The organism is Thioclava sp. IC9, assembly GCF_002213225.1.
In the GTDB taxonomy this organism is placed as follows: domain Bacteria; phylum Pseudomonadota; class Alphaproteobacteria; order Rhodobacterales; family Rhodobacteraceae; genus Thioclava; species Thioclava nitratireducens.
Genome location: NZ_NBNX01000005.1, coordinates 167,893 through 222,210, shown reverse-complemented (window position 1 = coordinate 222,210; position 54,318 = coordinate 167,893). Strand labels below are relative to the sequence as shown.

Genomic DNA, 54,318 nt, shown 5'->3' with positions numbered 1-54,318 from the left:
GGATCTCCTGCCGAATCTGCGAGCGTAAGGATTGCCACCAGCGCTCGGTTCCGCCGCTGGAACGCCGCCTGCATGTCGATCCCGACCATCGCGGCCTTCTGCCCTACGACATCGCATAGAAAAACGCCCCGGGGCCGAAGCCCCGAGGCGTCCCACCAAAATCACTCGTTACCATACAACTCAGGCGTCGGCGGTACCCAGCATCCGCGCGATCTCATCCTTCACCGCGGCGCGTTGCTTGCGCAGGTCGGTCTCGGCGAGGCTGTCCATCGGCTCCACATTCGTCTCGGCCCGGTGCACGCGATCGTTCAGCGTGTCGTAATCGTCCAACAGCTTTGCAAAATGCGCGTTGGAGATTTTCAACTCGTGGATCCGATCGAGTTTCGTCGGGAATTCGTCTTGCAGCGTGTGCGGCGTATTGGCCATGTCGCTCCCTTTCCTTGCTGTCGGACCGACATTAGGCCACCGCGACTCGCGCCACCTTGATGCGCATCAAGTCAGCCGCCTGCGCGACGCCATCCGGCCGCTTTTGCCGCGGCCTCGGTGCAAAACCATCGCTCGCCCTTGGCGGTATTGATCCGCGTCGCGGCATAAGAGCCCGTGCCCGGCAGATGATAGAGCCGCCCGCGCTTGGAAATATTGCCCTTGATCGCGCAATTACCCGGCGGGGTTTGTACCTTGGTCGCGGCGCGGACCGCTGCTGGGCGCCTTGCTTCGCCCTGCCAGATGCCGAGACCCGCGCGGCGCGCGCGCTCCTCCTGCCCGACATAATCGAGCGCGTATCTTCGGTAAGCGAAGGCTGCGCCGCGGGCCACCATCTCGGCGTTGAGATCGCGCCCGCCGGCGCGGCAAATAGCGATCAGCCGCCCGTAGCGATCCTGCTCGTGACCCGAGCACCGCACTCCCCGCCCCGCGAGCCGCTGCAGTTCCGCCGTCGCGGCCTGTCCACAAGCCCAGCGCACGCCTTGCGTCGTCTTGCAGCTTTGCTTCGCCTCCGGCGCGTCGATGCCGAACAGCCGCACCCGCGTATTCGCAACCACCAGCGTATCGCCATCGACGACGCGTGGAATGCCCGTGACCGTCGCCGCGAAAACGGGCGAGGCGATGAGAACCAGAAGTGAACAAAGCCTTAACATTCCCTAGATATCGGTGGGACTGATCTCGCACGCAACAGATTTCGTAGCTGAAAGGTAAACCGAAACTTGGGAGCCCCGCATGTCCGACGCGCTCAACTTGATCGGCCGCATCCTGATCGCGCTGCTGTTCCTCGGCGGCGCGGCGCAGAAAGTCAGCGACCCGCGGATGGTGCAGGAAATGATCGGCTGGCTTGGCCTGCCCGGCTGGCTGGTCTGGCCCGTCGCGCTGTTCAACCTGATCGCGGCGCTTGGCCTGATCTTCGGCCCGAAGGTGCGGGCCTGGGCACTCATCCTCGCCGCCTATTGCATCTTCACCAGCTGGTTTCACTGGCAGCTGCGCGCCGACCCGTGGCAGGTGACGATCTTCGTGAAGAACTGGGCGATCGCGGGCGGGCTCTTGATCCTCGCGGCGCAGGGGCCGGGGCGCTATGCCCTCAGCCTCCCGCGCCGCGAAGGCCGCTAACTCAGCGCTGCGCCACCTGCCAGTTCGGCGCCACCCACGGCTCGAGGTTCTCGCGTGCGAGCGGTGCCCGGCCCAGCAGGTGATCGGCCATCTTCTCGCCCACCATGATCGAGGGCGCGTTCAGGTTGCCGTTGGTAATGCGCGGGAAGACAGAGCTGTCGGCGACCCGCAGCCCCTCGACCCCGATCACGCGGCCTTCCGGATCGACGACGGCGCTAGGATCGTCCGCCGCCCCCATCTTCGCAGTGCCACAGGGATGATAGGCGCTCTCGGCATGTTCGCGGATGAAGGCGTCGATCTGCTCATCCGTCTCCACGTCGGCCCCCGGCTGGATCTCGTGCTTCACATGGGCGGCCATCGGCGCTTGCGCAAAAATTTCCCGGGTCAGCCGCACGCATTTGCGGAATTCGGCCCAGTCGTCGGGATGGCTCATGTAGTTGAACTTGATCTCGGGCTTGGCCTCGGGATCGCCCGAGCGCAGCCGGATATGGCCACGCGATTTCGAACGCATCGGCCCGACATGCGCCTGAAAGCCATGCCCCTCGGCGGCGGCCTTGCCGTCATAGCGCACCGCGATCGGCAGGAAGTGATACTGGATGTCCGGGTAGTCGATCCCGGCCTCCGACCGGATGAAGGCGCAGCTTTCGAACTGGTTCGACGCGCCGAGCCCGCTTTTGGTGAAAAGCCATTGCGCGCCCACACGGGCCTTGCCGTAGAGGTTCCAGTATTTGAACAGCGTGACCGGTTGTTTCGCGGCGAATTGCATATAGATCTCAAGGTGATCCTGCAGGTTGCCGCCGACGCCGGGACGATCCGCCAGCACCTCGATGCCATGCGCACGCAGATGCTCTGCCGGGCCGACACCCGAGAGCATCAGAAGCTTCGGCGTATTGATCGAGCTTGCCGCCAGCACGACCTCGGAAGTCGCGCGGACCACCTCGATCTGCCCCTTGCGCTTGATCTCGACGCCGACGGCCTTCTTGCCTTCGAAGACGACGCGCCGCGCCAGACCGCGCACGATCCGCAACTTGCCGGTCTTGAGCGCGGGGCGCAGATAGGCATTGGCCGCCGACCAGCGACGCCCCTTGTAGATCGTGGCCTCCATCGGCCCGAAGCCTTCCTGCTGCCGGCCATTGTAATCCTCGGTCACCGGATAGCCCGCCGCCGCGCCCGCAGCGACGAAGGCATCGAACAGCGGGTTGGAGCGCGGCCCGCGGGTCACATGCAGCGGCCCCGAGCGGCCACGCCATTCGGTCTCTTCGCCGCCGTGCCAATGCTCCATCCGCTTGTAATAGGGCAGCACATCGGCGTAGCCCCAGCCGCGCGCGCCGCTTTCTTCCCAATGGTCGAAATCGCGCGCGTGGCCCCGGACATAGACCATGCCGTTAATGCTCGACGAGCCGCCCAGCACCTTGCCGCGCGGGGTCGCCAGACGGCGTCCGCCCAGATGCTCTTCGGGTTCCGACTGAAAGCCCCAGTCGTAGATCCCCATATTCATCGGATAGCTCAACGCGCCGGGCATCTGGATGAACGGCCCGGCATCCGAGCCGCCGTGCTCGATCACGACCACGTCGCGGCCCGCTTCCACGAGCCGGTAAGCCAGCGCCGAGCCACCCGAGCCTGCGCCTACGATCACATATTCTGCCGAAACACTCATATCTTCCCCTTGGCGGAAAATCCCGGGGGGCGCCGGTTGGTGCGCCATCGGTCCGAGGACCAACCGGCGACGGGCAGCGCCCCCAGCCTCCCCAAATTCAAATTCAGTACGGGCTCTCGACCGGCCCCATGCCGACATAGACGGATTTGAGCTGCGTATAGTGCTCCACCGCCGCGCGCGAATTCTCGCGCCCGAAGCCCGATTGCTTCACCGCGCCGAAGGGCATTTCCACCGGCGTCAGGTTGTAGGCGTTGATCCAGGTCGTACCCGCCTGCAGCTGGCTCACGACACGGTGGCCGCGCGCCAGATCGCCGGTGAACACACCCGCGGCGAGGCCGAACTGCGTGTCATTGGCCCGCGCGATCGCCTCTTCCTCGGTCTCGAAATCCAGCACGGACATGACCGGGCCGAAGATTTCTTCCCGCGCGATGGTCATATCGTCGGTGACATCGGCGAAAACGGTGGGCTGCACGAAAAGCGGCCCCTCATTGCCTGCCGAGCCGCCGCAGACCAGTCGCGCGCCTTCGGATTTCGCGCTCTCGACATAGGACATGACCTTGTCGAACTGCGCCTTCGAGATCAGCGGACCGAATTGCGTCGCCTCGTCCAGCGGATCGCCCGCGACAATGGTTTCCGCGCGCTCTTTCAGACGGGCGAGGAATTTCTCCTTGATGCCCTTCTGCACGAAGACTCGCGTCCCGTTCGAGCAGATCTGACCCGAGGAATAGAAATTCCCTAGCATCGCCGCGCCGATTGCGCTTTCGATATCGGCATCATCAAAAACGATCATCGGGGATTTGCCGCCAAGCTCCATCGTGACGTGCTTCATGCCCGCCGATGCCGCCTGATAGACCTTCTGACCCGTCGGGACCGACCCGGTCAGCGAGACTTTCGCGATACGCGGATCGGTCGAGAGCGCCGCCCCTACCGGGCCGAAGCCCTGCACCACGTTGAAGATACCCGCGGGCATCCCGGCTTCGATGAAGATCTCGGCGAGCTTCAGCGCGCCCAGCGGCGTCATCTCGGAGGGTTTGAACACCATCGCGTTGCCGGTCGACAGCGCAGGCGCGGATTTCCAGCAGGCGATCTGGCTGGGATAGTTCCACGCGCCGATCCCTGCGCAGACGCCCAGCGGTTCGCGGATCGTATAGGCGAAATCGCCGCCCAGCGGCATCGTCTCTCCGGTCAGCGTGGGCGCGAGACCCGCAAAATATTCCAGCGCCTCGGCGCCCGAAGGCCAGTCGGCCTCGCGGGTTTCCTGAATGGGCTTGCCGGTGTCGAGCGTTTCCAGCAGCGCCAGTTCCTCACCGCGCTCGCGGATGATCGCGACGGCACGGGTCAGGATACGGCCCCGCTCGACCGGGCGCAGCGCGGCCCAGTTCTTCTGCGCCTCAACCGCCCCCGAAATCGCGGCGTCGATCACCGCAGGGGTCGCCGCATGCAGCTTGGCGATCACCTCGCCGGTGCCGGGATAGGTGACGATCAGCTCGTCGCCGTCCGTATCTTCCATCCAGTCGCCATTGACGAAATGGCTTGCTTTCGGCTGTGCCCTCATTGGTGGACCTCCAATTCCTTTTCCAGATGCGCCAGCACCAGTTCGCAGGCGGCCTCGCGGTCGGGCTCGCCCGCGACAAGCGCCGCGCGGATGTAGACGCCGTCGATCATCGCGCCCAAACCCTCGGCCACGGAGCCCGCGCGATCGCCGACCAGCGGCCGCAGCCCGTGCATGAGGTTGGAGCGCAGACGGCGCTGATAGATATGCAGCAGGCGCCGCGCTTCGGCGCTCGACTGCGCGAGAACGTAGAAGTTCAGCCACGCGGCGATCGCCTCGTGACGGAACGAGCCCGCCGCGAAAGAGCCCATCACAACTGCGCGAACACGCTCGTGCGGGGAATGCGCCATCGCCATCGCACCGCGCACTTCGGCCCCGTAAATCGAAAGGATCGAGCGCATCGCGGCGAGGAAAATCCGGTCTTTCGACCCGAAATAATGGTGCGCCAGCGCCGAGGACATGCCCGCGCGCCGGGCGATCTGCGCGACCGTCACGTCGAGCGACCCCGCCTCGCCCACTGTCTCAATAGTCGCTTTGACCAAGGCTGCGCGCCGTATAGGCTCTGCTCCAAGCTTCGGCATGTGATCGGCCTCCTTCCGGGTGGCTTGCTTGCATGTCGAGCTAGAACATGTTTATTGACTCGTCAATCAACAACCGCATCCCGCGGTTTTTCTTAACGCTGCACAGGGAGAAAAAGCATGAAACTTCGTTCCACGCTCCTCGCACTGGGGGCCGCGCTCTCGTTCGGACTGGCAGGCACCGCGCCCGCTCAGGCCGCCGATTGCTCGAAAGTGACCTTCTCCGATGTTGGCTGGACCGACATCACCTCGACCACCGCGGTCGCGACCACCATCCTCGAAGCGCTCGGCTACGAGACCGACACCAAGGTTCTCTCGGTTCCGGTGACCTACGAGGCGCTGTCGAAAGGCGACGTCGACGTGTTCCTGGGCAACTGGATGCCCTCGATGGCCGCCAACGTCGATCCCTACACCAAGGACGGCACCGTCGAGACGCTCGGCACCAACCTGACCGGCGCGAAATACACGCTGGCGACCAACCCCGCTGGCGCCAAGCTCGGCATCAAGGACTTCTCCGACATCGCCAAGCACGCCGACGAGCTGGACAACCAGATCTACGGCATCGAGCCGGGCAATGACGGCAACGCGCTGATCCTCGACATGATCGACAAGGACGCGTTCGGCCTGAAGAACTTCGACCTGAAGGAAAGCTCCGAGCAGGGCATGCTCGCGCAGGTCGCGCGTGCCGACAAAGCCGACAAGCCGATCATCTTCCTCGCGTGGGAACCCCACCCGATGAACTCCAACTTCGACATCACCTACCTGTCGGGCGGCGATGACTTCTTCGGCCCCGATTACGGCGGTGCGACGGTCATGACCAACGTCCGCGCGGGCTATGTCGACGAGTGCCCGAACCCGGGCAAGTTCGTCTCCAACCTGAAGTTCACCCTCGCGATGGAAAACGAGATCATGGGCAAGATCCTCGACGATGGCGAGGATCCCAAGGCGGCCGCGAAGGAATGGCTCAAGGCCAACCCGGACAGCTGGAAGCCCTGGCTCGACGGTGTGACCACGAAGGACGGCGGCGACGCGCAGGCAGCGGTCGAGAAAGCGCTGAACTCGTGAGCCTTCGGGCGCAATATTCGCGCGGGCGGCAGGGCATGGCCCTCCGCCCCCGCTTCCCCTCGGTCCGCGCCCTCACCGGCGCGGCCCTTCTCTTCGCGGGGATGATAGCCGCGCCCCTCACCCCGGCACGCGCCGCGGATTGCCCGGAGGCCGAGGCCCTGCACGCGGCGGGCGTCACGCTCACCCGCAACGCCCCGAAAATGGCGCAGGCCTATCGCTACGAAAACGGCACGCTGACCTCCTACCGGGTCGACGATCCCGAGCTCGGCCGCCCGCCCAAGCGCGAGCGCTACGACCATCCGCTGGCGGTGAGCCTGCAGGAAATGGACGGACGCAGTTTCGCGCTCATCTATGACGAGGACCCCGCGCGGCTCGACCAACTGCCGCAGCTGGGCAACTGGCGCACTCCGGTGACGCTGAAAGTCGACGGCGAGACCAAGGATCGCGGCACCATCTCCTACGCCTATCGCGGCCCCGGCTCGGTGCTGATCGGCGCGTGCCGCTACGATGTCTGGCAGGTCGTCGAACGGATCGCGATGGGCAAGCTGCGCACCGCCTTCCTCAAGGAATTTTCTCCCAAGGCCGGGCTGGTCCTGCGCGTGACCAAGCTCGACCCCGAAACCGGCAAGGCGCAATCGCAAGTCGCCTTCGACCGCATCGAAACGCGCCAGAAATAACAACTCGCAAGGACAGTTATGAACTGGTTGACCGAAACCAAAATCCCCGTGGGCAAGACGGCCAAGATCGTGATCGACTGGCTGCAGGACCATGCAGCGCCGCTCTTCGACGCCCTCTCCGTCGCGCTGAAAGCGCTGATCGACGCAACGCTCTGGGTGCTGCAAGGCCCCCCGCCCCTTCTCGTGATCCTCGCCTTCGCGGTGATCGCCTACCTGCTGCAGCGCAGCTGGAAGATTTCCCTGCTGGTGATCGTGGGCTTCCTGTTCATCCTCAATCAGGACTACTGGGAAGAGACGACCGAGAGCCTCACCCTCGTGATCGCCGCCTGCGTGGTCTGCATGGGGATCGGGGTGCCGATCGGCATCGCCGCCGCCCATCGCCCACGGCTGTATTCAGTACTGCAACCGGTCTTGGACCTGATGCAGACGCTGCCGGCCTTCGTCTACCTGATCCCGGCCATCGTCTTCTTCGGCATCGGCATGGTGCCCGGCCTGATCGCGACCGTGATCTTCGTTCTGCCCGCGCCGATCCGTCTTACCCATCTGGGCGTTTCCTCCACCCCCGACACGCTGACCGAGGCCGCGCAATCCTTCGGCGCGACCAAGAGCCAGCTTTTGTGGAAGGTCGAACTGCCCTACGCCACGCCGCAGATCATGGCGGGTCTGAACCAGACGATCATGCTCTCACTCTCGATGGTCGTGGTGGCCGCGCTCGTCGGCGCTGACGGGCTTGGCGTGCCGGTCGTGCGCGCACTGAACACCGTGAACACGGCACTCGGCTTCGAATCCGGCTTCGTGATCGTCGTCGTCGCCATCATCCTTGACCGCATGCTGCGCCGCGGAGGTTCGAAATGACCCAGACCAAAGCCAAAACCGCCGTCAAATTCGACAATGTCTCCATCGTCTTCGGCGATCGCCCGCAAGAGGCCCTGCCCTTGATGGACGAAGGGCTCTCGCGCCCCGAGATTCAGGAGCGCACCGATCAGGTTCTGGGCGTGCATGACTGCTCGGTCGAGGTACCCGAGGGCGAGATTCTCGTGCTGATGGGCCTCTCGGGCTCCGGCAAATCGACGCTGTTGCGCGCGGTGAACGGTCTCAACCCCGTCGTGCGCGGTCAGGTCGAGGTGCATGACGGCGAGCGTCTCGTCGATGTCACCCACGCCGACCCCGCGACCTTGCGCAAAATGCGCCTCAACAAGATCGCGATGGTCTTCCAGCAATTTGGCCTGCTGCCCTGGCGTACCGTGCGCGAGAATGTCGGCCTCGGCCTCGAACTCGCCGGCATGAGCAAGGCGGAACGCCGCAAGAAGGTCGACACCCAGTTGGAACTGGTGGGTCTGTCGGACTGGGCCGACCGTCAGGTGGCAGAGCTTTCGGGCGGCATGCAGCAGCGCGTGGGTCTTGCCCGGGCGTTCGCCACCGACGCGCCGATCCTGCTGATGGACGAGCCCTTCTCGGCGCTCGACCCGCTGATCCGCACCAAGCTGCAGGACGAGTTGCTGGAGCTGCAGACCAAGCTCAAGCGCACGATCATCTTCGTCAGCCACGACCTCGACGAGGCGTTCAAGATCGGCAACCGGATCGCGCTGATGGAAGGCGGGCGGATCGTGCAATGCGGCACGGCACGCGACATCATCGCCAAACCGGCGAACGGCTATGTGGCCGATTTCGTGGCCCATATGAACCCGCTCGGCGTGCTGACCGCCGAGGATATCGCCGATCCCGTCGGCACGCCGACCGGCGATGCCACGGGTGAACCGATGCCCGCCGACGCCCCCGTGCGCGACGTGATGGAGCGGCTGCGCCACGAGCCCGCCGTCCCGCTCACCGATGGCCGCGTCGTGACCCGCGAAGGCGTCATCACGCGGCTCATCGACCCCCAGCGCAGCGCCGAGGCGAGCTGAGGGACGCTTCGCGGAGGATATTTTGACCAAGCCGAAGGGGCGCGCGCGCCCCTTCGGCTTGGCTCAAATATCCCCGCCGGAGGCATCCGACATTTGCAGAAAAGTGCGGCGCTGTCAGATCTTGGTGGCCGGCGGAGGCGGCGTCACCCGGCGTTTGAGCTGCGCCTCGCGGATGGTCATGTAGCTCACCGCGCCGATGATGATTGCACCGCCGAGGATCACGTAGGGGTCGGGACGCTCGTCGAAGATCGTCCAGCCCGCAATCGCCGCCCAGACCAGTTGCAGGAAGATCACCGGCTGCGTCACCGTCACGGGCGCCGCGGCGAAGGCCCGCGTCATGCAGTAATGCCCGCCGGTGGCGAAGACCGCCACCGCGCCCAGCCAGAGCGTCTCGGACAGCGTGATCGGCTCCCATTTCCAGATCGCCACCGGAGCGAGCGCGACGGTCACTACCAGCGTCATCATCGCGACCACCGTGCCCGCGGGCACGTAATCGGTCAGCCGCTTCGCCGCGAGATAGGCGCCGCCAAAGAACAGCGCCGCGCCAAGCTGGGCGATATGGCCGGGCTCGATCGCGCGCATCCCCGGGCGCAGGATGATCAGCGCCCCGATCAGCGCGACGATCACCGCCGTCACGCGCCGCCACGCCAGCCCCTCGCCCAACAGGAGCGCACCGCCCACCGTCACCACGATCGGGTTGAGGTAGTTGATCGCGGTGACATCGGCGATCGGGATATTGCTCATCGCGAAGAACCACAGCCCCACCGCCACCGCATGCAACGCCCCGCGCACACCGAACAGCGCCCAGACCTGCGGCGGGAAGTTCTGGCGCAGGATGCGGGCCAGTGCGGGGGCGAAGAAGATCAGCCCCCAGGTGAAGCGCACGAAGGCCGATTGCGCGGCGGGCACCTGATCGCCCAGCCAGTGGACGATGATATTCACCATGACGAAACAGGCGGTGGTGGCGAGCATCCACAGGATGCCGATCAGCGGTTTGTTAGGTTTGTCTTGCGCGGTCATGGCTCTCTTGGACGCTGGATCGGCACCGCGCGCAAGGGGCGGTTTTGTGTCGGTTATAATCCGCCCGCGGCGAGCTTCCAGGCGATCGAACCCATCAGCAGCCCAATCAGCGCATCAAGCACGCGCCAGGCGCTCTCCTTGGCGAAAAGCGGCGCCAGCAGCCGCGCGCCATAGGCCAGCGCGAAGAAGAACACGAAGGAGGCCACGATCGCGCCGGTGGCGAAGCCGATCCGCGCGCCTGCGAACTGCGCCGAGACCGCGCCCAGAAGCACCACCGTATCGAGCCAGACATGGGGGTTCGCCCATGTGAAAGCGGCCACCGTCACGAGGACCGCGCGCAAGGACGGCGCGCTGCCCGCGCTCGGGTCGAGATGCTCGCCGCCCCGGATCGCCGCCAAAGCGGAACGGATCGCATACCAGCTAAGAAAGGCGACACCGCCCCAGCGCAGCGCCTCGGCCAGCCATGGCAGTGCGGTGGACGCGGCGGCAAAGCCCGACACGCCAATGGCGATCAGCACCGCGTCGGAAAGCGCGCAGAACAGCGCCACCGCGAAGACATGCTCGCGCCGCAGCCCCTGACGCAGCACGAAAGCGTTTTGCGCGCCGATCGCCACGATCAGCCCGAGGCCCAGTTTCAGCCCTGCCCAGAATGCCGCCAATTCCATCCGCCTCACCCCCAGTCTGCTCGGAGACGCTTCTCAGTGCCGGGGCGCGCATATAAGTTCAACTTAATTAAACTAACTCTGTATAAGTAAAACTTATGTTCGACTATGCCGCGCTGGATGCGCTCGCCACCGTGATCGAGACCGGAAGCTTCGAGGCCGCGAGCGCACGGCTAGGGGTGTCGCAATCGGCCGTCTCGCAACGCGTCCGCCAGTTGGAGGAACGCATGGGCGCCGTTCTGGTGATCCGCGCCACGCCCTGCCGCGCGACCGAGGATGGGGCGCGGCTGATCGCCCATCTGCGCGAGGTGGCGCTTCTCGAAACCGAGCTGGCGCCCTCCGAGACCCCGCCGGTTCTGCGTATCGCCGTCAATGCCGACAGTCTCGCGACATGGGTGCTGCCCGGGCTGGCCGAGGTGGAGGGCGTGCGTTTCGATCTGGTGATCGACGATCAGGACCATTCGGCGGGGCTGTTGCGACGGGGCGAGGTCGTGGGGGCGATCACCGCCGACGCGGGGCCGATCGCGGGCTGCGACGGCGTGAGCCTCGGGCGGCTGCGCTATATCGCGACGGCGAGTCCGGACTTCGTCGCGCGGTATTTTCCGAACCGGATCGACCGGCACAGTTTGCGCGCGGCCCCGGCCCTGCAGTTCAACGCGAAGGATCGCTTGCAGGATCGCTGGGCCTCGATGATCGCGGGCATGCCGATGGGGTTGCGGGCGCATCGTATCGGCTCGACCGAAGGCTTCGTAGAGGCCTGTCTGCGCGGCATGGGCTGGGGGCTGAACCCCGAGGTGCTGGTGCAGGCGCATCTGGAAAGCGGCGCGCTGGAACGGCTGGGCCCGGCGCCGATCGACGTGCCGCTCTACTGGCAAAGCGCAAGGCGGCTGAAAGCCCCGCTCGCGCCGCTGACCAAAGCGTTGCGGAAGGCGGCGAAGGTGGTGTTGGTGTAAGGGGGCGGGAACAGGGCGTCGCGCACGGCTTGTTCCGGTCTGAGCGGCTCCCCGGGCTGAGCGCGCATTGCCCGCGGCCTGCGCGGCGCGCATAGTGACGCATGTCCCGCAGGCCCGTCAGGAGGAGAGACACCCATGGAGCTACCCGATTTCATTCAGGCCTTCCCCGCCCTCGATCTGCCGTTTCCCGAAGATCAGGTGCGCAGCCACGCGGTCCGCTCGGAGGCGGGGCTGGTGGTGTTTCTGCACTTCCTCACCGATTTCGACCTTCCGGCCCATTCCCACAAGGGCCAGTGGGGCACCGTGATCGAAGGCGAGGCGGAGCTGACCATCGCAGGCGAGACCCGGGTCTATCGCCCCGGCGAGACCTACAACATCCCTTCGGGCGCGGAACATTCCGCGCGGCTCAAGGCCGGAACGAAAGTGATCGACGTCTTCGAAGAGGCCGATCGCTATCCGTTGAAGCGCTGAAGGAACGCGCTCAGACCCGGATTACGGAGACGCTCTGGTTGATCAGCGTTGCGGGCGCCTGCGATTCCATGAAGGCCACGTCATAGGCGTCGCGCCCCACCGCGACCAGCGCCATGTTCTCGGCCCCGCACATGCCGGTCGCATCGACCATATGCCACGCGCCATCGAGCCAGACCTCGGCCACGGCGTGGAAATCCTGCGGCCTCACGTCCGGCCCGTAGGACGAAGCCATCCGCGCCGGGATCTGCGCCGCACGCACCATCGCGCAGAACAGATGCGCGTAGTCGCGGCAAACCCCTGCCCGGCCCGCGAAAGTCTCGAGCACATTGGTGTCGCTGTCCGACGCGCCGGGCACGTAGGAGAGGTTCTTCTCGATCCAGTCGCGGATCGCGGCCACTTTCGCGCCGCCCTGCAGATCGCCGAAGCGCTTGCCCACGAAGGAGACGAACTTGTCGGACTGCACGTAGCGCGAGGGGCGGATATAGGGGGCGGCCTCGGCGGGCAGTTCGTGCAACTGCGCGGCTCGCATCTGGCTGAGGTCGATCGCCGGGCGCGTGATGTCGATCAGCGCCTGATAATGCAGCGTCATCTGCGTGCCGACCCGGGCCCAGATCCGCTCGCCCACGCCGCAATCGCCCGCGATCCGGTCGACGGTCGCATCGCCGAGATTCATCGACGCGCTGACGATCTCCTGCCCCGGAGCATGCGCCGCTTCGAGCACCAGCGCGACCGTATTGGGCTGCGGGAACTGGTATTGCATCTGCACGTCGACGGAAATGCGCATGGCGGCTCCTTCTCTCGGGTTTCAGGTGGTGTCACTGGGATGGAGCGCGCCGCGTAACAGAGACACGTCGATGGGAAAAGGGGGGGGGGGGGGCGGAGAGGGTTTGGTTCCGGCGCAGGATGCGCCCGCAGCGAATTGCCTGTCGCAAGGGACATATCGTGGCCGGAGCGACCGTCCGCCCTGCTCCGGATAAAATTAACGGCGGCCGCGCCGGGAAGGCACAGCCGCCGTTGAAGTCACGCCAGGTGCGTGCCGACTTACGCGTCGATCTTGACGAGCTCCACGTCGAAGGTCAGCGCCTTGCCGGCGAGCGGGTGGTTCGCGTCGAGGACGAGTTCCTTCTCGTTCGCCTCGGCGACGGTCACGTTCACGGTCTGGCCGTCCTGGGTCTGAACCTGAAGCTGAGTGCCCGGCTCGGTCGGGATGTCGTCGGGAATGTTCGCGCGGTCGACGGCCTGCATGCGCTCGGGGTGGTGCTCGCCATAGGCTTCTTCGGGCTCGACACGCACGGTGCGCTTTTCGCCCTCTTCCATGCCGGTCACGCCCTTGTCGAGGCCGGGAATGATCTGCCCCGAGCCGAGCGTGAAGGAGAGCGGCTCGCGGCCTTGCGAGCTGTCGAAGACGGAGCCGTCATCGAGCTTGCCGGTGTAATGCAGATGCAGGGTGTCGCCAGCCTTTGCCTGGGTCATGGTGATATCCTTTCGCGGGCAGATGAATTTGCCGAGGCCGCGGGGGTTCGCGGGTGCTCGGAGCGTCACGCGACAACGTGGGGGTTATGGCCCGGAATGTAAACCGGGGCACGGGAAAAGGCGCAATTTCACGCGTTTTTCATGCAAAAAGCGCCCCGGAGGGCGCTTTTTCCTATTTTTCCGGCGAAACGCGTTACAGCTGCGCTGCAACATCTTCGGGCACGTCGAAATTGGCGGTGACGGATTGCACGTCGTCATCGTCTTCGAGCGTGTCGATCAGCTTCATCAGCTTCTGGGCGGTCTCGAGATCGACCTCGGTGCGGTTCTGGGGCTTCCAGATCAACTTGGCCTCCTCGGCCTCGCCCAGTTCCTTCTCCAGCGCGTCGGAGACATCCGAGAGGTCTTCCATCGCGCAGTAGATCCAGTGGCCTTCCTCGTCGCTCTCGACGTCTTCGGCGCCCGCCTCGATCGCGGCCATCAGCACGGTCTCGGCATCGCCCACGGACGCGGGATAGATGATCTCGCCCATACGGTCGAACATGAAGGACACCGAACCGGTGGTGCCCAGATTGCCGCCGTTCTTGGTGAAGGTGGAGCGCACGTTCGACGCGGTGCGGTTGAGGTTGTCGGTCATCGCCTCGACGATCACCGCGATGCCCTCGGGGCCGTAGCCCTCGTAGCGGATTTCGGTATATTCATCGCCGTCGCCCGCCTGAGATTTCTTGATCGCGCGGTCGATCACGTCTTTCGGCATCGACTGGGATTTGGCCGCTTTCACGGCGAGGCGCAGGCGCGGGTTCTTCTCGGGATCGGGGTCGCCCATCTTCGCGGCAACCGTGATCTCTTTCGAGAGCTTGGAAAACATCTTCGAGCGCGCCGCATCCTGCTTGCCCTTGCGGTGCTGGATGTTGGCCCATTTTGAGTGGCCTGCCATGGGTATCTCCGTTCGGAATAGTCGCGAAATCGACCCCGTATAGTGCGCAACGGGGGGATGATTCAAGATCGATGGATGCGGGCCGGCTCCGTGCCCACCGGGGCGAGGTTACTGCGGCAGCTGGATCTGGCCCTCGCCGCGGGCATGCGGCGGCACGTCACGAGGCGTCTTGAAGTGCCAGCGCCGACCGGCCGCGTCTTTCAGCGTCACCTCGGCATAGGGCTGGAACAGGTCCCCCACCCCGCTGCCCGCGAGATAGCTCGGCTCGAAGCGGGTCACTTGGTAGCGCATCGGATAGGGGCAATCCACAAGGTCGCCGGTATACTGGTCCGAGATATTGGCTTGGCAGTTTGTGCCGTCATTGAACGACACCTGCATCACCGTGCCCCGGAAGCTGATCTTGTCCGGCCAGGACGGTGCGCGGGTCCCCGGCCCCGGCACGCATGCGGCGAGCGCGAGCGGCGCGAGAAGCGACAGGGCGGCGAGACGAGCGGCAAAGCGCATGGGGGAACCTCCTCAGAAGGGCCAGATCAGCGGGATCAGCAGGCAGGCGGTCACCCCGGTCACGATATCCATCGGGATGCCGACGCGCAGGAAATCGGTGAACTTATAGCCACCTGGGCCATAGATCATCATATGGGTCTGATATCCTATCGGGGTCGCGAAAGCCACCGAGGCGGAGAACATCACAGCCACGGCGAAGGGCCGCGGATCGAGCCCGAGAGCGGCGGCCAGCGAGATCGCGATCGGGGTGTAGATCACCGCCACGGCGTTGTTCGACAGCAGCTCTGTCATGAACAGGCCGAGGAAATAGACCACGAACAGCGCAAGCTGCGGCGGCAGCATCTTCAGCAAGGGCGCCACGCCCGAGACGATCAGTTCGACTGCGCCGGAATGCTCGAGCCCCGCGCCGACCACGAGCATCGCGAAGATCAGTGCGAGCAGGCGGCCCTCGATGAAGGTGAAGGCCTCGTCGGTATCGATGCAGCGGCTGACGAGGATGCCCGCCACCGCCACCATCGCGAGCGCGAGGATTGGGGCCACGCCAAGCGCCGCGAAGATAACCACCGCACTCAAAGCACCCATCGCGAGCGGCAGATGCGAGCGGCGATAGGCGCGCGCCTGCGGTTTCGACACGTCCACAAGGTCCATATCAGAGGCCAGACGCGCAATATCCTCGGGCGCGCCTTCAAGCAGCAGCGTATCGCCCACCACCACGATCAGATCGTCGAGCTGGCGACCGATATTCTGGTTCCGGCGGTGCGCGGCCAGCGTGTAGACGCCATAGCGGCGGCGCAGGCGCATGTCGCCCAGACGCTGCCCGATCATCCGGCAGCCGGGCGAGATCAGCACTTCCACCGTCTCGGTCTGCACCGAGGACAGCTTGTCGACCATGCGAAGGTCGCGGTTCTTCTGCATCCCGAGCAGTTCTTCCATCTCGGAGCGCAGCACGACGCGGTCGCCCGCCATCAGCTCGACCGAGGCCAGATCTCGGCGCAGCGAGGCATCGCCGCGCAGCACGTCGATCACCCGTACGCCCTCGCGCTTGAAAGTGTCGGCCTCCTGCACTTTCTCGCCGATCAAGCCGCTCTCCTCCGGGATCGCGACCTCGGTGAAATATTTCATCTTCGGCCGATCGCCGAGCATGAACGACAGCGATTGCCGCTCGGGGATCAGTTTCGGCGCGAAGATCATCAGGAACGCCCCGCCGACGAGGCAGATCGCGAAGCCCAACGGCGCGATCTCGAAGATGGTGAAGGGCTCCATGCCGCGGCCGCGCACGACGCCGTCGACGAGGATGTTGGTCGAGGTACCGATCAGGGTGATCATGCCCCCCATCACCGTGACGTAGCTCAGTGGCATCAGCAGGCGCGACGGCGAGAGGTTCAGCTTGCGCGCGACCTGAATGAAGACCGGGATCATCACCGCAACGACCGGCGTGTTGTTCATCACCGCGCTGGCGAACATGGTGATCGCGAACATCAGAAGCACGGTGAGCTTCGGGTTCAGGTCGATCCGCGATTCCGCGTAGCGCGTCATCGCGTCGAGCGCGCCGGTGCGCACCAAGGCCCCCACGATCAGGAACATGAAGGCGATGGTCCAGGGCGCCGGGTTCGACAGGATGGCGGCCGCGTTCTCGTAGGGGACGAAGCCGAAGATCAGCATCAGCGCCGCGCCCGCGATCGCGGTGACCTCTGGCGGCCAAGTCTCGCGGACGAACATCGCGAACATCCAGCCCACGACGAGAAGGGCCGCGACTGCCGTCTCGGTGCCGGTGAAGGGCAGTTGGATCATCTCAGGCTCTCGCGAAGGCGCATCGGGCCGATACTATCGACACGCGATGCACGAGCAAGCGCGCTCTGCCCGCAGCAAAGGAAATTTGCACGCAACGGCATGAGGTTCGGGCAAATCGGGACGCGAACGGCGCTCAGAGCGGCACCGATTGCGCGAGCCTGCCGCCGGTGCGCACCGCTTCGCAGCGGGTGGCGCGGCCGGTCTTGTCGTCGGTCTCGACATAGAAGCCGCAGAGCGTCACCGGACCGCGCGCCGGCGAGAAGCGTTCCTTCGACATGCCGGTCACGAAGCGCCGCATCGGTTCGGCCTTGGCCATGCCGATGACGGAGTCGTAATCGCCGCACATTCCCGCATCGCTGAGATAAGCCGTGCCCTTCTCTAGGATCTGCGCATCGCCCGTGGGGACATGGGTATGGGTGCCCACGACGACGCTCGCACGCCCGTCGCACCAATGGCCCATCGCCATCTTCTCCGAGGTCGCCTCGCAATGCACATCCACCAGCGCGGCCTGCACCGCCCCGCCCAGCGGGTAGCGTTTCAGTTCCGCCTCGATGGCCGAGAAGGGATCGTCGAAGGCGCGTTTCATGAACACGTTGCCCAGCACCTGCGCCACCAGCACCTTGCGCCCGCGCCGGTCCTGGAACACCCGCGCGCCCTTGCCCGGCGCTTCCTTGGCGTAGTTCACGGGGCGGATGATGCGCGGCTCGCTCTCGATGAAGCGCAACATGTCCTTCTGATCGAAGGCGTGATCGCCCAGCGTCACCACATCCGCGCCCGCATCCAGCAGAAGCTTCGCGTGATCGCCGGTCAGCCCCATGCCACCCGAGGCGTTCTCGCCATTGACCACGACGAAATCGAGGCGCCACTCCTCGCGAAGCTTCGGCAGGGTTTCGGTGATCGCGGCGCGGCCCGCGCGGCCCATCACATCGCCTAGAAAGAGTATCTTCATGGCCCGATTAGATAGAGCGCGGCGCCAGCGAGAGCAATGGTCGGCGCGCATCGGCTGCATGATGATGATGACGATTTCTCATGCAGGCGCGTCGGTTGCGGGCTTTGCTCTGCCCCGCATGGGCCCTAGAACGAGGGGCAAGGAAAACGGGAGCGCGATATGACCGAAGACGTGCAGGTAATCTTCACCCCCTCTGGCAAGCGGGGGCGCGTGGCGCGTGGCACAAGGGTGCTCGCGGCGGCGCGCAAGCTGGGTGTCGATCTCGATTCCGTCTGCGGCGGGCGCGGCGTGTGCTCGAAATGCCAGTGCACGCCGTCCTTCGGCGATTTCCCCAAACTCGGCCTGCATGTGGAGCCCGGCGCGGTCAGCCCGATCAACGCGGTCGAGGAACGCTATGACCGGATTCGCGGGTTGAAACCGGGGCGGCGGCTGGGCTGCCAGACCGAAATCCTCGACGACGTGGTGATCGACGTGCCGCCCGAAAGTCAGGTGCACAAACAGGTCGTGCGCAAGGCGGCTTCCGAACGCGTGATGGAGATGGATCCGGCGACGCGCCCGGTCTATGTCGAAGTCGCGGAACCGGATATGCACCGTCCCGAGGGCGACCTGCAGCGGCTCTCGCAGGCCCTCGAAAAGCAATGGCAGATCAAAGGCGTGCGCGCCGATCTTGATGTTCTGCGAATCCTGCAGCCCGCGCTTCGCAAGGCCGATTGGAAGGTCACGGTCGCGATCCACGATGCGGGCGACGGGCCGCGCGTGACGGGCATCTTCCCCGGCGTGCGCGAAGTGCCGCTGTATGGGCTGGCGATCGACCTCGGCTCGACCACGATTGCGGGGCATCTGGTCGCGCTCGATGACGGGCGGGTGCTGGCGAGCGCGGGCGTGATGAACCCGCAGATCCGCTTCGGAGAAGACCTGATGAGCCGGGTCTCCTACGTGATGATGAACCCCGGCGGCGATCAGGAAATGACCAACGCCGTGCGCGATGCGATGGGCGATCTGGCGCGGCAACTGGCGGAAGAGGCGAAGGTCGAGACGGGCGAGATCGTCGAGGCGGTCGTCGTCTGCAACCCGGTGATGCACCACCTGTTGCTGGGCATCGATCCGGTGGAGTTGGGTCAGGCGCCCTTTGCGCTCGCGACCTCGGAGAGCCTTGAATTCGCCGCACGCGAGATCGGCATCGAGGCCAGCGCTGGCGCGCGGGCCTATATCCTGCCGCTGATCGCGGGCCATGTCGGCGCGGATGCGGCGGCGGTGGCGCTGTCCGAGGCTCCGCAGAAGCGCGACGACCTGTCGCTGATCGTCGATGTCGGCACCAATGCCGAGATCATTCTCGGGAATAAACAACGGGTTCTGGCCTGTTCTTCACCCACCGGCCCGGCCTTCGAGGGCGCGCAAATCTCCAGCGGTCAGCGCGCCGCACCCGGCGCGATCGAGCGCATCGAGATCGACCCGGAGACCAAGGAGCCGCGCTTCAAGATCATCGGCAACGAGCACTGGTCGACCGATCCCGAATTCGGCACGCCCCGCATCACCGGCATCTGCGGCTCGGGCATCATCGAGGCCGTGGCCGAGATGCGGATGGCCGGGATCGTGGACACCTCAGGGCTGATCGGTTCGGCCGAGCAGGTCGGTACCCCGCGCTGCGAGCCAAACGGGCGCACCCATGAATACGTGATCTACGACGGTGGTGAGGAAGGCCCGCGCATCACCGTCACCCAAGGCGACATCCGTGCGATCCAGCTGGCGAAATCCGCGCTCTACGCGGGCGCGCGTCTGCTGATGGACGAGATGGGCGTGGACACGGTCGACCGCGTGGTGCTCGCGGGTGCGTTCGGCGCGCATATCTCGCCCAAGCACGCGATGGTGCTGGGGATGATCCCGGATGCGCCGCTCGATCGTGTCACCTCGGCGGGCAACGCAGCGGGTACGGGCGCGCATATGGCGCTGTGCTCGGTGAAGGCGCGGCGCGAGATCGAGGCGCAGGTGCATCAGATCACCAAGGTCGAGACCGCGATCGAGCCGCGCTTCCAGGAGCATTTCGTGGCCGCGAACGCGCTACCGCACGCCACCGCCCCCTTCCCCGAGCTGCGCAAGATCGCGCCGCTTCCGGAGGTCAGCTTCAACACCGGCGGCTCGGGCGAGGATGGCGGGCGCAGACGGCGCAGGCGCGGCTGAGGCGGGCCTGCGGGCCTCGCTTCAGAGCGCTGCGAGCGGCCCGATTTCGGGCCGGATCAGCTTGCACACGATTTCGTGATGAGACGTAAGTGATCGGCTCGCCCCCGGCGCGCCGTAACCCTCTTGCTTTGGCGGGGACAACCGTCGCTCAACAGGGAAGGAAAACCTATGTCCATGAAATTCCGCGCATTCGCCGCGTCGCTCACCGCAGCCGCAACCTTGGGCCTCGCCCTGCCCGCGCTGGCGAACCCGATGGTCGGTGGCGCGAAAATGTATGAGAGCAAGCCGATCGCGGCGAACGCTTCGGCCGCTCCGAACCTCACGACGCTCGTCGCAGCCGTGAAAGCTGCGGGCCTCGTCGACACGCTGGCGGGCCCCGGCCCGTTCACCGTCTTCGCGCCGACCAACGCGGCCTTCGACAAGCTGCCCGCGGGCACCGTGGACACGCTGGTGAAGCCGGAGAACAAGGAGATGCTGACGCATATCCTGACCTGCCACGTCGCCAAGGGCGTGATCACCGCCGAGAATATCATCGCGACCGTTCAGAAGGGTAACGGCATGGCCACAATCAAGACGCTCGGCGGCTGTGATCTGACCGCGATGGTCAAGGACGGCATGGTGATGCTTAAGGACCCGAAAGGCGATGTCGCGACGGTTCAGACCGCTGATGTGAAACAGAAGAACGGTATGGTCCACGTGATCGACACGGTGCTTCAGCCGAAGATGTAACTACCCCCCGCGCGCCTCGTCTCCCTTTTTTCGCGCGGCGCCTGGCGCCCGGTGAGCTGATCCTCGCCGGGCGCTTTTTCATGGGAGGGCGCGGGGCCCCGCGCGATCCCTCTTGACCGTGGCTTTCGGCTGGAATACCTCTGCGTTCGCACCATGCGGGTATGATGTAATGGTAGCCTGTCAGCTTCCCAAGCTGAACGCGCGGGTTCGATTCCCGCTACCCGCTCCAAGCTTCCCTGACCTGTAGAATTCCGAATTCCGACGATAATCTCGCCAGAAGGTCAGGGCCGCTGCCGGTGTCTTTCCCTCAAACGAGCCACTCGGCGACGAGCGTCAGGCTGGCATGGAAGATCGCTTGCCTTTGGTCGTCTCGGACGGTGACCGAGATCGCATACGGGTCGTCATTGGGGAGCACGTCCTTGGCAATAAGGGTGAGTGCGGCGATGGCCTCTCGCCGTGCGGCCTCCCGGTCCTCCAATTCCAGCCCGGTGCTATCGCGAACACTCATCCGTCCGTCGTCAGTGTCGAAAAAAAATAATGCCATCAAACAATTCCTTCACCCATGCGCTTATGACGTCGAACCCTCGTCAAGATGAAGGTAATCGGGATCGAACTCGGAAAATTCGATCATCCTCTCGAAGTCTGTAACCACGATCCTTCGCCCCTGGAGCGACACCAGCCCCGCGTCCCGAAGGCTCGCCATGACCCGTTGGGCGTGCACGTGAGAGATGCCGAGAATGTCGGCCAGTTCCTCCTGCGTCAGCGGCAACATGCTTCCGAGCGAGAGGCCGACCGCCTTCAGACGGAAATGCATCTCGTACAGCAAATGCGCCATCTGCCGATCCGATCTTCGTTTGCCCATGTTCACGAGCCATTCGCGCAGAATCGCCTCGTCGACGAGCGTCGCCCACCAGAGCGAGCGCTGGATTCTCGGGTAATTCTCCAAGAGATCGTCGACCGTGCTACGGGGAATGTCGACGATTTTGCATTGGGTGAGCGTGCCGATGCTGTGATCCATCCGCTTCAGCATCGAGATATGAAGATCGCAGAAATCGCCCGGCAAAAGCAGCGCGACGATCGCCCTGCGCCCGTCCGGCATCAGCTTGTAGCGACACGCGATGCCCTCGATCACGAGGCGCACGGCATCGGGACCCTCGCCCTCCCGGATCACATCCGTTCTGGGCCCGAGGTAGTAGGCCTCCTTGGTCACGGCCGTCAGCCGGTCGCAATCGTCTTCGGTCAGAAAGCCTCCGTGCTTCAGTTTCCTAGTGAGGATTTCCGCCATCATGGCTCCTTGTCCTATCTCGCGGACCCGCGGGAAATTCGACCGTGAGCACCGTTCCGCCATTGTCGCCTGCGGTCCAGCGGGCGCTCCCGCCGATCTCCGAAGCAAGGTCTCGAATGAGTTCGCACCCCTGGCTTTTCGTCAAATTCGCATCGTCGGGCATACCATCGCCGTCATCGGAGACACACAGCCGCCCAGCGCCCGCAGACGACAGGGTCACCTCGATGTCGATATGGCCGTTGACGTTCATCGCCGCCGGATACGCATGCTTGATGCAGTTGGTGACGGCTTCCTGCAGGATGAGCGCGATCGCCCCGGTGCATTGGCGCGACAGGCCGGAGAGATCGTCCCGCCGCACCGAGATCTCGATGCTGTGCGGCAATGCGATCTGCCGCCAAAGCTGCTCGACCCCGTCCAGATATCGATGCAGTCCCCCGTCCTCAGCGATCGAGAGACCGGTCTGAAGCTGCGAGACCGTCAATATCTGGTCGAGGACAAGCGCGAGGCGCGAGCGCGCTTCGGGGGTCTCGGCCTCTCTGAGTTGGCGGCGGGTGTGTGCCGACAGAAGCTGAAAGCTATTGGCCATCCGGTGCCGGATTTCCGCGACGCGATCGGCCTCGACGCTCTCGTGGGATATCTGTGTCACGTCACTGCCTTTCCGAGCCATTTCCTGATGCATCGACGCTGAATTCATGGGGCGCGGCTGTCTCGAACAATTGTTGGGTTAAGCCCATTACACGCTCACGCCTTTGTGGGCGGGCGGAGGCTTGCCGACGCGAATGGGGCAACGCGGCGGGTTGCGCTCAATCCGAAGGCTCCAGGAACAAGTTGCTGCCCACTTTGTTCCAACGCCCGTTCGCCGGGATCGACCCCCTGACGACGCGCAACAGCAACGCATGACGCGGACCGCATTCGGCCCGGACGGAGGGTTCAGCAATCACTTTCTTTCGGAGTCTTTCAGCCGCCGGTTTCGCGGCGACCGCAATCAGCTACGGCCCCGGCCGCATGGGGTTCGGCCTCTTCGTGCCCCAATTCTCGTCCACATTCTCGATGTCACCCTCCGCGGTGGGCACGGTGTCCAGCATCGGCTTCGTGGGGTTCTTCCTCGGCCTGCTGGTCGCCCAGTTCTTCCTGAACCGCCGGGGACCGGAATTCCCGGTCCTGACCGGATTGAGCGCGGCGACCGCCGGGATGGCGATTGTCGCACTTGCTCCGACTGTCGGCGTTCTGGCGCTCGGCATCTTCCTCGCGACTTCGAGCGCCGGCTTTGCCTGGACCCCCTTCAACGACGCGGTGCACCGCAAGGTCAGCGACGTGGACCGCCCGACCGCGCTGTCGCAGGTCAGCACGGGCACCAGCGTGGGGATCATGGGCGCAGGCGCTTTGGCCCTGGCAATGGTCGTGATGGAGTTCGACTGGCGGATCTGCTGGTCGGTCTTCGCCGGGGCGAGCGCTCTGGCACTTATTGGCAACTGGGCAGCTCTGCGCCAGGTGGACAAGGCCCCCGAGGAGGCCCCCGATCGGAGTTGGGGCGACCTTCTCAATCGGTGCGCGCTGCCCCTTTTCTCCATCGCCTTCGTGTTCGGCATCACCTCCGCCGTCTACGTGTCCTTCGCGGCAGACCGCTTCGCGCAGGCGGAGTATCCCGGGCTTCCCGAAGACGCGACGCCGTCCGTCCTCTTCCTCTTTTTCGGCTTCTTCGGGCTGAGCGGTCTCTTCACGAAGCGGGCGCGGGATGCGGTCGGTCTGAGCCTGCTGGTGCGTATCCTTCTTGTGGTCGCAGCTGTATCGCTTGTTTTCGCAGCGTTCGAGCCCGGAAATTGGGTCGCGCTCGTCGCTTCCGCCGCCCTGCAGGGGATCAACGTGATGATGACGAGCGCGGTGCTCGCCTTCTGGTCCGAACGTCTATTCCCGTCCTTCCCCGCGCTCGGCTTTACGGCGACGCTTCTGGCGACCGCTGCGGGCAGCGTGATCGGCCCGGCGATCGCAGGCATGGTCGCCGGGAGCTTCGGGCCCGCCGCGATGTTCTGCGGAACGGCGGCGATCCCGCTCCTCGCCGCCTTGTCGTTGCGCGCAAGGTTCGTCGTGGAACGGCCCGCGAGGATGGTGGCGACTTGAGAGGAAGGCGCGCTGCCACCCCTGGCCCGCGCAATCGCGGCGCGCTGCGTTCCGCAGCAGGCAGGAACATATCGCGCCAGCTCCTGTTCCCGGCTCAGACCACGCTGCTTTGCGCGGTTGCCAAACACGAGAGGAGAAGCTCATGTCACGGCACTATGACGATATGACCGAAGAAGAGGCCCGCCGTGCCCTGTCGCGGCGGCACCACCCAGACGAAGGCGACCCGGAAGACCGCAGATCTCGGCTCGAACAGTACGGCTATCCAGCGGCGCCGATGGCTGGAGGCTATGCTTGGCCATTCCTCCCGCCCGTCTATGGCGGAGCACCTTATGATCCGGACCCCTATTGGCGGGCGAGACCAGCGCAGCGGCGCGGCGCAGGACGTGAAGCGCACGGCGGACGGAGCTTCATGGACCGGGCCGGCGACGAGGTCGCTTCATGGCTGGGGGACGAAGACGCCGAAGCGCGTCGGGAAGAGGATCATCGCGGGCGCGGCCCTAAGGGTTACCGGCGCTCGGATGCCCGGATCGAGGAAGATGTTCACGACCGGCTCACCGACGATCGGCTGGTGGACGCGCGCGAGATAACCGTCAGCGTCGCGGATCAGGAGATCACGCTGGACGGCTACGTGGACTCCCGCCGCGCCAAACGCCGGGCCGAAGATTGCGCCGACAGCGTCTCCGGCGTCACCCATGTGCAGAACAATCTGCGTGTCCGGACGGCGGAGTGACGCTGTCGCAGCAACGAAACGCAAAGCGCGGCGGCGCCGTCGGGCGCCGCTGCGCCACGCCCCGGAATGGCCGGGTGCGCCATCGGTGTGAAGCCTCGCCATGGATTGCGCTTATCCGACGGAGGCATCCGCCAAATATAAACCGGTTTGCCTCGACCGCCGTAAAAGGCATAAGGAGGCAAGGCATGGAAAAAGAGCACGACAAAAAGCCTCCAGGCGAGGATTTGGATGAAGCGCTCCGGCAGCAGGCAGGCGAGGTCTGGAACAAGGACGTTCCGGAACGCCTCGTGTCGCTGGCACGACGCCTGGGCAAACGCCTCGATGAACGCGACAAGCCCGAGTAATCGGCGCGATCCGCCGCGACCTAGGGTTCATCTCTAATCTTCGAGGGGATCGTTCGGCGCGCGGGCTTCGAGGTCTTCGACCACCATCGCGCGTGCGCGGTTGGCGCGGCTCTTCACCGTTCCCATCTCGATACCGAATAGATTTGCCGCGTCCTGGTAACTTTCCCCCAGCATCACGACGACGATCAGAACCTCGCGGTAATGACGCGGCAGGCGTTCGACGGCACGCATCAGCTCGCCGCCCCGCACCGACCAATCCTGCGTGGCCGGCGTCGACAAGGTGGTCGAGACGCAATCCTTCTTGCCTGTCGTCGAGCGTTTCGATTTCGCGATGTTGTTGAGGAAGGTATTGCGCATGATCGTCATCAGCCACGCGCGCAGGTTGGTCCCGGATTGAAAGCTGTCGACCTTGTCGATCGCCTTGACCAACGTGTCCTGAACCAGGTCGTCCACGTCCTCGTGCCGCTTGGTCAGCGCCCAAGCATAGGAGCGCAGCGCCGGTATGAGTTCGATAATGTCGCGTTCCTTGCTCACGCCAATCTGTCCTTCTCGTTGAGGACTCAATGAAACGCGAGGGGGCGAAGTTCCTGCCGAGCGAAGTGTGAGCAGCGACCCGCTGAGACGTTGGCGGCAATGCGGCTCCCTCTAGCTGGAAAAGTCTGGTTCAAAATGTGCTCGGGCCTAAGCGGCGAAAACGCAGGAAGTTCCGACAGAAAGCCAGAATAAGTCCCGCGCGAACGTCGGGGACAGCGGTTGTCCGGTCCGACCGGCAATCGAGCGCTGTGCGGTGACGCGGTTGCAGAAAGGTCAGCTTCGCGGCTTGCTGTCACACCCCAAGGGCCGCGCAAGCAGGAACCGAACAGGTCAGCCGTTTGTTGATTTCCCGAACCAGACAGGAGACACGCCATGAAATACGGATGGAGACTTCTTTTCATTCCGCTCTGGGTGCTCTGCATTGCCGGAGCCGTTGTGACCGCCTTTCTCGCATTCGACTGGATGAACTGGCAGGCCTTCGTCGTGGCAGGCCTGATCGGTCTGCTGGTGGGCGTTCCGGCGGGCCTTTGGAACACGTTCAAGGTCAGACGGGAGGACCCGGACTGGAAACGGTCGCCCTCGCGCAGCGGCGTCACCTGAACCGGCTTCGCGCCCCTGCCGGATGGCGTTGGCGCGTTCGCCGGTTTCGGCTTTTACGCAAGGCAAATCCAGTTGCTCCATGCGACAGGCCCGTCGCCCACCCGAGGACCAAGGAAGACGTTCGATGACGAACAAGGAAGATATAGAATACGTGGATGGCAAGGCACGTTCAGGATCGGCGGAAGCCAGCCAGCTACGCGAGACCATCGACAAAGGCGGCGCGGGTGACAAGGTGGGGTTCAGCGACCCCGCCGCCGCGCCTCTCGGCACCGATGACGAGGCGGCTGGCACACCTCCGAGCCCCGATCAGGTACGTATGGCACAGCGTCTGGAGGGTCGCGGGTCCGAGGCGGAGGTCGAAAAGCAGACCCCGGCCGAACGCAACAGCGGGATCAGCAAGTGGACCGCCGTCGCGATCGCCGTCGCGGTCCTTGTCGTCCTCGTGGTGACCTGGATGTGGATCGGCTGACTCGCCCGATCCGCCCGGATCCCGCGCAGTCCGTCGGCGCGGCCGAGAGCCGGGCCCTCAAGACCAGAGAAAATGCAGCGCGCTACCGATCGCGCCACCGACCGCGGCCGATATCCCGGCAACGAAAGTGAGGCGCCTCTCATGCGCGCGGCGGCGTTCATCTGCCTGTCGATGAATTTCCATGCGCGCGATCCAGACTTCGTGGGGATGTGCTTCCGCGCCGAGCGACGAACTGAGGTAGAGATCTGCGAGCGGAAACCCCTTCACGCGCTCCACTGCGATTTTCACATCCTCGGCCCGGTTCATGTCCAAGCCCGTCAGGGCCGTCTCGACCATTCTATGGGACACGACCGGGTCGGCCTGCTCCCCCTCCAAATGAGACTCCATCTGCAAAGCCTTCCATCATCAAAACCCCAGCAAGCCGCCTGCCGCAATTTTAGGCAACGCGTAAAATTGTATCCCTGACAATCGCTCACCGAAGAAGGCCCCCGCCGGGGAAAATGCGGCTGCGACAAGCGCCCTCAGCTCTATTGAACCTTTTTGGGAAACCGAAGCGGCGAACGCGGGTTGGCTCTGCATAGGCAGGGGATCTCGAAGATCCCCTGACGTAACGCGGCACGCAAGGACACGCTCCGATCGATCACCATGAGTCAGGAGGCACACGCGTGGAACATGCGACGTTCGACCCGGGCCTGATCGGCCACGTTTCCCGCGCGGCCGGGTTTACGCTCGGGCTCCCCGTCCCTCGTGAGCGCAAAAGCGAGGCCGATGTCCTCCGCTCTGTGAGCGGAGGCGGGTGACGCCATGGTGCTTGCAGGTCGCATTTCCGACTTCATCCGGCAGACGATGGCCGGAGGGCCAGACTGGCTCGGGCCCGCAGTCGTGCTTCTGGGCGCGCTGCTGCTGTCCTTGCTGCTGCATTGGCTGCTTTTCCGCGCCCTTAGGCGCTGGGTGGACGCGGGCAGCGGCATGGCGGGCTCGGCGCTGCGACAGGCAAAGAGACCGATGCGGCTGGCATTTCTGCTCGCGGCATTGGCGATCGCGGTGCCGCGCACCGACCTGCCGTGGCGGTTGCAGGACGTATTGGGGCACATATTCCTGATCCTCCTGATCGTGCTGATCGGCTGGACCTCTATCCTGCTGACCCGAAACCTGAGCGACCGGGTGATCCGTCGCCAGCGGATGGACCTCGATGACAACCTTGCCGCGCGCAAACTGGTGACGCAGTTTCGTGTCCTGCGGCGCACCGCGACGATCCTGCTGACCATCTTTACCGTCATGGGCGTGCTGCTGACCTTCGAGACCGTACAGAAATACGGCGTCAGCCTGTTCGCCTCGGCGGGCGCGGCGGGCCTGATCCTCGGGCTCGCGGCGCGCCCGGTTCTGGCCAACCTGATCGCGGGCATCCAGATCGCGATCACTCAGCCGATCCGGCTGGAGGACGTGGTGATCGTCGACGGCGAATGGGGCTGGATCGAAGAGATCTTCGCCACTTACGTTATCGTGCGGATCTGGGACTGGAGACGCATGGTGGTGCCGCTGAGCTATTTCATCGAGCAACCGTTCCAGAACTGGACCCGCGAAAGCGCGTCGATCATCGGCGCCGTGCACTGGTATCTCGACTACACCGTGCCCGTGACCGAAGTGCGTGAAAAGCTCGAAGAGATCGTCCGCGAGTCGCCGCATTGGGACGGCCAGGTGATCAACCTTCAGGTCACCGATGCCGACAAGGACACGATTGCGCTGCGCGGTTTGATGAGCGCACGCACCTCGCCGCAGGCTTGGGACCTGCGCTGCGAAGTGCGCGAGAAGCTGATCGCGTGGCTGCAGGAAGCCTACCCCGAGGCGCTCCCGAGGATGCGCGCGGAACTCCTTTCTTCCCCCGCTGACACCGGCGCGTCGCCGGCCTGATCCGCGACCGACCACAGGAGAGCTGCCATGGATGACCACATGAACATTTCGACCTTCGCGCTGCTTGGCGGCGCGCATGTTCATCTGCCGGACCACCTGCAGCAGATGAAGGCGCGCGGCTTTCGTGTCGGCTACGTGCATGATCGCGATCCGGACCGCCGCGACCGGCTTTGCGCCGAGCTTGACGCCAAGCCCCTCGCGACGCTCGACGCCCTTCAAGGGCTGCAAACGGCGGGCGCAGTCGTATGCAGCGAGACGGCCCACCATGCCACCGATATCGGAGCGGCGATGTCTGCGGGTCTGCCGGTCTTTTCGGAGAAGCCGCTCGCCGGTAGCGCCCGCGACGCTGAGGCCGTGGCGCAGCACTCCGCGAAGGCCGAAGCGATACTGCACACCGCGTATTTCTTCCGAACCGTGCCCGCCCTGCGCAAGGCGAAGGGTTGGGTCTCCGAGGGGCGGCTGGGCGAGGCACGATCGGCGAGAATGCTCTTCAATCACGACGGCGGCTACGCGGACTGGCTGGATCTCGACAGTTGGATGACCGACCCGGAGCTCGCCTGCTACGACGGGTTCGTCGACGAGGCGGTGCACGCGATCGACGCCTTGCAGTGGATACTCGGGCCGATCCGCGAGGGACATGCGGCCACCGGCAACGCGCTGGGGTGGCCCTTGAACGATCACGGTGCCGCAATCCTGCGCTTTGCGAGCGGCGCCACCGGCGTCGTCGAAGCGGGCTGGACCGACACCCGGATGCGGCTCGAACTGGACCTCGTGGGCGATGCTGGTGCGATTTCACTCAAGGAAGGCGAGATGACGCTGACCCCGCGCGGGGCCGAGAGCCCGACCGAGCGCATGGTGCTCGATCCGCTCGACGCGGGCACCGGAATCCTGCCTTTCCTGAGCGCGCTCGAAGGCCGTGCCGCACCGGGGCTGGTCTCGGCCGCCGAGGCGGCGCGCGTCAACCGGGTGCTGGACGATCTCGGGCTTCGGCTCAACTGAACACGCGAAAGGAGCACGACGATGGATTATGGACTTCAAGGCAAAACGGCCCTGATCACGGGCGGCGCCTCGGGCATCGGCAAAGCCGCCGCCAGAACGCTGCTGGCCGAGGGCGCGCAGGTTATCCTCGTGGACCTCAAGGGTGACGAGGTGTCCCGCGCCGCCAAGGAGCTCGCCCACGGCACCTGCGCGCTTCAGGCCGACCTGCGCGATCCGAACCAGATCAAGGGTCTCGCCGCCACCACGCAAGAGCGCTTCACCATGCCGGACATCCTCGTCTGCGCGGCCGGTGTCACCGGCGCCAAGGGGCACCCGCTCGAGATGACGGACAGCGACTGGCACGACGCGTGGGAGAGCGATTTCATGTCGGTCGTCCGCACCGTGCGCGCGTTCGAGCCGACGATGGAAAACCGCGGCTGGGGTCGCGTCGTCATCCTCTGTTCCGAGAATGCGGCGCAGCCCTATGAGAGCGAGGCGGTCTATAATGTGGCCAAGGCCGCGCTTCTCAATTTCGCCAAGGGGCTGAGCGGGGTGGCCGCGCGCCGGGGCGTGCTGGTCAATTGCGTCTCGCCCGCCTTTATCGAGACTCCCATGACCGATGGGATGATGGCCCAGAAGGCGGATGCGGAAGGCATCAGCCATGACGAGGCTGTCCGGAGCTTCTTGAAATCGGATCGCCCGTGGCTGGCGCTGGAGCGGCGCGGCAGACCCGAGGAAGTGGCCGCGACCATCGCCTTCCTGTGTTCCGAGCAAGCCAGTTTCGTCGTCGGTGCCAATTACCGCGTGGACGGCGGCTCGGTCGCCTCCATCGCCGTGTGACGGTCGGGGGTCGAAGACGCGCTTGGTGCGTAGATCAAGCCGTCGCCGGAGGGCCCACGCCGCCATGGCAAAACGCCTCAGGATCAGGAACCGGCGCTAAGCGGCGAGTCCGCCTCGGGAGAGGCGACCGCCACATGCCCCAGCTTCGCCTGCACCTCGCGCTCGTATTCGCCGACGCGCTGGACATTGTGCATGATCCGCGCAAACCACCGCATCGCATCAGTCGCCTGAAACGTCTCCTGCATCGTGTAGAGCCCGACATGCTCGCCCAGCAACAGGCCGCGCCGGTGCCGCGCGAGGCGATGGGCGACCGGGTCTGCCATCCGCGCCATGCGCTCCCCGATCTGCGGCAGATCGAGCGGACGTTCGGGTGACAGGCAGGCGGCGAACCATTGCGCGGGTCTGGGCGTGATCTTGCCGCGCAACAGGATCGGGATGTAGCCGCGGTGCTCGGCCTGCTCCACCAGACGCATGAGATGGTCGGCCTGATGCATCAGCGCGGCGAAGGCGGCGGCTTCGGCGGGCCGGTCTCGCGGGACCGAAATCTGCGCCATGTAATCCTTCAGATCATCCAGAGCGATCGCGATCCGTGGCCCCAGCGTCGACATCCGCCGCAGATCGCGCGCGCGGCCGATCGCCAGCGAATAGGCTGCGAAAATCTCCTGCGCGGCCCAGATCACCATGGAATGCGCCGCTTGCATCGCGGCCCCTTCGTCGCTCAACAGGCGACGGTCCAGTTCCGGGGGCGCCCGCCCGCCGAGATCGGGCCGCAATTTCGCGACGAGCGTGGCGAATTGGCGAGTGACGGGAAGAAAGACCAGCGTTCCCAGCAGGTTGAACCCGGTGTGAAACAGCACGAGCGCCGTATCGACCCCGGTTCGCGCCGCCAGCCCCTCCAAAGGAGCCGCGACCAGTTGCAGGAGGGGAAAGGCGATCACCATCGTTCCGCAATTGAACAGCAGGTTCGCGATAGCGGTCTGCTGCATCGCGCGCGATCCCCCGAGGGCCGCGATCAGCGCGGTGAAGGTGGTGCCGAGGTTCATCCCGATCACCGCCGCAGCCGCCTGGATCAGCGGCAGCGCACCGTTGCTGACCAGCACCAGCACAACCGCGATCGCCGCCGAGGAGGATTGCATCACCACCGTGACCGCGAGCCCCAGCGCCGCCATCGCGAGCAAGCCGCCCACCCCGGTTCCAGGCGTGCGCTCCACCGTGATCCAGGTCTCCGCCCCGGACATTCCCTGCTGCATCATGTCGAGCCCGATGAAGAGCAGGCAGAACCCGGCAAGGACGCGCCCGATGCGCGCCGCCCGGCCATGCGAGAGAAACAGCGTCAGGCTCGCGAAGAACAAAAGCCCCATCGCCACCGCGCCCAGTTTCAGCTTGAAGCCCACCAGCGACACGATCCAGCCGGTGACCGTCGTGCCGATATTGGCGCCGTAGATCACGCCGAGCGCTTGCGGAAAACTAAGCAGTCCCGCGCCGACGAAGCCGACCGTCATCACCGTCGTCGCCGAAGACGACTGGATCACCGCCGTCGTCACCAGACCGCTCGCGACGCCCTTCAGCGGCGTGGTGGTGAACCGCGCCAGCAGGCGGCGCAGATTGGACCCGGCGGCTTCGCGCAGCGCCTCGGTCATTATCTTCATGCCGAGCAGGAACAGCCCGACTCCGCCAAGTGCCGCCAGTGTCTCCGACATGGTTCTCCATCCCTCGCGATCGAGCATGCGGCCGCGCGACACGGAATTCAAGCGCCGGCAGGAACGCCTCGCAAGGTTCTGTTTTGCCGGATGAATTCGTGACCGTCTGGCGTCGAAGACGGCAGTGCACCTTCGGCGCGCCCCGCAGTCGCGGGCTAACCGCGGGCGATGAATTCGAAAGAGCACTTCATTCCGGGCTTCGGCGCTTGAGGTTTCCTATCTACATGTCTCGCGGGGGCACGCCGCTGTTGCGTGACCCCTCGATGAACGCCGATCCTCAGTCGCAGCTATGGATGCGAGTTGCAGGTCGGCGCGGCGGTCGCGGACGGGCTTTGGGAACTGCCGCAATTCGCGCGACTAGCCTGAGCCCGCGCGCCGCCCTGTCACAGGTTTCGCACGGAAGTCTGAGTGTTGGCATCGCCAGAAGTGGGCTATGCTCGCGAGGGTACCGCGCCTCCCGAGGTGCTCGGAAACGGTAGGAACGCGGCATGAGCCAATCCCTGAACCGCCTCGTCGAGCGGCAAATCCAGAAGGCCCTTGCGGAGGGCCAGTTGAGCGGGCTTTCCGGCGAGGGCAAGCCGCTCCCGGATCGCTCGGGCGAGGCATTTACCGACATGGCGACCGCCGTGGCCGCCCGGATCATGGCCGAAGCCGGCGCGCTGCCCGAGGAGTTCAAACTCAAGAAGCTGCTGGAGGCGGCCAAGCAAAGCTACCGGGAGGCGGAGGGAGACGAGGCCAAGCGCGTCGCTATGGCGCTGATCGCCGATCTGGAACAGCGCTACAACATCGCGGTCGAGGCGCGGCGGCGGTTCATGGCGCCGTAGGACGCGCCGGGTCATCATTGGCGCGATGCGCTTGACCCAGAACAAGGATTTCGGCGCGGAAAATGACGATGGTAGGGCGGTCCCTGAACGCACATCCATGGTCAGCCGAATGCCAATCGCACCCGAAGACCTGCCCCTGCACGCCACCGCGCGCGCCTTGCTCGCCTTTCTCGCGCTGACCTTCGCGATCACCTGGGGCGTGATCGGCAGCTACATCTTCTTGTCCGCAGAAATGACCGCGCGGTTCGGCCAGATCAGCGGCTCCCACCCACTTTTCTTCCTCGCAACCTGGGCTCCGGCAATCGCAGGGTTCACGGTGGTCTTGTTCTCTGCCGGGCTTGGCGACTTGCGCCGGTTCCTGTCGCGCCTTCTGATCTGGCACTGCCCGGTCTCGTGGTGGGGCTTCATCCTGCTCGTGATCCCGCTCGTCTTCATGGCGGGCTCACTGATCAAGGGCGGGCCCCTCCTTGCGCCGATGCCGCCCGAGGGCGTGGGCGCGACGGTCAGCGTGATGTTCATGATGCTGCTTCTCGGGCCTATCGAGGAGTTCGGCTGGCGCGGCGTCGCACAACCGCTCTTGCAGCGCCATGTCGCCCCGTTCTGGGCCGGCATGCTGATCGGCGCGATCTGGGGCATCTGGCACCTGCCCGCCTTCTACCTCGCCGGCGTGGTCTTCGCGCAGTGGAGCTACCTGCCCTTCTTCATCGGCAATATCACCCTCGCGGTTCTGGTCACGCCGATTTTCAACGCGGCGCGTGGCAGCCTGCTGCTGCCGATGCTGTTTCACTGGCAGCTCATCAATCCGTTCTGGCCGGATGCGCAGCCTTGGGACACCTGGATACTGGTGGGCGTCGCCGCGTTGGTCGTCTGGTGGAAGCGCGAGAAGATGTTCACGCGCGCGGGCGCCGTGACTGAAGTGGTCCCCGGCGCGGCACGGCCATGAGGCGATGTGGCACAGGCAGACACAATCACTTGGGAAAGCGGATTTCGGTCACATCGACGAGGAAGAAAGGGAAATAGTCCTCGATTTCGAAGTTGTTCCCCGCTTCCACATGGGTCGGCAATCGGAACCCGTCGACGTCACGGAACTCCGAGAGATAGCCGCCGAAGGGCTGAAGGCGGTAACGCTTTTGCGGGTTCGCATTGCTCCAGCGCTGGAAGCAGACCTGCTCCGGCCGGCCACTCTCGGCGACGGTGAGGTCGACCGCCTGCTCCAACCCGTCACGGCGCATCGTCATCCGGGCGATGTTCCTCGAGACCGGCTCCCAGGTCACATTCGGGCCCGGCAGCACTGCCGCGGGCGTCCAGAACACTGCCTCGGCCACGTAGCGACCGAAGGCGGAGCGTTTGTGATCCGGGTTGCCGCCGAACCGGGCCACGGGGGCGAGCCCGGCGACCCAGAACCGGGTCCATTTGTCGCTGTCGGAGCCGCTGAGGCGCATTCCACCGGAGCCGCCCGACATTGTCCAGACAAAGCCGTGCGGCGCGGCGAGCACCTGCGTGGCGCGCATCGGCATGTAGCCCGGCGCGGATTTGTCACCCATGCCGAACTGTCCGTGCATCTCCAGCCATGCGACGGTGTAAAGCGGCGTCCCCTCCGCGATGGCGAAGGTGAAAAACCGCCGCGCGGGCTCTGGAAGACCGGCGACCATATCGGCAGAGAAGCGCGGCGGATCGACAGGCTGCGATGCGCTCAGTCGCGCCATCTCTGCGCGGTCGGCGCGCCGATCAAGACGCCGCCTCGCGAAAAGGCCGAAAAGCCCGATGGCGAGGATGGCGAATATCCAAAGAGCCATGCAGCTTCCCTACCTTTCCACGCTCAAGCGACCACGCGGCAACCGCCGCATCCCGAGCCGGATGATAGCATGAAGCGATCAGCGCAGGGCACGCCCTCTGACCTCTGCGTCCCGTTCGCACGGGTCATCGAAGAGATCGAACCACGCCTCGGAACATGTTGCGCGCGCGACCGGGGCGCGCCTGATATGCCTGTGACACAGCGCCTCTTCCAGCTCGGAAATTTCCGCGCTCTTGAGAAAACGGTAGGGGAGGAACGGGTCGGTTCGGGATGCCATGTGAGTTCCTTTCGCGAAAAGGGCCCCGTCACGCGCGCGCCGGGACCGGAGAAAAACGATATCAGCCGGGCAGACGCCGACGCGCGAGCGTACGCAGCAGCCCCTCGTAGCGGCCCAGCTCGTCCTTCAGACGCAGGCGACGCCGCTTGAGCCGTTGCAGCACACTCATGTCGCGCCAGGCCCGTTTCTGCTCCTGCTCCACACGCGCATCGAGGTCGCGATGCCGCGCCCGCAGGGCTGCGATACGGGCCGCGATGGCGGCATGGGTCCGATCCGAAAGGCTCATCTCTAAACTCCTGTAAAGATTGGGGTTCACTCGTGCCGAGGGGGGATTCTCGCGGGGAGACTGCGGGGGGACACTATCCGCCGCCTCCGTCATTCGCGCTCCCTCAAGGCCCCCTCGACAGATCAGAGTTGGGGTTGCGGGCTGGTAAGCTCAATCCTAAGTATCCTGAAGTTATGATCGGAAATTCCTATGGATAAGCCGCGCCTGCCGACCCTGCGCCAACTCGAATATTTCCGCGCCCTCGCGGATGCCGGGAACTTTCGCAAAGCGGCCGAGCGTGTCGGCGTGAGTCAGCCCTCGCTGAGCCAGCAGATCGTCAATCTCGAGGACACGCTCGGTGCGGCCCTCGTCGAACGCGGACGCAGCGGCGCGGTGCTGACGGCTGCCGGGCGCGAGGTGCGTGCGCGGATCGACGCCATTCTCGACGAGGTCGCAGCCCTTGCGGGCCTCGCCGAACATACACGCGCGGGCCTTGCCGGGACCTATCGACTCGGGGCATCGGCGACATTCGGGCCCTATCTGCTGCCGAGCGTGGTGCGACGGCTCCACGCCGAGCACCCCGAACTGCGCCTGTTCATCCGCGACGGGCAGCCGAGCGCCCTGCTCGACGATCTGCGCGCGGGCCGCCTCGATCTGGTCCTGACGCAGCTGCCGGTGCTCTCGTCGGATTTCACCGTCACCCGACTGTTCCGCGAACCGCTCCAGCTTGCCGTCGCCGGGGATCATCGCCTTGCGGAGAAGACAAACGTCGAGGATGCCGATCTCGCGGGCGAGACGCTGCTCGTTCTGTCGAACGGGTTTTCGCTGCATGCCCAGCTTGTGGAGCTGGCGCGCGAGATGAAAACCACCCTGCGGCAGGATTACGAGGGCAGCAGTCTCGATGCGCTGCGCCAGATGGTGGCGATGAATATGGGCATCACGCTCCTGCCCGCGCTTTATGCCCATTCGGAGGTCGAGCAGGCCGGACGGGATATCGCCCTCGTGCCCTTCCGGCGCGGGCGGGTGATGCGCTCGATCGGGCTCGTGACCCGGCGCAGCGCGCGCATTCCGCCGGTCTTCGCCGAGGTGATCCGCGAGGTCGTGCGCACCGGTTTTGCGAAGGTGCTTCAACCCGAGAGCTGATTGCCGGGACGCGGGCGACAGGGATGCGGTCACGCGCCCGTGAAATTGCAGTTCCGGCCCCCTGCCCCTATCGTGCCGCGGCAGCCGCCGATCAGGCGCGCAGGACTGGCCCTATGGGAAATTCCCGACTGGCCCTGTCGCACCGGCAGACCACGAACACAAGCGGGCCGCGACCGCCGCGCCGAGACGCGTGGCCCGACAGGCAGCAAGACAGGAAGGCCCCTTCATGACCAAGACCGCCCTCATCACCGGAGCCACCGCAGGGTTCGGCGACGCAATCGCCCGCCGTTTCGCCCATGAGGGCTGGAAGGTCATCGTGACCGGGCGCCGTCAGGAACGGCTCGACGCGCTGGTCGAGGCACTCGGCGGACCGGAGGTGGCGCACCCTCTGTGCTTCGACATTCGCGACGAGGCGGCGACGCGTGCAGCGCTCGAAAGCCTGCCCGAAGGTTTCGCGCAGATCGACGCGCTGATCAACAATGCGGGCCTCGCGCGCGGCACCGCGCCTGCGCAGGACTGCGATCTGGATGACTGGCGCGCGATGATCGACACCAATATCACCGGGCTCGCGGTGATGACGCGGCTCACGCTGGATCGGCTGATCGCGCGCCGCGGGCTGATCGTGAACCTCGCCTCGATCGCGGCGAACTGGCCCTATCCGGGCGGCAATGTCTATGGCGGCACGAAAGCCTTCGTGCAGCAGTTCTCGCTTGGGCTGCGCTCGGACCTGTCGGGCACTGGCGTGCGCGTGACCTCGATCGAGCCGGGTCTGTCGGAGAGCGAGTTCACGCTGGTGCGCACCGGCGGCGACAAGGCAGCCTATGACAAGCTCTATGCCGGGGCCGATCCGCTGCAGCCCGAGGATATCGCCGAGAGCATCTACTGGGTCGCCGCCCTGCCCGCGCATGTGAACATCAACTCGATCGAGATCATGCCGGTGAGCCAGAGCTGGGCGCCGTTCCAGATCCACCGCGAATAGTCCGAGGCAAGCCAATCGGAACCCGTGCTCGTGGGTATCTCCCTGTGCGGCGGCATCGTCTGGTTCTTCGATCTGGCGATGCGCCGGAGCGAGAATATGGTCGCGCCTTGGCTGGGCCGAATATAAGCCCGCAAACGGAAAGGCCGGGCATCCCTGCCCGACCTTCGCCAATTCCGACGGCGCCGCGCTCGGATGCGCGCACCGCCGTTTTCGGTCAAGCGCCGGGCAAGCTCATTTCGGCATCAGCCGATAGAGTGCGCCCTCGCCCGCGTCCTCGATGATCCAGACCTCGCCATTGGGCCCCACGGCCACGTCGCGCACACGCATCTGCAGGTTCCAGCGCGCGATCTGGTCCGAGCCGTCGCCCGCCACCAGCGCCAGCCCCTGCCCGGCGAGCCCGCCGATCAGCATATCGCCTTGCCAGTCGGGAAAGTCGCGGCCCTGATAGACCGCAAGCCCTGCCGGCGCTATCACCGGCGTCCACCAGAGCTTCGGCGCAGCGAATTCGGGCCGCGTGTCGTGATCCGGGATCGGCTGGCCGGAATAGTGTCGGCCGTTCGAGACCGCGTTCCAACCGTAATTCCTGCCCTTCTCGATCAGGTTCAGCTCGTCGCCGCCACGCGGGCCCATCTCGTGCTCCCAGAGCTTGCCGTCCGGCGTGAAAGCGAGGCCGTATTGGTTGCGGTGCCCTTCAGTCCACGTCTCGGCGCGCACACCGCCCGCCCCTTCATGGGGATTGCCGGGCGCGGGCTGACCTTCGCGGGTCAGGCGCAGGATCTTGCCGCGCGGGTTGTCGGGGTCCTGCGCGGTGTCGGGCTGCATCCGGTCGCCGACCGTGAGATAAACCATTCCGTCGGGCCCGAAGGCGACGATCCCGCCCGGCTGGCCACGCCCGCCCGGCGTCTGCTGCCAGATCGTCTTCAGCTGCGTGAGCTGGGTGCCATCCAGCACCCCACGCGCCAGATGCAGCGCGTTATCCGGCGCGACATAGGTGATATAGACCTCGCGCGTCTCAGCGAAATCGGGCGGCACCGCAACATCGAGCAGCCCGTTCTGGCCGCTATATTGCACCTCTGGCAGCCCGCTGATCGCCTGCGCCCCGCCGCCCGTGACATGCCACATCTTGCCCGCCTTGCCGGTCACCAGCACCGAGCCATCGGGCAAGGGCGCGATCGCCCATGGGTTTTCCAGCAGCGCCACCGGCTTGAGGACGAAAGGAAGATCGCGGCTTATCGGCTTCTCGCCCACGTTTTGCGCGGCGGCAGGCGCGGCGAGGGGCGCAAGGCCGAGGCTCGAGAGGACGGGGATCGTCAGGGCGAGCGCCAGAGCGGCGGGCAGACTCGGAAACGGGTTCATGAAGCACCTCCTCCCTTAGAGATGGGGCGGAGGCACGGAATAGGAAGGGCGCGCGATGGCAACGGGTGCGAGGGGCGCAGCCCCTCTGCCTGCGGCATTCACCCCGGGATATTTCGGCAAGCCCGAGGATTTGAGCGCGCCTCTCTGCTTCGGGTTTGCGAAAATATCCCGGGGGACGCGCGCAGCGCGGGGGGCAGAGCCCCCCCTGCCGTCACTTGAAGTTGCGGCTGTCCTTCAGCTGGTCCCAGGCCCAGACGACTTCCTGAAGCATCTCTTCCTGCGAGCGGTCGCCGCCGTTCATATCCGGGTGCAGCACCTTGATCAGCGCCTTGTAGCACTTGCGGATCTCGGCCTTGGACATCGAGTCCTTCGCCTCGAGAATGTCGAGCGCGCGGCGTTCGGTCGGCAGCAGCTTGCGCCCCATCGTCCGGCCCGGGTTCTTCGTGGCGTTGTCGCCGAGGATCTCATGCGGGTCCGAGATGCCGTGACGCGCCCAGCCCGCCTCTTCCTTGGCCTTGCTGAAGGGCTTCGTGGGCCGCTCCCAGACGGTCGCATTATCCAGGAAAGCCTGGAATTCCTCCTCGGACTGACCCTGGAAATAATTCCAGTTCAGATTGTACTCGCGGACGTGGTCCTTGCAGAACCAGTAGTAGTCGTCGAGGATTTTCGGGCTTTTCGGCGCACGGTACTTGCCCGGCTCGTTGCAGCCTTCCTTGTCGCAGATCCGGGTCGAGGTCTCGAAAGCCCCCGACATGCCCCGTCTGCCACGCGAGCGGCGCTTCTTGTCCGCCGCGGCCGAAATGTTGAAGCCGAAAGGATCGCTGTTGCTCATGCTTGCCTCTTGCCTGCTGCCCGAATGCCACTTCGGGGCGGCATTTGGGCCTGCCTCCGAGTCGGGTCACGCAGTCTACTGGAAATGACGGATGTTGAAAGGGGGTCGGGCGGAAATGGGGCCGCTAATTGCGCGGATCAAGGGCGAGCAAGGAGCGTCGCGACGGCAACGCGACTGGCGCGCCGGTGCGGGCGCGCGGCACGTTTCGGGTGGATTGGTCCGGTTCCAAGCCGCCCTACCTTCGCCCTGTCCGTAACGGTCAGTCCCCGTCGCCTGACGACCCGTCGCGGCTGGCGCGCAGTTTCGGCGCACGGCCCTCGGGCGCATCGGCGAGAAGCGCGCGGCGCTTGGCCTCGGGCGCGTCCTCGTCATTCGCCGCAGCCTCGGGGTCGGGATGTGCACCGATCGCCTGCGCCGGATCGGCGCTGTTCGGGCGGCGGAAGACCAGCAGGTTGTGATAGACCGTGGACTTACCCGTCAGGCCGGTGCGCTCTTCCGCAGGCAGGGTCTCTGCGCGCAGGTATTCCCAGCCGCGCGCCGCCATCTCGTTCATCACACCGGAAAGCGCATGGGCGAAACGGTCGGCGCCGGATTTCAGGCCGCGCTCCTTGTCGCCGCGCGCGGGCGCCGGGATGACCTTGTATTCGTAATGCTGCATGATGCACCTCAAGCTTTCGCGTCTTTCTAGCGGATGCCGGGTCCGGGTCAACTCACTCCAAGCCACACTGGCGGGAACGGGCCGATAAAAGCCCCGCGCATCGCGCACCATCGCCCCCTTGCACGCCTGCGCGCGATGGTTCACAAATCGACCCAACCACGAAAGGACGTCCGCGATGCTCGACCAGACCGCCAAGCCCACCGAAGAAATCGACCTGCGCGAGGTGTTCGGCCTCGATTCCGACATGAAGGTCAAAGGGTTTGCAGAGCGCACCGACCGCGTGCCGGAGATCGACTCCACCTACAAATTCGACCCCGACACCACGATGGCGATCCTCGCAGGCTTTGCCTATAATCGCCGCGTGATGATCCAAGGTTATCACGGCACCGGGAAATCGACCCATATCGAACAGGTCGCCGCCCGCCTGAACTGGCCCTGTGTGCGCGTCAACCTCGACAGCCACGTCAGCCGGATCGACCTGATCGGCAAGGATGCGATCAAGCTGGTCGATGGCAAGCAGGTGACGGTGTTCCACGAGGGCATCCTGCCCTGGGCGCTGCGCAACCCGACCGCGATCGTCTTCGATGAATATGATGCGGGCCGCGCCGACGTGATGTTCGTGATCCAGCGGGTGCTGGAAGCCGACGGCAAGCTGACGCTGCTCGACCAGAACGAAGTGATCACGCCGAACCCCTATTTCCGTTTGTTCGCGACCTCGAACACGGTGGGTCTGGGCGACACGACGGGCCTCTACCACGGCACCCAGCAGATCAACCAGGGCCAGATGGACCGCTGGTCGCTGGTCTCGACGCTGAACTATCTCAGCCACGACGCCGAAGTCGCGATCGTTCTGTCGAAGAACCCGCAATACAACACGGCCGAGGGCCGCAAGGTGATCAGTCAGATGGTGACCGTGGCCGACCTGACGCGGACCGCCTTCATGAATGGCGATCTCTCGACGGTGATGTCGCCGCGCACGGTGATCGCCTGGGCCCAGAACGCGCGCATCTTCGACAATATCGGCTACGCGTTCCGCCTGAGCTTCCTCAACAAGTGCGACGAGCTGGAGCGTCAGACCGTGGCCGAGTTCTACCAGCGCCTCTTCGACGAGGAGCTGCCGGAATCGGCGGCGGCCATCGCCTCGTGATGCCGCGCCTCGCGATCCGGGGCGTGCTTCTCGCGGCGCTGCTGCCCTTCGCGGCGGCAGCCCAGGAGGCGCCCAAGGATGGCGAGATTTTCGCGGCGCTCACCGGCGATTGGAACGGCGACGGCACGCAGGATGCGGCGATGCTGGTGCAGAACGGTGCGGATGCAGCCGATCTGGTTGTCTATCTCGGCGATCCGACCTTCGGACTGAAGCGCGAGATGACGGTCGAGCGGGTTGTCTTCTCCGGTCAGGCAGGCGGCCAGACGCCATCTCTCGAGCCGCTTCCCAACGGCGCGTTCAGGCTGCATTCCGAGCAGATCGGCATCGGGCGCAACCCGTGGGAGAGCACCTATTCCATCGCGTGGCGCAATGGTGGTTTTGTCGTCTCGGGCTACAGCTACAGCTTCTACGACCGGATCGATAACGAGAATACCGGCACCTGCGACGTCAACCTGCTCAATGGGGATTACGTCATGACGCGGCGCGGGCAGGAGGCGAAAGGCTCGCAGGATCGTCGCGCCTTCCCGCTGAGTACGCTACGCGCGGACTGGATGCCGATGATCTGCTCGGGGCTTTTCCAGTAACCGCTCCCGCTGCGACCTCTTCGCGAGGAGCGGCGCAAAAAAGCCCGGCGCAAAGGCCGGGCTGGTACTCGTTACTCAACTAACTACGAAAAACAGGCGGGGTCGGATCACGCGGCCTGACGATTTTCTGCCCCGATCTTGGCAAGTTTCGCCGCCTGACCCCAGAAGGCCATGTCGTCGAGCAGCGTTTTCGCCGGACCGTCGAGATGGTCGCCCAGTTCCGCGATCGGCGTGCCCTGCGAGGCCTTCACGAAATCAGCACCGCCAATGCTGACCGCACCCGCGACGGGGACCATGCCGAAATTGATCGCGACGAGGCGCAGATGCTCGACCGCGCGGGCCGCGCCCACGCCGCCATAGCCGACGGTGCCCAGCGGCTTGCGGCGCCAGCCCTCGAACGCGTAGTCGAAAGCGTTCTTGATCGTCGCGGGAATTGAGTGGTTGTACTCCGCCGTCACCACGATGAACCCGTCGAATTCCTTGAGCTTTTCGCCCCAAGCGCGCGCGTTCTCGCTGGTCACGGGTTTCGCGGCGGGCGGGCCTGCCTCGTCGAAGAAGGGCAGCGCGGCTTCGCGCAGATCCAGAACCTCGTAGCGCATGTCGTCGCGCGCACCGATCTTGGTCTCGAACCATTCGAGCGCGCGGTCGGCGAAGCGACCTTCGCGGGTCGTGCCGACGATCAGGCCGATATTCAGGGTCTCGCTCATGTCGATCTCCTTTCCGGTATGTCGCACGGGAAGGCCCTCGGGGAGGAAGGGCCACGGGGGGAGGCGTGCTGTCCGTGTTGCGAGTTAACCTAAGACGTAATCGCCCGCTTCCAACCGGGAGTTATGTGCGGATGCGAACGAGTGTCGCGCGTCAAATGCGGGAACCGCGCAGGCGGCGCTGCCAGTCCGCGCCGCATCGCCCGCTTACGCGATCGGCTCTTGCGGGTCGGCGCGCGCGGTGCTTTATCTGAGGCCATGAGCAAGCCTTCCGACAACCCCGCGGATCCCTTCAAAAAGGCGCTGGCCGAAGCCACCAAGACGATGGCCGACGCGCCCGACATGACGGTGAGCTACACGGTCGATCCTTCGGGAATGACCGCCGATGCGATGCGCCTGCCGCAGGTTTCGCGCCGGATGAGCCGCGACGAGGTTCTGCTGGCGCGCGGCACGGCCGATGCGATGGCGATGCGCCGCCGTCACCACGACGCCAAGATCGACAGCCGTTACGCCCCGTCGGGCGAGTTGGCGAGCGCGATCTACGAGGCAATGGAGACCGCGCGCTGTGAGGCGCTGGGCGCGCGCGACATGCCGGGCACCCTGTCGAATATCGACGCCAAGATCGCCCATGAGGCAGAGCGCAAGGGCTACGCCCAGATTCGCGCTCCCGAGGAAGCGCCGCTCTCGGTCGCCGCGGGGTATTTCGTGCGCGAACTGGCGACCGGCCGGAAATTGCCGCCCGGCGCGGATAACGTGCTCGATCTGTGGCGCCCCTTCATCGAGCAATCGGCGGGCGACGATCTGGAAAACGTCAAACACGTCCTTGCCGATCAGGCCGCCTTTGCGCGCCTCACCCGCAAGGTGATCGCCGATCTCGGTTATGCCGATCAGTTGGGCGACGATCCCGACGAGGAGATGGGCGACGACGCCGAGGACGAGCAGGAAGAGAACGCCGACGAGGAACAGGGCGAAGAGCAGGCCCGCGACGAGCAGGAAGACGACGACGCCGAGGCCTCGCCCGAATCCAGCCAGGAAGCGCAGGACGACCAGACCCAGACCTCCGTCAGCTCCGACGATCTCGCCGATCAGGAAATGAGCGACGAGATGGATATGCCGCAGGCCGATGCGCCGCTGGAGCCGCCGCCGCCCCCGCCGCATTCGCAGGCCGACCCGAATTACGTGGTCTACACGACCGAATTCGACGAGGAGATCGCCGCCGAGGACTTGGCCGAACCGGCCGAGCTGGAGCGTCTGCGCCTTTATCTCGATCAGCAGCTGGACCCGCTGAAAGGAGCTGTCTCGCGGCTCGCCAACAAGCTGCAGCGCCGCCTGCAGGCGCAGCAGAACCGTGCGTGGGAATTCGACCGCGAGGAAGGGATGCTCGATGCGGGCCGCCTGGCCCGTGTCGTCGCGAACCCGACCACGCCGCTCAGCTTCAAGGTCGAGAAGGACACCGAGTTCCGCGACACGGTGGTGACGCTACTGCTGGATAATTCCGGCTCGATGCGGGGTCGCCCGATCTCGATCGCGGCGATCTGCGCCGACGTGCTCGCCCGCACGCTGGAGCGCTGCGACGTGAAGGTCGAGATCCTCGGCTTCACCACCCGCGCCTGGAAAGGCGGGCAATCGCGCGAGAAATGGCTTGCAGATGGCCGCCCGCAAAGCCCCGGACGCCTCAACGACCTGCGCCACATCATCTACAAGCGGGCCGACGCGCCGATGCGCCGGACGCGGGCCAATCTGGGCCTGATGATGAAGGAAGGTCTGCTGAAGGAGAACATCGACGGCGAGGCGCTGGAATGGGCGCATCGCCGGATGCTCGCCCGGACCGAGCAGCGCAAGATCCTGATGGTGATCTCGGACGGTGCACCGGTGGACGACTCGACGCTGTCGGTGAACCCCGCGATCTATCTGGAGAAACACCTGCGCGACGTGATCGCCATGGTGGAGCGCCGCCGCGCGGTGGAGCTGATCGCCATCGGCATCGGCCATGACGTGACGCGCTATTACCAGCACGCGGTGACGATCACCGATGTGGAGCAACTGGCGGGCGCCATGACCGAACAGCTCGCCTCCCTCTTCGACAGCGATCCGCGGGCCCGCGCCCGCTTCCTCGGGATCAAGAAGGCTATCTGATGTTTCAGGATTTCTCGGTGCAATCGCGCCCCGAACTGGGCCCGCCCCGGCTGGCGGCGCTGCGCGAAGCCATGTCAGCCGCCGGGCTCGACGGCTTCATCATTCCTCGGGCCGACGCACATCAGGGCGAATATGTCGCGCCTTGCGATGCGCGTCTGGCTTGGCTGACCGGCTTCACCGGCTCGGCGGGCTTCTGCATCGCGCTGCCCGAGATCGCAGGCGTCTTCGTCGATGGCCGCTACCGGGTGCAGGTACGCGCCGAGGTCTCGCTCGACCACTTCACGCCGGTGAGCTGGCCCGAGGTGAAACCAGCCGACTGGTTGACGGAAAACGCCCATGCAGGCGCCAAGATCGGCTTCGACCCGTGGCTGCACACCAAATCCGAGATCGCGAAGATCCGCGAGGGGCTTGAAGGCACCGGCATCGCGCTGATCGAGAGCGAGAACCTCGTGGACCGCGTCTGGGACGACCGCCCTGCCCCGCCCGCCGAGCCCGCCCGCATCCATCCGGCGGAATTCGCAGGCGAGACTGCGGCGGAGAAACGCACGCGTCTGGCCGAAGACCTGCGCGAAGAGGATATCGCGGCCGCCGTGCTCAGCCTGCCGGATTCGATCTGCTGGCTGCTGAACATTCGCGGCGCGGATATCCCCCGCAACCCGGTGGTCCAGTCCTTCGCGGTACTCTTCGACGACGGCACGGTGAAGCTCTTCGCCGATGACGCGAAATTCGACGCCGATCTGCGCGCCCATCTGGGCGACGGGGTCTCGATCCTGCCGCCCGACAGCCTGACCGCCGCGCTGGAAGCGATCGAAGGCCCGGTGCTGGTCGACCCCGACAGCGCGCCGCTCGCTGTCTCTCTGCTGCTGGCCGATCACGACACCAAGATCGTTGAGGCGCGCGATCCCTGCATTCTGCCGAAGGCGCGCAAGAACGCAGCCGAAATCGCGGGCATGGAAGCCGCCCATCTGCGCGACGCCACCGCGATGGTCGAATTCCTCAGCTGGCTCGACGCGGAGGCCCCGAAAGGCCAGCTGACCGAGATCGACGTGGTCACCGCCCTCGAGGGCTTCCGCCGCGATACCAATGCGCTGCTCGACATCTCCTTCGAGACGATCTGCGGCGCGGGCGGCAATGGCGCGATCGTCCATTACCGCGTGAACGAGGACACCAACCGCCCCGTGAAACCGGGTGAGTTGCTGCTGGTGGATTCGGGCGGGCAATATGTCGACGGCACCACGGACATCACCCGCACCGTCGCCGTGGGCGATGTACCGGAAGACGCCAAACGTCCCTTCACCCGGGTGTTGCAGGGCATGATCGCACTGTCGCGTACGCGCTTCCCGCGCAGCGTGGCGGGGGCCCATCTCGATGCGCTCGCCCGTGCGCCCCTGTGGGCCGAGGGCTGGGATTACGATCACGGCACAGGCCACGGCGTCGGCGCTGCGCTTTGCGTGCACGAAGGCCCCGCGCGGATCTCGCGCGTCTCGACCCTGCCGCTCGAACCCGGAATGATCCTGTCGAACGAACCGGGCTATTACCGCGAAGGCACATTCGGCATCCGGATCGAGAACCTGATCCTCACCGAAGAGGCCGGGGCCAAGGGCGACAACCGCGACCAGCTCTCTTTCTCGACGCTGACCTGGGTGCCGATCGACCGCCGGCTGATCGACATCGATCTGCTCGGCCCCGAGGAGCGCGACTGGCTCAACGCCTATCACGCCGAGGTTCTGGAGCGTATCGGGCCCAAGGTCAGCGAGGGCGCCAAGGCGTGGCTGCAAACCGCCTGCGCGCCGATCTGAGGCTGCGCGCACAGTATGCCGGGGATGCCTCCGGCGGGGATATTTTTGCCAAGCCGAAAAGCTGGGTCCCCTCTTTCGTATTGGTCTAAATATCCCCCGCGGAGCGTCCCGCAGGGGCCGCATGCGCCGTCGTCTAAAGGTCGAGTACCGCTTTCGCCGCCCGCGCGATGACGATTTCCTCGTTGGTCGGGATCACGAGAACCCGAACCGCGCCCGCCCCGATTTCGCGCGCATTTTCGGCATTGGCGTCGGGATTGACCGCGACCCCGAGGAAGCCCAGACCGTCGCAGGCCTGCGCGCGCACGCGCGTCGAGTTCTCCCCGATCCCTCCGGTGAAGACGATCCCGTCCAGGCCGCCCATCGCCGCCGCCATCGCGCCGATCTGACGCTTGATGCGGAAGCAGAAATAGTCGATCGCTTCTTTTGCCTTGGGATCGTTCGAGGCCTCGAGCGTGCGCATGTCGTTGGAAATGCCGGACATGCCCAGTAGGCCCGATTCCTTGTAGAGCAGCGTCGAAATCTCGGACGGGCTCATCCCCTCCTGCTCCATCATGTAGAGCAGGATGCCGGGGTCCAGTTCGCCCGGGCGTGTGCCCATCGGCAGGCCTTCCAGCGCGGAGAACCCCATTGTCGAGGCGACGGACTGGCCGTTCTCGATCGCGCACATCGACGCACCCGAGCCTAAATGCGCCACGATCATCCGCCCCTTGTGCAACTCGGGCTCGGTCCGCGTCAGTTCGCCATTGATGAAATCATAGCTCAGCCCGTGGAAGCCGTAGCGGCGCACCCCCTGCTCGTAATAGCGGCGCGGCAGCGCGAATGTGTCGCTGACGAAGGGATGGCCGCGATGAAAGGCGGTGTCGTAGCAGGCGACCTGCGGCGTGCCGGGGAAGGTATCGACCGCGGCACGGACACCGGCGAGGTTATGTGGCTGGTGCAGCGGCGCGAACGGGGCGAGCTTGGCCAATTCCGCCATGAGCGGCTCGGACAGGGGTTCCGGCGCGGCGTGGTCGATCCCGCCATGCACGATCCGGTGGCCGACCGCGATCACGTCCAGCCCGGGAAAGGCCGACTGGAAGGCCGCAAGCGCAGTGTGTAGCGCCGCCGCATTGGTGACGAAGTCATCTGGCGCGGCGGCGGGCAGCGGCAGTGGCGATCCATCGGGTCCGCCGAGTTTCATCGCCGCCTCGCGCCGTCCGATCCGGTCGACATGACCAAGCGCGAGCGTCTCGAGGTCTTCCGAGAACAGCCCGAGCTTCAGCGAGGACGAACCGGAGTTCAGTGTCAGAATAGCACGGGTGCTCATGCGCGGCCCCCGCAGGTGCGGTGGTAGTGGATCGAGGCCACGGCAGCGGAGGCCAGCCGCGCCATCCCGCTATCAGAGCGCGAGTTCAGGATCACCGGCACCTTCGCGCCCAGCATCAGCCCCGCCCCTTCCGCGTGGGAGATGTAAGCGAGCTGCTTGGCCAGCATATTCGCGGAGTCGATCCCGGGTGCGACCAGCACCTCGGCCCGGCCCGCCACGGCGGAACGGATGCCCTTGGTGCGCGCGGCGGCCAGATCGACGGCATTGTCCATCGCGAGCGGGCCATCGACCTCGCCGCCGATTATCTGCCCACGTTCGGCCATTTTCGACAAGAGCGCCGCATCGAGGGACGACGGGATCGCGGGTGTCACGGTCTCGACTGCAGACAGCACGCCGACCTTCGGCACCTCGATCCCGATCGAGATCGCCACGTCGATCGCGTTTTGCACGATATGCACCTTGGTCTCGAGATCGGGCGCGATATTGATCGCGGCATCGGTGACGATCAGCGGATGCACAACGCCCGGCACATCCATGACGAAGACATGGGTGAAGCGCTTGCCGATCCGCAGCCCGGTATTCTTGTCGAGCATCGGCTTCAAGAGCGCATCGGTATGCAGATGGCCCTTCATCACCGCGCCGGCGCGCCCCTCGTTGACCAGCTGCACCGCCATGCGCGCGGCATCGCGGGCGGTCTCGGCGGGCAGGATCTCGAATTTGGTCACGTCGCGGCCGAGCTCTTTCGCGACCGACATGATCTTTTCGGGATGGCCGATCAGCAGCGGCTCGATCAGGTGATGCTCGGCGGCGAGGAGCGCACCGTCGAGCGACACCGGCTCTTCGGGGCAGACGACGGCGGTGACCAGATCGGGCAGCGGCTCGGCCTTCTCCAGCAGTTTCTCGAAATGGCGACGGCGCTGCGAGATCAGGCCGGGCACTTCGAGCGCATCGAATTTCAGGTGTTTCTGCGGGGCATGGACCTCGGCCTCGCCCTCGACGATCAGCGCGTCATCGCCCACACGGCGCACTTCCGTCTTCATCCGCAGCAGCTCGCCGGGCAGCTTCTCGAGAACCTCGACGCGGGCGCAGAGCTCTTGACCCGCCATCGCGTGATCATGGAAGCGCAGGCTTTGCGCGCGGTAGAGCGTCCCCGGCCCCGGCAGCAGGTTGCCCAGCACGGCGGTGATCAGAGAGGCCACGAACATGCCCGGCGCGTAGGCCTCCTTCCGGCCGTCGCCATCGCCGTCCTCGTCTTCGAGATGGACCGGGTTGTGATTGCCGGAGGCGGCGGCGAAAACATAGAAATCGTCGGCAGTGCATAGCCGCTTCAATTCGGCTGACTGGCCGACCTCGATCTCGTCCCATTTCCGGCTCTCGAACATCATTGGCGCGCTCCTTCTTTTTCCTGCACTGCAAGTCTGCGAGACCTGCACGCTGCTGCCTAGGCAAAGATTCGCGACAAATCCTTGATCCGAGACAAAAACCGCCGACAATCCGCTGAAACCCTTTCACTCCCGCGCGGCTGAGCCTAAACCTTTGGCAGCAAGACATGGGAGGCGTTGCATGGCACTGGCAGAGGCGCTGGCGGAACTCGAAACTTTGCTGGGCGACCGGCTCGATACCTCGAAAGGCGCGCGCGACCAACATGGCCGCAACGAGACGTGGTTTCCCTTCTCACCCCCCGATGCCGTGGCTTATCCGACCAGCACCGAAGAGGTCAGCCAGATCGTCAAGATCTGCGCCGCGCATGACGTGCCGATCACGCCCTACGGCACGGGCACCTCGCTGGAGGGACACGCCGTGCCGGTGCGCGGCGGGGTCAGCCTCGACCTGATGAAGATGGACCGAGTGGTGGAGGTTCTGGCCGAGGATATGCAGGTCCGCGTCCAGCCCGGCGTGACTCGCGTGGCGCTGAACGAGGATCTGCGCGCGACGGGGCTGTTCTTCCCGGTCGATCCGGGCGCGAATGCCTCGCTTGGCGGCATGGCGGCGACCCGGGCGAGCGGGACGACGACGGTGGGCTATGGCTCGATGCGCGACAATGTGGCGGCGCTGGAAGTGGTGCTGGCCGATGGCCGCATCATCCGGACCGGCAGCCGTGCGAAGAAATCCTCCGCCGGATATGACCTGACCGCGCTGATGCTGGGTTCGGAAGGCACGCTCGGGATCATCACCGAATTGACGTTGCGCCTGCATGGCCAGCCCGAAGCTATCTCCTCTGCGGTCTGCGCCTTCGATACGCTGGAAGCGGCGGTCGAGACGGTGCAGATGACGATCCAGATGGGCATCCCGATGGCGCGGATCGAATTCGTCGACGACCTCACCGCGCAGATCTTCAACGAGGCGAACGGCACCGATTTCCCCGCGAAACCGCATCTGATGATCGAGTTTCACGGCTCGGAAAGCGGTGTGGCCGAGGCCTCCGAGCGGTTCGGCGAAGTCGTGGCCGAGATGGGCGGCGCAGATTTCCAATGGGCGACGACGACCGAGGACCGCAACAAGCTGTGGAAGATGCGTCACGGCGCCTACCCCGCCACGATCGCGCATCGCCCCGGCTGCATGGGACTGGTGACCGATATCTGCGTGCCGATCTCGCGGCTGGCAGAGGCCGTGGCCGCGACCAAGCGCGACATCATCGAGGCCGGGCTGATCGGTCCCGTTGTGGGCCATGTCGGCGACGGGAATTTCCACTCTGTCCTGCTGCTCGATCCCGAGGATAAGGACGAGTTCAAACGCGCAAAGAAAGTGGCCGCGAAGATGGCCGAACGCGCGCTCGAGATGCAGGGCACCGTCACTGGCGAGCACGGCATCGGCATGGGCAAGACGGGCTACATGCGCGACGAGCATGGCGCGGGTTGGGACGTGATGGGCCAGATCAAACGCGCGCTCGACCCGCAGAACATTCTCAATCCCGGTAAACTGGTGGAGCAGGACGAATGAGCTTCGAGACCCCGGACGCGCTGCCCCGCGCCTTCGCAAAAGCCTGGGGCGCGCGCGATGCGCAGGCGCTTGCGGGATTCTTCGCGGAAGATGCCGATTTCATCTCGCTGACGGGTGGAGTCGCCTCCGGTCGCACCCAGATCGCGGAGTTGTTCGCAGGCGAACTCGCCGGCGCCTTCTCGCGCGCGCGCCTGGTGACCGGCAAGGCCAAATCGCGCCCTGTCGGCGCCGAGGCAGCGGTCGTACTGCAGCGCTTCGTCCTGACCGGGATCATCACCGAGAACGGCGCCGATGCCGGCCGCATCGGCTGCACGCTGGCCGCAACGCTGGAACTGACGCCGAATGGCTGGCAAATCGTCGCCGCGCAGTTCGTCGTGGAGGCGGGGTAAGCGGCGCTCCCCTACCCCTTCAGCAGGTCCAGCGCCGCAGCCTTCGCGGCGTCGGTGACTTCGGCGCCTGCGATCATCCGGGCAATCTCGTCGGTGCGCTCTGCTGTGGCCAGCGCGCGGACCTCGGACGTGGTCATGCCGTCAGTCACCGATTTCGCGACGCGGAAATGGGTGGCGCCACGGGCGGCGACCTGAGGAGAGTGGGTGACGACGAGGACTTGCGCCCCTTCGGCCAGCTTTGCGAGGCGGCGCCCCACGGCATCGGCGGTGGCTCCGCCCACGCCGCGGTCGATCTCGTCAAAGATCAGGGTCAGCGTATCGGTGCCGCGCGCGAGCACGACTTTCAGCGCCAGCAGGAACCGCGACAGTTCGCCTCCGGAGGCGATCTTGTTGAGCGGGCCCGCCGGCGCGCCGGGGTTGGTGGCGACGGTGAAGCGCACGGTATCGATGCCTTCCGGCCCGGGCTCGCCCTCGGACAGGCGCGTCTCGAACACGGCGCGGTCCATCTTCAGCGGAGCCAACTCGCCCGCCATCGCGGCATCGAGCTGCCCCGCGGCCTCGGCGCGCGCCTGCGACAGGGCCACGGCGGCCTTGTCATAGGTTGCACCGGCTTTCGCGAGGTCGGCTTCTAGCGCACCGATCCCCTCCTCGCCCGCGTCCAGCGCAGCAAGCTTCTCGCGCAGGCCTTTGGCGAAATCGGCCAGTTCATCGGCCAGCACGCCATGCTTGCGGGCCAAACCGCGGATCGCGAACAGACGTTCCTCGCAGGCCTCCAGGGCATGCGGGTCGAAATCGAGCGCATCAAGCGCGGTCTCCACGCCTTGGGCTGCCTCGCCCAATTCGAGGAACGCGCGCTCCAAGGCCTCCAGCGGCGCGTCGAGGCGCCCTTCGGCCCGATCCGCAGCGCCCTGCAGCCAGCGATCGGCGTCGCGCATCATCCCCTCCGCCCCTTCCGGGCCCAGAGCGGCAAAGGCGCGGGACACATCTTCGCGAATTTTCGCGGCGCCCTGCATCAGGCGGCGCTGACCGTCGAGTTCGGCTTCCTCTCCGGGCTTGGGATCGAGCGAGTCGAATTCCTTCACGGCGTGGCGCAGGAATTCCTCTTCCTCTTTCACGGCCGCAAGTGAGCTACGCGCCGCCTCAAGCTTGCGCGCCGCAGCAGCGCGCGCTTTCCAGGCGGAGCGGGTGGCCTCCAGCAGCTCGGAATGGCCCGCGAAGGCATCGAGCAGCGCGCGGTGGCCGCGTTCGTTCAACAAGCCGCCATCGTCGGATTGACCGTGCAGTTCCACCAGCGAGGCAGAGACTTGCCGCAGCACGTCGCCGCTCGCCCGGCGGTCGTTGATCCACGCGGTCTTGCGCCCGTCACGCGCATTCACCCGACGCAAGATCAACTCGTCAGTTACGGGAATGCCGGCCTCGGCCAGCACGTCGCGCGCGGGGTGATCGGAGGGCAGTTCGAACACCGCTGTCACCTCGCCCTGATCGGCGCCCTGACGCACGAGTTCCGCGCGCCCGCGCCAGCCAAGGACGAAGCCCAGGCAATCGAGCAGGATCGACTTGCCCGCCCCGGTCTCGCCGGTCAGCACGTTGAGGCCGGGACCGAAGTCCAGCTCGAGCCTCTCGATAATCAGAATGTCGCGGATATCCAGCGAATGAAGCATGTCAGACCATGAGGGCCCAGATCAGAGCCACTTGCCCTGAATCACCTGTCGATACACGCTGGACAGCCACCCGTCGCCCTTCGCCTCGGGCTTCAACCCACGCCTTTGCAGCAGGTTGTACGCGTCCTGATAGAAGGGCGAGGACTGGAAGTTGTGGCCGAGGATCGCCGCGGCGGTCTGCGCCTGATCGGTGATGCCGAGCGCAAGATAGGCCTCCACCAGACGTTCCAGCGCCTCGGGCGTGTGGGTCGTCGTCTGGAACTGCTCCACCACAACGCGGAAGCGGTTGATCGCCGCCGTGTAGTTACCGCGCTTGAGGTAGTAGCGCCCGATCTCCATCTCCTTGCCGGCGAGGTGATCGAAGGCCAGGTCGAATTTCAGCATAGCCGACTGGGCATATTCGGAATCGGGGTATTTCTCGATCACGTCGCGCAGCGCCTGCAGCGCCTGGAAGGTCAGGCCCTGATCGCGACCGACCTCGTCGATCTGATCGTAATAGCTGAGCGCCAGAAGATACTGCGCATAGGCCGCGTCTTCGTCACCCGGATAGGTGTCGAGGAATCGCTGCGCCGAGGCGCGGGCTTCTTCGTAATTCTTCGCCTTGTGCTGAGCATAGGCTTCCATGATCAAGGCGCGCTTGGCCCATTGCGAATAGGGGTAAAGCCGCTCGACCTCGGAGAAATATTTCAGCGCGGTGTTGGGACGCCGCGGATTGCCGACCTCGAGCTCGTATTCGCCGCGCTCGTAGATTTGCTTGGCCGTGAAGTTTTCGAGGTTCGGTGCTTTGTTCGGATCAGGACCGCAGGCGGAAAGCGCCATAACAAGACCAAGAGCCCCGAGTTTCGCTGCCGCTAATTTGCCGCGCGCCATGCCCTGCCCCATCCCTCTTTCGTTGCCGGAGAAAGGCCCCGGACCCGTCAATCACTGCCCCGGTTCGGAGGCCGTTCGGCATGTCCTAGCACAGAAAAATCCGGGGCGCAAAATGCCTTTGCGGGTTTTGACGCCCCTTTTCCCGATGCCCGCGAACCCGTGACCGGGCCGCGATGCGTTCAGGCCGATGCCAGTGCCGCTGCCGAGCATACACCAGCTCCGGGCAGGCTGTAAGCCTGTGCGGGCGAGCAGGTTTCCCAGCACCACGCATCGGGGCGCGCAAACAGCGCCCGCAGAAGCTGGTTCGTCATCGCGTGACCCGCGCGGTTGCCGCGATAACGACCGAGGATCGGCGCGCCCGCGAGCGCGAGATCGCCAAGCGCGTCGAGCATCTTGTGGCGCACGGGTTCGTCCGCGTGACGCAAACCGCCGGGGCTCAGAACCTTGT

At 65.4% G+C, this 54,318-nt stretch carries 58 protein-coding genes and 1 tRNA gene (2 of these 59 cut by a window edge); 29 read left to right on the top strand and 30 right to left on the bottom strand.

What is annotated here, in order from left to right; genetic code table 11:
• A protein-coding gene (locus B6V76_RS14715) for a helix-turn-helix transcriptional regulator (protein ID WP_075775533.1) crosses the window boundary here: on the top strand, nt 1–119 show its end. Its footprint begins 1,276 nt before the window's first position; only the last 119 of its 1,395 coding nucleotides appear in the window; its start codon lies off the left edge, out of view; the stop codon is at nt 117–119.
• Between the two features lie 61 nt (nt 120–180).
• Here B6V76_RS14715 and B6V76_RS14710 read toward each other — a convergent pair whose 3' ends face one another.
• Both B6V76_RS14710 and B6V76_RS14705 read right to left on the bottom strand, forming a co-directional pair.
• On the bottom strand, nt 181–426 hold the full coding sequence (locus B6V76_RS14710) for a YdcH family protein (RefSeq protein ID WP_075775534.1): 246 nt from the start codon (nt 424–426) through the stop codon (nt 181–183).
• 71 nt (nt 427–497) lie between these two features.
• Nucleotides 498–1,136: a thermonuclease family protein gene (locus B6V76_RS14705; protein WP_088720261.1), complete on the bottom strand. Its 639-nt coding sequence runs from the start codon at nt 1,134–1,136 to the stop codon at nt 498–500.
• Between the two features lie 79 nt (nt 1,137–1,215).
• Here B6V76_RS14705 and B6V76_RS14700 point away from each other — a divergent pair, with 79 nt between their 5' ends.
• Nucleotides 1,216–1,599, top strand: a complete 384-nt coding sequence (locus B6V76_RS14700) for a DoxX family protein (RefSeq protein ID WP_075775536.1) — start codon at nt 1,216–1,218, stop codon at nt 1,597–1,599.
• A 1-nt stretch (nt 1,600) separates the two neighbouring features.
• Here the strand turns inward: B6V76_RS14700 and betA are convergent, their stop codons facing one another.
• The 3 genes from betA to betI all read right to left on the bottom strand — a co-directional run bounded on the left by betA (nt 1,601) and on the right by betI (nt 5,389).
• A complete protein-coding gene (betA, locus tag B6V76_RS14695; protein ID WP_088720259.1) occupies nt 1,601–3,256 on the bottom strand; it encodes a choline dehydrogenase in 1,656 nt (551 codons plus the stop codon).
• 103 nt (nt 3,257–3,359) lie between these two features.
• On the bottom strand, nt 3,360–4,811 hold the full coding sequence (betB, locus tag B6V76_RS14690) for a betaine-aldehyde dehydrogenase (RefSeq protein ID WP_088727800.1): 1,452 nt from the start codon (nt 4,809–4,811) through the stop codon (nt 3,360–3,362).
• A complete protein-coding gene (betI, locus tag B6V76_RS14685) occupies nt 4,808–5,389 on the bottom strand; it encodes a transcriptional regulator BetI (RefSeq protein ID WP_075775539.1) in 582 nt (193 codons plus the stop codon). The genes betB and betI overlap by 4 nt, the downstream gene beginning before the upstream one ends.
• A gap of 117 nt (nt 5,390–5,506) precedes the next feature.
• On the opposite strand from betI, the gene B6V76_RS14680 reads away from it, so the two are divergent.
• The 4 genes from B6V76_RS14680 to choV are packed head-to-tail and all read left to right on the top strand — an operon-like array spanning nt 5,507 to nt 9,032.
• On the top strand, nt 5,507–6,451 hold the full coding sequence (locus B6V76_RS14680) for a choline ABC transporter substrate-binding protein (RefSeq protein ID WP_075775540.1): 945 nt from the start codon (nt 5,507–5,509) through the stop codon (nt 6,449–6,451).
• A gap of 35 nt (nt 6,452–6,486) precedes the next feature.
• Nucleotides 6,487–7,128 carry a hypothetical protein gene (locus B6V76_RS14675; protein WP_088727799.1) on the top strand — a complete coding sequence of 214 codons (642 nt, stop codon included), beginning with the start codon at nt 6,487–6,489 and terminating at the stop codon, nt 7,126–7,128.
• An 18-nt stretch (nt 7,129–7,146) separates the two neighbouring features.
• Nucleotides 7,147–7,983 (top strand): choline ABC transporter permease subunit, encoded by an 837-nt coding sequence (choW, locus tag B6V76_RS14670; protein WP_075775542.1) that lies wholly within the window; start codon nt 7,147–7,149, stop codon nt 7,981–7,983.
• Nucleotides 7,980–9,032, top strand: coding sequence for a choline ABC transporter ATP-binding protein (gene choV / locus B6V76_RS14665; protein WP_075775543.1), 1,053 nt, complete (start codon nt 7,980–7,982; stop codon nt 9,030–9,032). Before choW ends, choV begins: the two co-directional genes overlap by 4 nt.
• A gap of 114 nt (nt 9,033–9,146) precedes the next feature.
• Here the strand turns inward: choV and B6V76_RS14660 are convergent, their stop codons facing one another.
• Together B6V76_RS14660 and B6V76_RS14655 are read right to left on the bottom strand one after the other, a co-directional pair.
• Complete coding sequence (locus B6V76_RS14660) at nt 9,147–10,052, bottom strand: DMT family transporter (protein ID WP_166504606.1); 906 nt, start codon at nt 10,050–10,052, stop codon at nt 9,147–9,149.
• A gap of 53 nt (nt 10,053–10,105) precedes the next feature.
• Nucleotides 10,106–10,717 carry a LysE/ArgO family amino acid transporter gene (locus B6V76_RS14655; protein WP_088727798.1) on the bottom strand — a complete coding sequence of 204 codons (612 nt, stop codon included), beginning with the start codon at nt 10,715–10,717 and terminating at the stop codon, nt 10,106–10,108.
• Between the two features lie 95 nt (nt 10,718–10,812).
• Here B6V76_RS14655 and B6V76_RS14650 point away from each other — a divergent pair, with 95 nt between their 5' ends.
• Together B6V76_RS14650 and B6V76_RS14645 are read left to right on the top strand one after the other, a co-directional pair.
• On the top strand, nt 10,813–11,667 hold the full coding sequence (locus tag B6V76_RS14650) for a LysR family transcriptional regulator ArgP (RefSeq protein WP_088727797.1): 855 nt from the start codon (nt 10,813–10,815) through the stop codon (nt 11,665–11,667).
• A 135-nt stretch (nt 11,668–11,802) separates the two neighbouring features.
• Entirely contained in the window at nt 11,803–12,138 is a 336-nt protein-coding gene (locus B6V76_RS14645; RefSeq protein ID WP_075775546.1) for a cupin domain-containing protein, read from the top strand.
• 10 nt (nt 12,139–12,148) lie between these two features.
• Here B6V76_RS14645 and B6V76_RS14640 read toward each other — a convergent pair whose 3' ends face one another.
• The 6 genes from B6V76_RS14640 to B6V76_RS14615 all read right to left on the bottom strand — a co-directional run bounded on the left by B6V76_RS14640 (nt 12,149) and on the right by B6V76_RS14615 (nt 17,789).
• On the bottom strand, nt 12,149–12,922 hold the full coding sequence (locus B6V76_RS14640; RefSeq protein ID WP_075775547.1) for a transglutaminase family protein: 774 nt from the start codon (nt 12,920–12,922) through the stop codon (nt 12,149–12,151).
• A gap of 257 nt (nt 12,923–13,179) precedes the next feature.
• Nucleotides 13,180–13,611, bottom strand: a complete 432-nt coding sequence (locus B6V76_RS14635) for a peptidylprolyl isomerase (protein ID WP_075775548.1) — start codon at nt 13,609–13,611, stop codon at nt 13,180–13,182.
• A 193-nt stretch (nt 13,612–13,804) separates the two neighbouring features.
• On the bottom strand, nt 13,805–14,545 hold the full coding sequence (locus B6V76_RS14630) for a YebC/PmpR family DNA-binding transcriptional regulator (RefSeq protein WP_088727796.1): 741 nt from the start codon (nt 14,543–14,545) through the stop codon (nt 13,805–13,807).
• A gap of 108 nt (nt 14,546–14,653) precedes the next feature.
• Nucleotides 14,654–15,049, bottom strand: coding sequence for a hypothetical protein (locus B6V76_RS14625; RefSeq protein WP_088727795.1), 396 nt, complete (start codon nt 15,047–15,049; stop codon nt 14,654–14,656).
• A 12-nt stretch (nt 15,050–15,061) separates the two neighbouring features.
• A complete protein-coding gene (locus B6V76_RS14620) occupies nt 15,062–16,840 on the bottom strand; it encodes an SLC13 family permease (protein WP_088727794.1) in 1,779 nt (592 codons plus the stop codon).
• 133 nt (nt 16,841–16,973) lie between these two features.
• Nucleotides 16,974–17,789 carry a TIGR00282 family metallophosphoesterase gene (locus B6V76_RS14615; RefSeq protein WP_088720254.1) on the bottom strand — a complete coding sequence of 272 codons (816 nt, stop codon included), beginning with the start codon at nt 17,787–17,789 and terminating at the stop codon, nt 16,974–16,976.
• Between the two features lie 159 nt (nt 17,790–17,948).
• Here B6V76_RS14615 and B6V76_RS14610 point away from each other — a divergent pair, with 159 nt between their 5' ends.
• From B6V76_RS14610 to B6V76_RS14600, 3 genes are all read left to right on the top strand, one after another.
• On the top strand, nt 17,949–19,967 hold the full coding sequence (locus B6V76_RS14610) for an ASKHA domain-containing protein (RefSeq protein ID WP_075775553.1): 2,019 nt from the start codon (nt 17,949–17,951) through the stop codon (nt 19,965–19,967).
• Between the two features lie 168 nt (nt 19,968–20,135).
• Entirely contained in the window at nt 20,136–20,696 is a 561-nt protein-coding gene (locus B6V76_RS14605) for a fasciclin domain-containing protein (RefSeq protein WP_088720252.1), read from the top strand.
• 155 nt (nt 20,697–20,851) lie between these two features.
• A tRNA-Gly gene (locus B6V76_RS14600) sits at nt 20,852–20,925 on the top strand.
• Nucleotides 20,926–21,003: 78 nt separating this feature from the next.
• Here B6V76_RS14600 and B6V76_RS14595 read toward each other — a convergent pair.
• From B6V76_RS14595 to B6V76_RS14585, 3 genes are read right to left on the bottom strand one after another with little or no spacing between them, the layout of a single operon-like run.
• Nucleotides 21,004–21,240, bottom strand: coding sequence for a hypothetical protein (locus tag B6V76_RS14595; protein ID WP_075775570.1), 237 nt, complete (start codon nt 21,238–21,240; stop codon nt 21,004–21,006).
• A gap of 24 nt (nt 21,241–21,264) precedes the next feature.
• Entirely contained in the window at nt 21,265–21,984 is a 720-nt protein-coding gene (locus B6V76_RS14590; RefSeq protein WP_240497873.1) for a Crp/Fnr family transcriptional regulator, read from the bottom strand.
• Nucleotides 21,962–22,627, bottom strand: a complete 666-nt coding sequence (locus tag B6V76_RS14585; RefSeq protein WP_166504605.1) for a sensor histidine kinase — start codon at nt 22,625–22,627, stop codon at nt 21,962–21,964. The genes B6V76_RS14590 and B6V76_RS14585 overlap by 23 nt, the downstream gene beginning before the upstream one ends.
• Nucleotides 22,628–22,917: 290 nt before the next feature.
• Here B6V76_RS14585 and B6V76_RS14580 point away from each other — a divergent pair, with 290 nt between their 5' ends.
• The 3 genes from B6V76_RS14580 to B6V76_RS20000 all read left to right on the top strand — a co-directional run bounded on the left by B6V76_RS14580 (nt 22,918) and on the right by B6V76_RS20000 (nt 25,173).
• A complete protein-coding gene (locus tag B6V76_RS14580; protein ID WP_088727791.1) occupies nt 22,918–24,099 on the top strand; it encodes an MFS transporter in 1,182 nt (393 codons plus the stop codon).
• Nucleotides 24,100–24,241: 142 nt separating this feature from the next.
• Nucleotides 24,242–24,829 (top strand): BON domain-containing protein, encoded by a 588-nt coding sequence (locus B6V76_RS14575; protein ID WP_088727790.1) that lies wholly within the window; start codon nt 24,242–24,244, stop codon nt 24,827–24,829.
• 185 nt (nt 24,830–25,014) lie between these two features.
• Entirely contained in the window at nt 25,015–25,173 is a 159-nt protein-coding gene (locus tag B6V76_RS20000) for a hypothetical protein (RefSeq protein ID WP_157771597.1), read from the top strand.
• Between the two features lie 33 nt (nt 25,174–25,206).
• Here B6V76_RS20000 and B6V76_RS14570 read toward each other — a convergent pair whose 3' ends face one another.
• Entirely contained in the window at nt 25,207–25,707 is a 501-nt protein-coding gene (locus tag B6V76_RS14570) for a sigma-70 family RNA polymerase sigma factor (RefSeq protein WP_233243130.1), read from the bottom strand.
• A gap of 372 nt (nt 25,708–26,079) precedes the next feature.
• Here B6V76_RS14570 and B6V76_RS14565 point away from each other — a divergent pair, with 372 nt between their 5' ends.
• Nucleotides 26,080–26,307: a hypothetical protein gene (locus B6V76_RS14565; protein ID WP_088727789.1), complete on the top strand. Its 228-nt coding sequence runs from the start codon at nt 26,080–26,082 to the stop codon at nt 26,305–26,307.
• Between the two features lie 124 nt (nt 26,308–26,431).
• On the top strand, nt 26,432–26,776 hold the full coding sequence (locus B6V76_RS20080) for a hypothetical protein (RefSeq protein ID WP_206184221.1): 345 nt from the start codon (nt 26,432–26,434) through the stop codon (nt 26,774–26,776).
• A 57-nt stretch (nt 26,777–26,833) separates the two neighbouring features.
• Here B6V76_RS20080 and B6V76_RS14555 read toward each other — a convergent pair whose 3' ends face one another.
• Nucleotides 26,834–27,151 (bottom strand): hypothetical protein, encoded by a 318-nt coding sequence (locus B6V76_RS14555; protein WP_141104928.1) that lies wholly within the window; start codon nt 27,149–27,151, stop codon nt 26,834–26,836.
• 429 nt (nt 27,152–27,580) lie between these two features.
• Between B6V76_RS14555 and B6V76_RS14550 the strand changes: the two genes are divergently transcribed.
• Genes B6V76_RS14550 through B6V76_RS14540 form a run of 3 tightly spaced genes read left to right on the top strand, consistent with a single transcriptional unit; the run spans nt 27,581 to nt 30,505 of the window.
• Nucleotides 27,581–28,687 carry a mechanosensitive ion channel domain-containing protein gene (locus B6V76_RS14550; RefSeq protein ID WP_088727787.1) on the top strand — a complete coding sequence of 369 codons (1,107 nt, stop codon included), beginning with the start codon at nt 27,581–27,583 and terminating at the stop codon, nt 28,685–28,687.
• 27 nt (nt 28,688–28,714) lie between these two features.
• Nucleotides 28,715–29,686, top strand: a complete 972-nt coding sequence (locus tag B6V76_RS14545) for a Gfo/Idh/MocA family oxidoreductase (protein ID WP_088727786.1) — start codon at nt 28,715–28,717, stop codon at nt 29,684–29,686.
• 21 nt (nt 29,687–29,707) lie between these two features.
• The gene (locus B6V76_RS14540; protein ID WP_088727785.1) at nt 29,708–30,505 is read left to right on the top strand and encodes an SDR family oxidoreductase; all 798 of its coding nucleotides are present in this window, start codon (nt 29,708–29,710) and stop codon (nt 30,503–30,505) included.
• 83 nt (nt 30,506–30,588) lie between these two features.
• Here B6V76_RS14540 and B6V76_RS14535 read toward each other — a convergent pair whose 3' ends face one another.
• On the bottom strand, nt 30,589–32,205 hold the full coding sequence (locus B6V76_RS14535; RefSeq protein WP_088727784.1) for a Na/Pi symporter: 1,617 nt from the start codon (nt 32,203–32,205) through the stop codon (nt 30,589–30,591).
• A 488-nt stretch (nt 32,206–32,693) separates the two neighbouring features.
• On the opposite strand from B6V76_RS14535, the gene B6V76_RS14530 reads away from it, so the two are divergent.
• Entirely contained in the window at nt 32,694–33,029 is a 336-nt protein-coding gene (locus B6V76_RS14530) for a DUF1992 domain-containing protein (protein ID WP_088720231.1), read from the top strand.
• Nucleotides 33,030–33,138: 109 nt separating this feature from the next.
• Entirely contained in the window at nt 33,139–33,972 is an 834-nt protein-coding gene (locus B6V76_RS14525; RefSeq protein ID WP_206184220.1) for a CPBP family intramembrane glutamic endopeptidase, read from the top strand.
• 25 nt (nt 33,973–33,997) lie between these two features.
• Here the strand turns inward: B6V76_RS14525 and B6V76_RS14520 are convergent, their stop codons facing one another.
• Entirely contained in the window at nt 33,998–34,825 is an 828-nt protein-coding gene (locus tag B6V76_RS14520) for a DUF6544 family protein (RefSeq protein WP_088727783.1), read from the bottom strand.
• A gap of 337 nt (nt 34,826–35,162) precedes the next feature.
• Entirely contained in the window at nt 35,163–35,387 is a 225-nt protein-coding gene (locus tag B6V76_RS14510) for a DUF465 domain-containing protein (protein WP_075775584.1), read from the bottom strand.
• A gap of 189 nt (nt 35,388–35,576) precedes the next feature.
• Here B6V76_RS14510 and B6V76_RS14505 point away from each other — a divergent pair, with 189 nt between their 5' ends.
• A complete protein-coding gene (locus B6V76_RS14505) occupies nt 35,577–36,509 on the top strand; it encodes a hydrogen peroxide-inducible genes activator (protein WP_088727781.1) in 933 nt (310 codons plus the stop codon).
• Nucleotides 36,510–36,735: 226 nt separating this feature from the next.
• On the top strand, nt 36,736–37,488 hold the full coding sequence (locus B6V76_RS14500) for an SDR family oxidoreductase (RefSeq protein WP_075775586.1): 753 nt from the start codon (nt 36,736–36,738) through the stop codon (nt 37,486–37,488).
• A gap of 231 nt (nt 37,489–37,719) precedes the next feature.
• Here B6V76_RS14500 and B6V76_RS14495 read toward each other — a convergent pair whose 3' ends face one another.
• The 3 genes from B6V76_RS14495 to B6V76_RS14485 form a co-directional block, all read right to left on the bottom strand.
• Nucleotides 37,720–38,844 (bottom strand): PQQ-dependent sugar dehydrogenase, encoded by a 1,125-nt coding sequence (locus tag B6V76_RS14495; protein WP_088727780.1) that lies wholly within the window; start codon nt 38,842–38,844, stop codon nt 37,720–37,722.
• Nucleotides 38,845–39,055: 211 nt separating this feature from the next.
• Nucleotides 39,056–39,676, bottom strand: coding sequence for a DnaJ domain-containing protein (locus tag B6V76_RS14490; RefSeq protein ID WP_088727779.1), 621 nt, complete (start codon nt 39,674–39,676; stop codon nt 39,056–39,058).
• Nucleotides 39,677–39,935: 259 nt separating this feature from the next.
• A complete protein-coding gene (locus B6V76_RS14485; RefSeq protein ID WP_088727778.1) occupies nt 39,936–40,334 on the bottom strand; it encodes a DUF4177 domain-containing protein in 399 nt (132 codons plus the stop codon).
• A 175-nt stretch (nt 40,335–40,509) separates the two neighbouring features.
• Between B6V76_RS14485 and cobS the strand changes: the two genes are divergently transcribed.
• Nucleotides 40,510–41,481 carry a cobaltochelatase subunit CobS gene (gene cobS, locus B6V76_RS14480; RefSeq protein ID WP_075775590.1) on the top strand — a complete coding sequence of 324 codons (972 nt, stop codon included), beginning with the start codon at nt 40,510–40,512 and terminating at the stop codon, nt 41,479–41,481.
• On the top strand, nt 41,481–42,065 hold the full coding sequence (locus B6V76_RS14475) for a hypothetical protein (RefSeq protein ID WP_075775591.1): 585 nt from the start codon (nt 41,481–41,483) through the stop codon (nt 42,063–42,065). Before cobS ends, B6V76_RS14475 begins: the two co-directional genes overlap by 1 nt.
• A 107-nt stretch (nt 42,066–42,172) precedes the next feature.
• On the opposite strand, the gene B6V76_RS14470 is transcribed toward B6V76_RS14475, so the two are convergent.
• On the bottom strand, nt 42,173–42,772 hold the full coding sequence (locus B6V76_RS14470) for an NAD(P)H-dependent oxidoreductase (RefSeq protein ID WP_088727777.1): 600 nt from the start codon (nt 42,770–42,772) through the stop codon (nt 42,173–42,175).
• Between the two features lie 255 nt (nt 42,773–43,027).
• Between B6V76_RS14470 and cobT the strand changes: the two genes are divergently transcribed.
• Nucleotides 43,028–44,905 carry a cobaltochelatase subunit CobT gene (cobT, locus tag B6V76_RS14465; protein ID WP_088727776.1) on the top strand — a complete coding sequence of 626 codons (1,878 nt, stop codon included), beginning with the start codon at nt 43,028–43,030 and terminating at the stop codon, nt 44,903–44,905.
• Complete coding sequence (locus tag B6V76_RS14460) at nt 44,905–46,704, top strand: aminopeptidase P family protein (RefSeq protein WP_088727775.1); 1,800 nt, start codon at nt 44,905–44,907, stop codon at nt 46,702–46,704. The genes cobT and B6V76_RS14460 overlap by 1 nt, the downstream gene beginning before the upstream one ends.
• Nucleotides 46,705–46,837: 133 nt before the next feature.
• Here B6V76_RS14460 and B6V76_RS14455 read toward each other — a convergent pair whose 3' ends face one another.
• Both B6V76_RS14455 and B6V76_RS14450 read right to left on the bottom strand, forming a co-directional pair.
• On the bottom strand, nt 46,838–48,010 hold the full coding sequence (locus B6V76_RS14455; protein ID WP_088727774.1) for an acetate/propionate family kinase: 1,173 nt from the start codon (nt 48,008–48,010) through the stop codon (nt 46,838–46,840).
• On the bottom strand, nt 48,007–49,395 hold the full coding sequence (locus B6V76_RS14450) for a bifunctional enoyl-CoA hydratase/phosphate acetyltransferase (RefSeq protein WP_088727773.1): 1,389 nt from the start codon (nt 49,393–49,395) through the stop codon (nt 48,007–48,009). Before B6V76_RS14450 ends, B6V76_RS14455 begins: the two co-directional genes overlap by 4 nt.
• 178 nt (nt 49,396–49,573) lie before the next feature.
• On the opposite strand from B6V76_RS14450, the gene B6V76_RS14445 reads away from it, so the two are divergent.
• Together B6V76_RS14445 and B6V76_RS14440 are read left to right on the top strand one after the other, a co-directional pair.
• Nucleotides 49,574–50,950, top strand: coding sequence for an FAD-linked oxidase C-terminal domain-containing protein (locus tag B6V76_RS14445; protein ID WP_088720218.1), 1,377 nt, complete (start codon nt 49,574–49,576; stop codon nt 50,948–50,950).
• Nucleotides 50,947–51,339: an SgcJ/EcaC family oxidoreductase gene (locus B6V76_RS14440; RefSeq protein WP_075775597.1), complete on the top strand. Its 393-nt coding sequence runs from the start codon at nt 50,947–50,949 to the stop codon at nt 51,337–51,339. Before B6V76_RS14445 ends, B6V76_RS14440 begins: the two co-directional genes overlap by 4 nt.
• Before the next feature lie 11 nt (nt 51,340–51,350).
• Here the strand turns inward: B6V76_RS14440 and recN are convergent, their stop codons facing one another.
• The 3 genes from recN to lpxC form a co-directional block, all read right to left on the bottom strand.
• Nucleotides 51,351–53,000 carry a DNA repair protein RecN gene (gene recN / locus B6V76_RS14435; RefSeq protein WP_088727772.1) on the bottom strand — a complete coding sequence of 550 codons (1,650 nt, stop codon included), beginning with the start codon at nt 52,998–53,000 and terminating at the stop codon, nt 51,351–51,353.
• Between the two features lie 21 nt (nt 53,001–53,021).
• Complete coding sequence (locus B6V76_RS14430) at nt 53,022–53,870, bottom strand: outer membrane protein assembly factor BamD (protein ID WP_075775738.1); 849 nt, start codon at nt 53,868–53,870, stop codon at nt 53,022–53,024.
• A 179-nt stretch (nt 53,871–54,049) separates the two neighbouring features.
• On the bottom strand, nt 54,050–54,318 hold the final stretch of the coding sequence (gene lpxC, locus B6V76_RS14425; RefSeq protein ID WP_088722592.1) for a UDP-3-O-acyl-N-acetylglucosamine deacetylase. 652 nt of this gene lie beyond the right edge of the window; only the last 269 of its 921 coding nucleotides appear in the window; its start codon lies off the right edge, out of view — the gene reads right to left on this strand; the stop codon is at nt 54,050–54,052.

Excerpts from the sequence above, each read along its gene's own strand:
- cobT (WP_088727776.1), top strand. The coding sequence starts at position 43,028 with ATGAGCAAGCCTTCCGACAACCCCGCGGATCCCTTCAAAAAGGCGCTG.
- recN (WP_088727772.1), bottom strand. The coding sequence starts at position 53,000 with ATGCTTCATTCGCTGGATATCCGCGACATTCTGATTATCGAGAGGCTC.
- B6V76_RS14445 (WP_088720218.1), top strand. The coding sequence starts at position 49,574 with ATGGCACTGGCAGAGGCGCTGGCGGAACTCGAAACTTTGCTGGGCGAC.
- B6V76_RS14605 (WP_088720252.1), top strand. The coding sequence starts at position 20,136 with ATGTCCATGAAATTCCGCGCATTCGCCGCGTCGCTCACCGCAGCCGCA.
- B6V76_RS14485 (WP_088727778.1), bottom strand. The coding sequence starts at position 40,334 with ATGCAGCATTACGAATACAAGGTCATCCCGGCGCCCGCGCGCGGCGAC.
- B6V76_RS14460 (WP_088727775.1), top strand. The coding sequence starts at position 44,905 with ATGTTTCAGGATTTCTCGGTGCAATCGCGCCCCGAACTGGGCCCGCCC.
- B6V76_RS14660 (WP_166504606.1), bottom strand. The coding sequence starts at position 10,052 with ATGACCGCGCAAGACAAACCTAACAAACCGCTGATCGGCATCCTGTGG.
- B6V76_RS14500 (WP_075775586.1), top strand. The coding sequence starts at position 36,736 with ATGACCAAGACCGCCCTCATCACCGGAGCCACCGCAGGGTTCGGCGAC.
- B6V76_RS14470 (WP_088727777.1), bottom strand. The coding sequence starts at position 42,772 with ATGAGCGAGACCCTGAATATCGGCCTGATCGTCGGCACGACCCGCGAA.
- B6V76_RS14525 (WP_206184220.1), top strand. The coding sequence starts at position 33,139 with ATGCCAATCGCACCCGAAGACCTGCCCCTGCACGCCACCGCGCGCGCC.
- choW (WP_075775542.1), top strand. The coding sequence starts at position 7,147 with ATGAACTGGTTGACCGAAACCAAAATCCCCGTGGGCAAGACGGCCAAG.
- choV (WP_075775543.1), top strand. The coding sequence starts at position 7,980 with ATGACCCAGACCAAAGCCAAAACCGCCGTCAAATTCGACAATGTCTCC.
- betI (WP_075775539.1), bottom strand. The coding sequence starts at position 5,389 with ATGCCGAAGCTTGGAGCAGAGCCTATACGGCGCGCAGCCTTGGTCAAA.
- B6V76_RS14550 (WP_088727787.1), top strand. The coding sequence starts at position 27,581 with ATGGTGCTTGCAGGTCGCATTTCCGACTTCATCCGGCAGACGATGGCC.
- B6V76_RS14530 (WP_088720231.1), top strand. The coding sequence starts at position 32,694 with ATGAGCCAATCCCTGAACCGCCTCGTCGAGCGGCAAATCCAGAAGGCC.
- B6V76_RS14575 (WP_088727790.1), top strand. The coding sequence starts at position 24,242 with ATGTCACGGCACTATGACGATATGACCGAAGAAGAGGCCCGCCGTGCC.
- B6V76_RS14540 (WP_088727785.1), top strand. The coding sequence starts at position 29,708 with ATGGATTATGGACTTCAAGGCAAAACGGCCCTGATCACGGGCGGCGCC.
- B6V76_RS14590 (WP_240497873.1), bottom strand. The coding sequence starts at position 21,984 with ATGATGGCGGAAATCCTCACTAGGAAACTGAAGCACGGAGGCTTTCTG.
- B6V76_RS14455 (WP_088727774.1), bottom strand. The coding sequence starts at position 48,010 with ATGAGCACCCGTGCTATTCTGACACTGAACTCCGGTTCGTCCTCGCTG.
- B6V76_RS14655 (WP_088727798.1), bottom strand. The coding sequence starts at position 10,717 with ATGGAATTGGCGGCATTCTGGGCAGGGCTGAAACTGGGCCTCGGGCTG.
- B6V76_RS14520 (WP_088727783.1), bottom strand. The coding sequence starts at position 34,825 with ATGGCTCTTTGGATATTCGCCATCCTCGCCATCGGGCTTTTCGGCCTT.
- B6V76_RS14450 (WP_088727773.1), bottom strand. The coding sequence starts at position 49,395 with ATGATGTTCGAGAGCCGGAAATGGGACGAGATCGAGGTCGGCCAGTCA.
- B6V76_RS14475 (WP_075775591.1), top strand. The coding sequence starts at position 41,481 with ATGCCGCGCCTCGCGATCCGGGGCGTGCTTCTCGCGGCGCTGCTGCCC.
- B6V76_RS14615 (WP_088720254.1), bottom strand. The coding sequence starts at position 17,789 with ATGAAGATACTCTTTCTAGGCGATGTGATGGGCCGCGCGGGCCGCGCC.
- B6V76_RS14710 (WP_075775534.1), bottom strand. The coding sequence starts at position 426 with ATGGCCAATACGCCGCACACGCTGCAAGACGAATTCCCGACGAAACTC.
- B6V76_RS14640 (WP_075775547.1), bottom strand. The coding sequence starts at position 12,922 with ATGCGCATTTCCGTCGACGTGCAGATGCAATACCAGTTCCCGCAGCCC.
- B6V76_RS14630 (WP_088727796.1), bottom strand. The coding sequence starts at position 14,545 with ATGGCAGGCCACTCAAAATGGGCCAACATCCAGCACCGCAAGGGCAAG.
- B6V76_RS14510 (WP_075775584.1), bottom strand. The coding sequence starts at position 35,387 with ATGAGCCTTTCGGATCGGACCCATGCCGCCATCGCGGCCCGTATCGCA.
- B6V76_RS14565 (WP_088727789.1), top strand. The coding sequence starts at position 26,080 with ATGAAATACGGATGGAGACTTCTTTTCATTCCGCTCTGGGTGCTCTGC.
- B6V76_RS14620 (WP_088727794.1), bottom strand. The coding sequence starts at position 16,840 with ATGATCCAACTGCCCTTCACCGGCACCGAGACGGCAGTCGCGGCCCTT.
- B6V76_RS14595 (WP_075775570.1), bottom strand. The coding sequence starts at position 21,240 with ATGGCATTATTTTTTTTCGACACTGACGACGGACGGATGAGTGTTCGC.
- B6V76_RS14440 (WP_075775597.1), top strand. The coding sequence starts at position 50,947 with ATGAGCTTCGAGACCCCGGACGCGCTGCCCCGCGCCTTCGCAAAAGCC.
- B6V76_RS14635 (WP_075775548.1), bottom strand. The coding sequence starts at position 13,611 with ATGACCCAGGCAAAGGCTGGCGACACCCTGCATCTGCATTACACCGGC.
- B6V76_RS14495 (WP_088727780.1), bottom strand. The coding sequence starts at position 38,844 with ATGAACCCGTTTCCGAGTCTGCCCGCCGCTCTGGCGCTCGCCCTGACG.
- cobS (WP_075775590.1), top strand. The coding sequence starts at position 40,510 with ATGCTCGACCAGACCGCCAAGCCCACCGAAGAAATCGACCTGCGCGAG.
- B6V76_RS14680 (WP_075775540.1), top strand. The coding sequence starts at position 5,507 with ATGAAACTTCGTTCCACGCTCCTCGCACTGGGGGCCGCGCTCTCGTTC.
- betB (WP_088727800.1), bottom strand. The coding sequence starts at position 4,811 with ATGAGGGCACAGCCGAAAGCAAGCCATTTCGTCAATGGCGACTGGATG.
- B6V76_RS14490 (WP_088727779.1), bottom strand. The coding sequence starts at position 39,676 with ATGAGCAACAGCGATCCTTTCGGCTTCAACATTTCGGCCGCGGCGGAC.
- B6V76_RS14675 (WP_088727799.1), top strand. The coding sequence starts at position 6,487 with ATGGCCCTCCGCCCCCGCTTCCCCTCGGTCCGCGCCCTCACCGGCGCG.
- B6V76_RS14645 (WP_075775546.1), top strand. The coding sequence starts at position 11,803 with ATGGAGCTACCCGATTTCATTCAGGCCTTCCCCGCCCTCGATCTGCCG.
- B6V76_RS14545 (WP_088727786.1), top strand. The coding sequence starts at position 28,715 with ATGGATGACCACATGAACATTTCGACCTTCGCGCTGCTTGGCGGCGCG.
- B6V76_RS14430 (WP_075775738.1), bottom strand. The coding sequence starts at position 53,870 with ATGGCGCGCGGCAAATTAGCGGCAGCGAAACTCGGGGCTCTTGGTCTT.
- B6V76_RS20080 (WP_206184221.1), top strand. The coding sequence starts at position 26,432 with ATGACGAACAAGGAAGATATAGAATACGTGGATGGCAAGGCACGTTCA.
- B6V76_RS14650 (WP_088727797.1), top strand. The coding sequence starts at position 10,813 with ATGTTCGACTATGCCGCGCTGGATGCGCTCGCCACCGTGATCGAGACC.
- B6V76_RS14625 (WP_088727795.1), bottom strand. The coding sequence starts at position 15,049 with ATGCGCTTTGCCGCTCGTCTCGCCGCCCTGTCGCTTCTCGCGCCGCTC.
- B6V76_RS14535 (WP_088727784.1), bottom strand. The coding sequence starts at position 32,205 with ATGTCGGAGACACTGGCGGCACTTGGCGGAGTCGGGCTGTTCCTGCTC.
- betA (WP_088720259.1), bottom strand. The coding sequence starts at position 3,256 with ATGAGTGTTTCGGCAGAATATGTGATCGTAGGCGCAGGCTCGGGTGGC.
- B6V76_RS14505 (WP_088727781.1), top strand. The coding sequence starts at position 35,577 with ATGGATAAGCCGCGCCTGCCGACCCTGCGCCAACTCGAATATTTCCGC.
- B6V76_RS20000 (WP_157771597.1), top strand. The coding sequence starts at position 25,015 with ATGGAAAAAGAGCACGACAAAAAGCCTCCAGGCGAGGATTTGGATGAA.
- B6V76_RS14700 (WP_075775536.1), top strand. The coding sequence starts at position 1,216 with ATGTCCGACGCGCTCAACTTGATCGGCCGCATCCTGATCGCGCTGCTG.
- B6V76_RS14610 (WP_075775553.1), top strand. The coding sequence starts at position 17,949 with ATGACCGAAGACGTGCAGGTAATCTTCACCCCCTCTGGCAAGCGGGGG.
- B6V76_RS14705 (WP_088720261.1), bottom strand. The coding sequence starts at position 1,136 with ATGTTAAGGCTTTGTTCACTTCTGGTTCTCATCGCCTCGCCCGTTTTC.